Annotated in this window: 55 protein-coding genes, 5 tRNA genes and 4 pseudogenes (2 of these 64 cut by a window edge); 39 read left to right on the plus strand and 25 right to left on the minus strand. The window is 47.4% G+C overall.

What is annotated here, in order from left to right; translation table 11 throughout:
* The 3 genes in view from H6X83_RS05185 to H6X83_RS05195 are tightly spaced (at most 15 nt apart) and all read left to right on the plus strand, a layout consistent with a single transcriptional unit that may run on beyond the window.
* A protein-coding gene (locus H6X83_RS05185; protein ID WP_212508084.1) for an N-acetylmuramoyl-L-alanine amidase family protein crosses the window boundary here: on the plus strand, positions 1-250 show its 3' portion. The gene continues 599 nt to the left of window position 1, outside the view; the window shows 250 of its 849 coding nt (coding positions 600-849); its start codon lies off the left edge, out of view; it ends in the stop codon at positions 248-250.
* A gap of 4 nt (positions 251-254) precedes the next feature.
* Positions 255-578, plus strand: coding sequence for a hypothetical protein (locus H6X83_RS05190; protein WP_212508085.1), 324 nt, complete (start codon positions 255-257; stop codon positions 576-578).
* Between the two features lie 15 nt (positions 579-593).
* Positions 594-851: a phage holin gene (locus tag H6X83_RS05195; RefSeq protein WP_212508086.1), complete on the plus strand. Its 258-nt coding sequence runs from the start codon at positions 594-596 to the stop codon at positions 849-851.
* Between the two features lie 145 nt (positions 852-996).
* Here the strand turns inward: H6X83_RS05195 and H6X83_RS05200 are convergent, their stop codons facing one another.
* The 5 genes and pseudogenes from H6X83_RS05200 to H6X83_RS05220 form a co-directional block, all read right to left on the minus strand.
* The gene (locus H6X83_RS05200; RefSeq protein WP_212508087.1) at positions 997-1,317 is read right to left on the minus strand and encodes a hypothetical protein; all 321 of its coding nucleotides are present in this window, start codon (positions 1,315-1,317) and stop codon (positions 997-999) included.
* Positions 1,318-1,390: 73 nt separating this feature from the next.
* Positions 1,391-1,843, minus strand: a complete 453-nt coding sequence (locus tag H6X83_RS05205) for a helix-turn-helix domain-containing protein (RefSeq protein WP_212507867.1) — start codon at positions 1,841-1,843, stop codon at positions 1,391-1,393.
* A 1-nt stretch (position 1,844) separates the two neighbouring features.
* On the minus strand, positions 1,845-2,384 hold the full coding sequence (locus H6X83_RS14775) for a helix-turn-helix domain-containing protein (RefSeq protein WP_212508088.1): 540 nt from the start codon (positions 2,382-2,384) through the stop codon (positions 1,845-1,847).
* Between the two features lie 655 nt (positions 2,385-3,039).
* Entirely contained in the window at positions 3,040-3,261 is a 222-nt protein-coding gene (locus H6X83_RS05215) for a phage holin (RefSeq protein ID WP_212508089.1), read from the minus strand.
* Between the two features lie 33 nt (positions 3,262-3,294).
* A pseudogene (locus tag H6X83_RS05220) lies at positions 3,295-3,612 on the minus strand (cation-transporting P-type ATPase); the annotation flags it as partial.
* 293 nt (positions 3,613-3,905) lie between these two features.
* Here H6X83_RS05220 and H6X83_RS05225 point away from each other — a divergent pair.
* The 8 genes and pseudogenes from H6X83_RS05225 to H6X83_RS05260 form a co-directional block, all read left to right on the plus strand.
* A pseudogene (locus H6X83_RS05225) lies at positions 3,906-4,313 on the plus strand (cupin domain-containing protein); the annotation flags it as partial.
* A gap of 227 nt (positions 4,314-4,540) precedes the next feature.
* Positions 4,541-4,885, plus strand: a complete 345-nt coding sequence (locus H6X83_RS05230; protein ID WP_212508092.1) for an ArsR/SmtB family transcription factor — start codon at positions 4,541-4,543, stop codon at positions 4,883-4,885.
* Positions 4,886-5,156: 271 nt separating this feature from the next.
* Positions 5,157-5,534: an arsenite efflux transporter metallochaperone ArsD gene (gene arsD / locus H6X83_RS05235; RefSeq protein ID WP_212508093.1), complete on the plus strand. Its 378-nt coding sequence runs from the start codon at positions 5,157-5,159 to the stop codon at positions 5,532-5,534.
* Between the two features lie 22 nt (positions 5,535-5,556).
* Complete coding sequence (arsA, locus tag H6X83_RS05240; RefSeq protein WP_212508494.1) at positions 5,557-7,302, plus strand: arsenical pump-driving ATPase; 1,746 nt, start codon at positions 5,557-5,559, stop codon at positions 7,300-7,302.
* Between the two features lie 21 nt (positions 7,303-7,323).
* Complete coding sequence (gene arsB / locus H6X83_RS05245; RefSeq protein ID WP_212508094.1) at positions 7,324-8,409, plus strand: ACR3 family arsenite efflux transporter; 1,086 nt, start codon at positions 7,324-7,326, stop codon at positions 8,407-8,409.
* Between the two features lie 106 nt (positions 8,410-8,515).
* Positions 8,516-8,656, plus strand: a pseudogene (locus H6X83_RS14855) (transposase); the annotation flags it as partial.
* A gap of 509 nt (positions 8,657-9,165) precedes the next feature.
* Positions 9,166-9,771: an HD domain-containing protein gene (locus H6X83_RS05255; protein ID WP_212508096.1), complete on the plus strand. Its 606-nt coding sequence runs from the start codon at positions 9,166-9,168 to the stop codon at positions 9,769-9,771.
* Between the two features lie 56 nt (positions 9,772-9,827).
* Positions 9,828-10,079 carry a CpXC domain-containing protein gene (locus H6X83_RS05260; protein WP_212508097.1) on the plus strand — a complete coding sequence of 84 codons (252 nt, stop codon included), beginning with the start codon at positions 9,828-9,830 and terminating at the stop codon, positions 10,077-10,079.
* Here the strand turns inward: H6X83_RS05260 and H6X83_RS05265 are convergent.
* Complete coding sequence (locus H6X83_RS05265) at positions 10,076-11,131, minus strand: LacI family DNA-binding transcriptional regulator (RefSeq protein ID WP_212508098.1); 1,056 nt, start codon at positions 11,129-11,131, stop codon at positions 10,076-10,078. The genes H6X83_RS05260 and H6X83_RS05265 overlap by 4 nt on opposite strands.
* A 256-nt stretch (positions 11,132-11,387) precedes the next feature.
* On the opposite strand from H6X83_RS05265, the gene H6X83_RS05270 reads away from it, so the two are divergent.
* The 6 genes from H6X83_RS05270 (at position 11,388) to alr (ending at position 20,256) form a co-directional block, all read left to right on the plus strand.
* Positions 11,388-12,110, plus strand: coding sequence for a hypothetical protein (locus H6X83_RS05270; RefSeq protein ID WP_212508099.1), 723 nt, complete (start codon positions 11,388-11,390; stop codon positions 12,108-12,110).
* A gap of 83 nt (positions 12,111-12,193) precedes the next feature.
* Positions 12,194-12,568, plus strand: coding sequence for a metal-dependent transcriptional regulator (locus tag H6X83_RS05275; RefSeq protein WP_212508100.1), 375 nt, complete (start codon positions 12,194-12,196; stop codon positions 12,566-12,568).
* Positions 12,569-12,767: 199 nt separating this feature from the next.
* Positions 12,768-14,255, plus strand: a complete 1,488-nt coding sequence (locus H6X83_RS05280; RefSeq protein WP_212508101.1) for a radical SAM/SPASM domain-containing protein — start codon at positions 12,768-12,770, stop codon at positions 14,253-14,255.
* A 212-nt stretch (positions 14,256-14,467) separates the two neighbouring features.
* Positions 14,468-14,830 (plus strand): fluoride efflux transporter CrcB, encoded by a 363-nt coding sequence (gene crcB, locus H6X83_RS05285; protein ID WP_212508102.1) that lies wholly within the window; start codon positions 14,468-14,470, stop codon positions 14,828-14,830.
* A 484-nt stretch (positions 14,831-15,314) separates the two neighbouring features.
* Complete coding sequence (locus H6X83_RS05290; protein WP_212508103.1) at positions 15,315-19,073, plus strand: phosphoribosylformylglycinamidine synthase; 3,759 nt, start codon at positions 15,315-15,317, stop codon at positions 19,071-19,073.
* Positions 19,066-20,256 (plus strand): alanine racemase, encoded by a 1,191-nt coding sequence (gene alr, locus H6X83_RS05295; RefSeq protein ID WP_212508104.1) that lies wholly within the window; start codon positions 19,066-19,068, stop codon positions 20,254-20,256. Before H6X83_RS05290 ends, alr begins: the two co-directional genes overlap by 8 nt.
* A 467-nt stretch (positions 20,257-20,723) precedes the next feature.
* Here the strand turns inward: alr and H6X83_RS05300 are convergent, their stop codons facing one another.
* From H6X83_RS05300 to uxaC, 6 genes are all read right to left on the minus strand, one after another.
* A complete protein-coding gene (locus tag H6X83_RS05300; RefSeq protein WP_212508105.1) occupies positions 20,724-21,986 on the minus strand; it encodes a sn-glycerol-1-phosphate dehydrogenase in 1,263 nt (420 codons plus the stop codon).
* Positions 21,987-22,135: 149 nt separating this feature from the next.
* A complete protein-coding gene (locus H6X83_RS05305; protein ID WP_212508106.1) occupies positions 22,136-22,483 on the minus strand; it encodes an Hpt domain-containing protein in 348 nt (115 codons plus the stop codon).
* 20 nt (positions 22,484-22,503) lie between these two features.
* A complete protein-coding gene (locus H6X83_RS05310) occupies positions 22,504-24,612 on the minus strand; it encodes a two-component system response regulator (protein ID WP_212508107.1) in 2,109 nt (702 codons plus the stop codon).
* A gap of 651 nt (positions 24,613-25,263) precedes the next feature.
* On the minus strand, positions 25,264-26,913 hold the full coding sequence (locus H6X83_RS05315) for a putative bifunctional diguanylate cyclase/phosphodiesterase (RefSeq protein ID WP_212508108.1): 1,650 nt from the start codon (positions 26,911-26,913) through the stop codon (positions 25,264-25,266).
* A gap of 208 nt (positions 26,914-27,121) precedes the next feature.
* On the minus strand, positions 27,122-28,090 hold the full coding sequence (locus tag H6X83_RS05320; RefSeq protein WP_212508109.1) for a bifunctional 4-hydroxy-2-oxoglutarate aldolase/2-dehydro-3-deoxy-phosphogluconate aldolase: 969 nt from the start codon (positions 28,088-28,090) through the stop codon (positions 27,122-27,124).
* Between the two features lie 15 nt (positions 28,091-28,105).
* A complete protein-coding gene (uxaC, locus tag H6X83_RS05325) occupies positions 28,106-29,506 on the minus strand; it encodes a glucuronate isomerase (RefSeq protein WP_212508110.1) in 1,401 nt (466 codons plus the stop codon).
* A 181-nt stretch (positions 29,507-29,687) separates the two neighbouring features.
* On the opposite strand from uxaC, the gene H6X83_RS05330 reads away from it, so the two are divergent.
* Positions 29,688-30,563 (plus strand): AraC family transcriptional regulator, encoded by an 876-nt coding sequence (locus H6X83_RS05330; RefSeq protein ID WP_212508111.1) that lies wholly within the window; start codon positions 29,688-29,690, stop codon positions 30,561-30,563.
* Between the two features lies 1 nt (position 30,564).
* On the plus strand, positions 30,565-31,299 hold the full coding sequence (locus tag H6X83_RS05335) for an alpha/beta hydrolase (RefSeq protein ID WP_212508112.1): 735 nt from the start codon (positions 30,565-30,567) through the stop codon (positions 31,297-31,299).
* A gap of 76 nt (positions 31,300-31,375) precedes the next feature.
* On the opposite strand, the gene H6X83_RS05340 is transcribed toward H6X83_RS05335, so the two are convergent.
* Positions 31,376-31,546, minus strand: a complete 171-nt coding sequence (locus H6X83_RS05340; protein WP_212508113.1) for a YjfB family protein — start codon at positions 31,544-31,546, stop codon at positions 31,376-31,378.
* A gap of 314 nt (positions 31,547-31,860) precedes the next feature.
* Between H6X83_RS05340 and H6X83_RS05345 the strand changes: the two are divergent.
* Together H6X83_RS05345 and H6X83_RS05350 are read left to right on the plus strand one after the other, a co-directional pair.
* Positions 31,861-32,262: pseudogene (locus H6X83_RS05345) on the plus strand (cupin domain-containing protein); the annotation flags it as partial.
* A 549-nt stretch (positions 32,263-32,811) separates the two neighbouring features.
* Entirely contained in the window at positions 32,812-34,428 is a 1,617-nt protein-coding gene (locus H6X83_RS05350; protein WP_212508115.1) for a hypothetical protein, read from the plus strand.
* An 83-nt stretch (positions 34,429-34,511) separates the two neighbouring features.
* Here the strand turns inward: H6X83_RS05350 and H6X83_RS05355 are convergent.
* Positions 34,512-34,601: transfer RNA gene (locus H6X83_RS05355), tRNA-Ser, on the minus strand.
* 43 nt (positions 34,602-34,644) lie between these two features.
* Positions 34,645-34,733: transfer RNA gene (locus H6X83_RS05360), tRNA-Ser, on the minus strand.
* Positions 34,734-35,027: 294 nt separating this feature from the next.
* Here H6X83_RS05360 and pta point away from each other — a divergent pair.
* A complete protein-coding gene (gene pta, locus H6X83_RS05365) occupies positions 35,028-36,002 on the plus strand; it encodes a phosphate acetyltransferase (RefSeq protein ID WP_212508116.1) in 975 nt (324 codons plus the stop codon).
* Between the two features lie 212 nt (positions 36,003-36,214).
* Positions 36,215-37,327: a GGDEF domain-containing protein gene (locus H6X83_RS05370; RefSeq protein WP_212508117.1), complete on the plus strand. Its 1,113-nt coding sequence runs from the start codon at positions 36,215-36,217 to the stop codon at positions 37,325-37,327.
* Between the two features lie 91 nt (positions 37,328-37,418).
* Here the strand turns inward: H6X83_RS05370 and H6X83_RS05375 are convergent, their stop codons facing one another.
* The 9 genes from H6X83_RS05375 to H6X83_RS05415 all read right to left on the minus strand — a co-directional run bounded on the left by H6X83_RS05375 (position 37,419) and on the right by H6X83_RS05415 (position 43,397).
* On the minus strand, positions 37,419-37,853 hold the full coding sequence (locus tag H6X83_RS05375) for a GNAT family N-acetyltransferase (RefSeq protein WP_212508118.1): 435 nt from the start codon (positions 37,851-37,853) through the stop codon (positions 37,419-37,421).
* A gap of 12 nt (positions 37,854-37,865) precedes the next feature.
* On the minus strand, positions 37,866-38,456 hold the full coding sequence (locus H6X83_RS05380) for an HD domain-containing protein (RefSeq protein WP_212508119.1): 591 nt from the start codon (positions 38,454-38,456) through the stop codon (positions 37,866-37,868).
* A gap of 20 nt (positions 38,457-38,476) precedes the next feature.
* The gene (locus H6X83_RS05385) at positions 38,477-39,367 is read right to left on the minus strand and encodes a CFI-box-CTERM domain-containing protein (protein ID WP_212508120.1); all 891 of its coding nucleotides are present in this window, start codon (positions 39,365-39,367) and stop codon (positions 38,477-38,479) included.
* Positions 39,368-39,454: 87 nt separating this feature from the next.
* Positions 39,455-40,798: an MATE family efflux transporter gene (locus H6X83_RS05390; protein WP_212508121.1), complete on the minus strand. Its 1,344-nt coding sequence runs from the start codon at positions 40,796-40,798 to the stop codon at positions 39,455-39,457.
* 193 nt (positions 40,799-40,991) lie between these two features.
* Positions 40,992-42,011, minus strand: a complete 1,020-nt coding sequence (locus tag H6X83_RS05395; protein ID WP_212508122.1) for a LacI family DNA-binding transcriptional regulator — start codon at positions 42,009-42,011, stop codon at positions 40,992-40,994.
* A gap of 204 nt (positions 42,012-42,215) precedes the next feature.
* On the minus strand, positions 42,216-43,010 hold the full coding sequence (locus H6X83_RS05400; protein WP_212508123.1) for a NifB/NifX family molybdenum-iron cluster-binding protein: 795 nt from the start codon (positions 43,008-43,010) through the stop codon (positions 42,216-42,218).
* Positions 43,011-43,162: 152 nt separating this feature from the next.
* Positions 43,163-43,238 (minus strand) — tRNA-Thr (locus H6X83_RS05405).
* A gap of 3 nt (positions 43,239-43,241) precedes the next feature.
* Positions 43,242-43,318: transfer RNA gene (locus tag H6X83_RS05410), tRNA-Asp, on the minus strand.
* 3 nt (positions 43,319-43,321) lie between these two features.
* Positions 43,322-43,397: transfer RNA gene (locus tag H6X83_RS05415), tRNA-Trp, on the minus strand.
* 222 nt (positions 43,398-43,619) lie between these two features.
* On the opposite strand from H6X83_RS05415, the gene rpsU reads away from it, so the two are divergent.
* The 13 genes from rpsU (at position 43,620) to H6X83_RS05480 (ending at position 53,148) form a co-directional block, all read left to right on the plus strand.
* Positions 43,620-43,796 carry a 30S ribosomal protein S21 gene (gene rpsU, locus H6X83_RS05420; RefSeq protein ID WP_212508124.1) on the plus strand — a complete coding sequence of 59 codons (177 nt, stop codon included), beginning with the start codon at positions 43,620-43,622 and terminating at the stop codon, positions 43,794-43,796.
* An 82-nt stretch (positions 43,797-43,878) separates the two neighbouring features.
* A complete protein-coding gene (locus H6X83_RS05425) occupies positions 43,879-44,394 on the plus strand; it encodes a YqeG family HAD IIIA-type phosphatase (protein ID WP_212508125.1) in 516 nt (171 codons plus the stop codon).
* A 6-nt stretch (positions 44,395-44,400) separates the two neighbouring features.
* Entirely contained in the window at positions 44,401-44,841 is a 441-nt protein-coding gene (gene aroQ, locus H6X83_RS05430) for a type II 3-dehydroquinate dehydratase (RefSeq protein ID WP_212508126.1), read from the plus strand.
* A gap of 97 nt (positions 44,842-44,938) precedes the next feature.
* Complete coding sequence (gene efp, locus H6X83_RS05435) at positions 44,939-45,496, plus strand: elongation factor P (RefSeq protein ID WP_212508127.1); 558 nt, start codon at positions 44,939-44,941, stop codon at positions 45,494-45,496.
* 89 nt (positions 45,497-45,585) lie between these two features.
* On the plus strand, positions 45,586-46,050 hold the full coding sequence (locus H6X83_RS05440) for a CD1247 N-terminal domain-containing protein (RefSeq protein WP_212508128.1): 465 nt from the start codon (positions 45,586-45,588) through the stop codon (positions 46,048-46,050).
* Between the two features lie 235 nt (positions 46,051-46,285).
* Positions 46,286-46,978 (plus strand): Crp/Fnr family transcriptional regulator, encoded by a 693-nt coding sequence (locus H6X83_RS05445; RefSeq protein WP_212508129.1) that lies wholly within the window; start codon positions 46,286-46,288, stop codon positions 46,976-46,978.
* 61 nt (positions 46,979-47,039) lie between these two features.
* A complete protein-coding gene (locus H6X83_RS05450; protein ID WP_212508130.1) occupies positions 47,040-48,095 on the plus strand; it encodes an ABC transporter substrate-binding protein in 1,056 nt (351 codons plus the stop codon).
* Positions 48,070-48,873: an ABC transporter permease gene (locus H6X83_RS05455; protein ID WP_212508131.1), complete on the plus strand. Its 804-nt coding sequence runs from the start codon at positions 48,070-48,072 to the stop codon at positions 48,871-48,873. The genes H6X83_RS05450 and H6X83_RS05455 overlap by 26 nt, the downstream gene beginning before the upstream one ends.
* Entirely contained in the window at positions 48,870-49,484 is a 615-nt protein-coding gene (locus H6X83_RS05460; RefSeq protein ID WP_212508132.1) for an ABC transporter ATP-binding protein, read from the plus strand. The genes H6X83_RS05455 and H6X83_RS05460 overlap by 4 nt, the downstream gene beginning before the upstream one ends.
* 340 nt (positions 49,485-49,824) lie before the next feature.
* Entirely contained in the window at positions 49,825-51,756 is a 1,932-nt protein-coding gene (locus H6X83_RS05465) for a nucleoside-diphosphate sugar epimerase/dehydratase (RefSeq protein WP_212508133.1), read from the plus strand.
* Positions 51,757-51,853: 97 nt separating this feature from the next.
* A complete protein-coding gene (locus tag H6X83_RS05470) occupies positions 51,854-52,561 on the plus strand; it encodes a polysaccharide deacetylase family protein (protein WP_212508134.1) in 708 nt (235 codons plus the stop codon).
* A gap of 13 nt (positions 52,562-52,574) precedes the next feature.
* Entirely contained in the window at positions 52,575-52,811 is a 237-nt protein-coding gene (locus H6X83_RS05475; protein ID WP_212508135.1) for a hypothetical protein, read from the plus strand.
* Between the two features lie 127 nt (positions 52,812-52,938).
* On the plus strand, positions 52,939-53,148 hold the full coding sequence (locus H6X83_RS05480) for an alpha/beta-type small acid-soluble spore protein (RefSeq protein ID WP_212508495.1): 210 nt from the start codon (positions 52,939-52,941) through the stop codon (positions 53,146-53,148).
* 85 nt (positions 53,149-53,233) lie between these two features.
* On the opposite strand, the gene H6X83_RS05485 is transcribed toward H6X83_RS05480, so the two are convergent.
* Positions 53,234-53,626 (minus strand): hypothetical protein, encoded by a 393-nt coding sequence (locus tag H6X83_RS05485; RefSeq protein WP_212508136.1) that lies wholly within the window; start codon positions 53,624-53,626, stop codon positions 53,234-53,236.
* Between the two features lie 137 nt (positions 53,627-53,763).
* Between H6X83_RS05485 and H6X83_RS05490 the strand changes: the two genes are divergently transcribed.
* The 3 genes from H6X83_RS05490 to thrB form a co-directional block, all read left to right on the plus strand.
* Positions 53,764-56,121, plus strand: coding sequence for a transglycosylase domain-containing protein (locus tag H6X83_RS05490; RefSeq protein ID WP_212508137.1), 2,358 nt, complete (start codon positions 53,764-53,766; stop codon positions 56,119-56,121).
* 235 nt (positions 56,122-56,356) lie between these two features.
* Positions 56,357-57,601 (plus strand): homoserine dehydrogenase, encoded by a 1,245-nt coding sequence (locus H6X83_RS05495; RefSeq protein WP_212508138.1) that lies wholly within the window; start codon positions 56,357-56,359, stop codon positions 57,599-57,601.
* A gap of 41 nt (positions 57,602-57,642) precedes the next feature.
* Positions 57,643-57,671, plus strand: partial view of a homoserine kinase gene (thrB, locus tag H6X83_RS05500; RefSeq protein WP_212508139.1) — the start only. 868 nt of this gene lie beyond the right edge of the window; 29 of the gene's 897 nt are visible here — the first part of the coding sequence; its start codon is at positions 57,643-57,645; its stop codon lies beyond the right edge, outside the window.

The following is a 57,671-nucleotide window of genomic DNA, read 5'->3' on the forward strand; positions in this document are numbered from 1 at the left end:
TCCTTCATCCGCTGCTGTACGCTCTGACACAACAATGGACGTTACAAAACCTGCTGGACAGTCTTACACCGTCAAACTGACTTGTGCCGCTGGATGCCCTTCTGTAACCGCTGGCAACGGTGCGGTTGTGGATATTACCCGGACAGGTGTTTCCGGCAACGCATACTTTTTCAAGCTGACAGGGAAGCGTCGCGGTGCGGCAGGTATCTTTGTCGGCGGCAAAAAGATTTTTGTGTTTAAGGTGGTGTGACGGAGTGGACGTACTTAATACGCTAGTCAGCATCCTTGCAGGAGCGGCTACAACCGGACTTGTGACGCTCTGCACTCACTTATACCACAGCAAGCAAAGTGCCGACACAGAGGACGACACGATTAAAGACGGCATGATGGCGCTCTTGCATGACCGTATCTATCAGGCTGGACATTACTACTGCAACGTACAGGGATGGTGCAGCTTGCAGGACAAGCATAACATCGATTATATGTATAAGCCGTATCATGCGCTTGGTGGAAACGGCACTGGCACGGCGGCATACAAAGCAATTCTTGCGCTCCCAACGGAGCCGCCAACAAAATAATGGAGGTAATACATAATGAAAATTAATTGGACTGTACGAATCAAAAACAAGGCTTTTTGGGTAACTGCTATCCCCGCACTGTTGCTGCTGGTTGCACAGGTGTTACAGCTATTCGGTGTTACCGTTGACTTTGCGGGGCTGAGCAATCAGCTATTGGCGATTGTAGGCACTGTATTTGGTCTGCTGACACTGCTTGGTGTAGTCAATGACCCGACCACCCCCGGCGTGTCGGACAGCAAACAGGCACTGACCTACGACGGCCAGGCAAAGTAAATTGAGATAACAAAATCCCCCGGAATCCAATTAAGGAAACCGGGGGATTTTTTGTTATAGCGTACCAGAAAGGTTGCACTATATGACAAAGTTTCAATCCACAGCTGTTTGTGCGGCTGACAACATAAATATAGTACCATAACCATTAAGTATTGTCAAGCGCGTAATCAAGATAATCTTCAAGATTTTCATTATCGATTATTCCCCAGATATCCTCTTCTTGCTCCTCTGGCGTTTCATTCGCGGACACACTGTACTTCTCTGCTTCAAACCTTGCAATCTGGACATCTTTGCCTTTATACACGCTTTCTGGGCAGTCGAGTGGACAAACGCAATTCCATTCATAAGCTTCGCCCGTTTCCCCGTCGATAGCAACTGAAAAAGTTAATGTGTCTTCGCACTCGATTGCATCGCGCAAAGCTTTTTCTAGCGTTTCAAGTACTTGCGTACGATTAATTTCTTTCATTTTTTTGTTCCCTCCGTTTATTTATCTTATGTATATATTATAACCTTTTGGCTATAAAGAGTCAAGTACTTTTTTAATTTTTTTTAACAAATCTTACCCCAAAATTTTTATCCCACTCAATCATGCGGCTAATTGAGTTAATATACACACAATTACTGTCAACCATTTCCGCGCCCGCATCGGCCTTGCCTCTGTGATAAGCTGCATTAACACAATTTGCGACCTCTGTCAGCTGGTCTGATGTTAAGGAACTAGCGAGGGTATCTGGTATTTGTGCAAATACAGCATTGTTTGTATTGCCAAACTGCGCTGTGTCGCTCTGCTGTCGCGCTATTTCAAGCGTAAAATAATTGTCAGGCAAGCCGTAAGCGGCGGCTATTTTTGACAGAGTTGAAGGCTTTGGAATACGCCCGCCGTTTTCTAGACGGGAGTATGTGGACTGTGCCATGCCTGCCTTTTGGGCGATTTCCGTTGTAGTCAAGCCATGAGCTGTTCTCATATCGCGGAGCAAATCCTTAATTTCCATGTTATTTCCTTTCTAGGCTCTCAACCTGAAAAAAATTGCAGATTTTTTCATAGTTTTTTTCGTCTGGCCTGCGGGTTCCTAGTTCCCACTGTGACACGTGAGATTGTGAGGAACCTATTGCTTCACCTAATTCCCTCTGCGTTATTTTAGCGGATGTGCGCAACTGTTTAATACGATTCTGCCAAAGCACTTTTCGCATGCGGCCATCATTACGCTGTAAGAATTCGACGTTTGCTTTTTTAATTTTTTCGGGGTTCTTCTTTTTGTATTCAAGGCTGGCGGCGTTGTCAACCTCTTTCAGATGTTTTGCAGCGCAGGAAGCGCAGTATCGCTGTAATCCTCCTTCCACAATATACTCTTTCCCGCAAATTTGACAGTGGTCTATGCTGCCAAGTTTCCGTACCGCACCATTGCGCTTACATCGGTTAGTCTGCTCACGTTTGCGCTCTGCGCGACACTCCGGGCAATACCAGGCGTGTGGACCTCCTAAAAATTCTCTGCCGCATTGGCGACAAATTCTTATTCTGATTACGCTGTTCATAATTTTCACCCGCCCGTATAGCCTGTTAGCACAGCGTGTTCTGAGTTTGTGATTATTCTGCTGTCCAGTCCATCCGTGGGCTTCCGTTACTTAGGTTGATATACATTAATGCACCTCCTTGAATTTGCGCGCCAAGCGGCACTTGTATGAGTGCTCTTGTTCTTTCTTTATCTTATGCATATATTATAGCCTTTTGGATATATAGAGTCAATACTTTTTCAAACTAATTTTAAAAAAAATTGGTAATGTGTTGATTGCTTGGCTTAACAGGACCATAATAGAAAAACAGATAGGTGAGTCAGCCGGTGCGTCAAAATACAATATTTCCGCATAGGTAAGCCATTCTTGCACAGCTTCCCAAGCTGGTCATGCGGGTTCGATTCCCGTCTTCTGCTCCAAAGAAAAAATCCTCGGAAGCCCAGTAAACATGCGGCTTCCGAGGATTTTGCTATATAAAAATATTTTTAAGTTTTACGTTCAAAAATGTTCAAAAAGGCTCAAAAATTTCAAACGTACAAGTCAGGGACAAGTCAAAATTGGTTCTGCACTGACACCTGCCGGGGAGGTCAGTGCGAAATTTTTTTGAAAATAGGCACAAAAAATCCCCCGGTTTCCTTAATTGGATTCCGGGAGATTTTTTTATGCTTATATTAAATTACTGCTTCGGCTGCTCATATCCCAGCGCCTTATCGCTGTCCGATACGCCCGCAGTGGTCGGGTCATTAACCACGCCGAGTAACGTTAACAGCCCGAATACAGTGCCTACAATCGCCAGCAGCTGGTTAAGGTTATATACCGGCTCTTTCCCAAGGATTACTGCAGATATATTGAGGTGTTCGGTGGCGGCGGCGCTGGGTATTGTTCGGCAAAAAGCCAAATCAAAACGCGACGGAGGTTTACAACGACTTTAGGCACCCATGGAGAGAAAGACCATAAGGATAACGGGAAATTCTTCCGGAATCATCGCCATCGCCAGCGTTACTCCGGACAGAATGCTTTCGGTGATCCGTGCAGTGAAGGTATGGTCGGACAAGTCAAAATACGTAAAAACGCAGATCAGAACAAAAAGCATGATGGCACCGTCGCGCGGTTCACCCAGGAAAAAATAAATCGTTGCGGCAATCAGCAGAAGCAGAAACATGGGTTCACAGATCGTATGAAGTGCTTTGAGGATGAAACTTTGTTTCTTCTGAGGCGTCAGTTGGTTCTTGCCATACTTTTCCTGCAATTTCTGGCCAGCCCCACAAACCTGATTGGCTCATCGCCTGCGCAGTTTGTACTGTGGATTTATATGCAGTGCAAAGAAATTCTCCAATAATAGTATATGGAGAATGTTTTGTCACAGTACTATTTCAGAGTAAGCGAAAATTTCAAAGAGACGAATAAAATTAACTTAAACTAATCGTGTAGTTGTAAATAAAGGGAAAGAAAATCGCTTTTTATGCGGCATTTTGTTCGATGTGAATTCATATAATAGAATAAAATCAATGGAGGAAGGGGCAGAAAAGCTTGCCTAATGAAGAATTAAAGGATTATGTCCCCATACCTATTGTTGTAAATATCGAAGAAGCGACCAAACAAAATGAAACATTTCGCACCGCCTTATGGACAGGAAATCACCTGCAGCTTACATTGATGAGTATAAATGTCGGGGAAGATATTGGCCTTGAAGTCCACCCATCAGTTGATCAGTTTATCCGCATCGAACAGGGGAGAGGGCTTGTAAGAATTGGAAACCCAAAAGACAACCTGGGTTTTCAAAAGAGGGCTGGATCAAGCGATGCCATCATTATCCCGTCAGGGACATGGTACAACGTTATCAATGTGGGGAATGTACCGTTAAAAGTATCTTCGATTTATGCACCGACTCAGCATCCTCGAGGGGCAGTTCATAAAACGAGAGCCGATGTAGTGAAGACAAAAACATAATCAGCAATTCATTATCATTGAAGCATATTGATAAATCCAAGAAACATTAGCGCGGATACAGTATTCAGGGATGTCAACTATCATCATTTCATGGATAAATATGAGCAGCTTCCAAGGATCAGGCATTTGCATTTATGAAACAAGGGTTGACAAACAGTGTTAATGTGGGTATCATATAGGCAACACTAAATATGATTCATGATTGTCTATGCATTAGGAGGGCCAAAATGGAAAATAAGTATGCGGATTTCGCCCTGCTTTTCAAAGCCCTTTCGGATGAAACGCGGCTGAAAATCATTGATATGCTCTCTTGCGGGGAGCTCTGTGCCTGCGATATTTTGAAATACTTCAACATTACGCAGCCAACGCTTTCCTATCATATGAAAATTCTTACGCAATGCGGAATCGTAAATGCCAACCGGCAGGGTGCCTGGATGTACTACACGCTCAATGAAAAGACGGTAAAAGAGATTTCCGAATACTGGAGCAAAAGCACCAGCAATAAGGAAAACTGCATCTGCCATGAATGTGAAAACAGAACGTGCTCGGCGGGTAACTGTAAAGAATCATGATGAAGCGCTAATCCACGGCAAAATGCGGCGTTTTCTTAAAAGCTCAGATTGTCTGTATCCTGTATGGAAATCCATCCCGGAACAATGGGCAGGCTATCTTCATAACTTGAATATAGAATACTATCAATCATATAGACATATAGAACTTATTGAATGCAATGCTGGCCCAGCCTAATGTACCGGTTAAAGCAAGTCAAGGTAGGTATCCCTGCCTTTGATATAGATATCTGTCTATCACCTTCATCAATCTAATTTTAAGGAGTTGTTTAGCATGAGCAAAATGGAAATTTATGATCCTGCCATGTGTTGTTCAACAGGGGTATGCGGCCCTTCCGTAAACCCTGAACTGATCCGGGTTGCTTCCGTGATTGAAAACCTGAAAAAGAATGGCATTGAGGTAAAACGGTATAACCTTTCTTCCAATCCGCAGGCTTTTTTGAACAATGCTGCAATCAACAGAGAACTGAATACAAAAGGCGCAAAAATTCTGCCAATCACGATTGTCGACGGAAAAATCGTAAAGGAAGCCGTTTATCCAACAAACGAAGAATTTACCGTTTATCTTGGGGTGAGCCTTGACAAGATTCAATCTGTTCCGGTTAAGGTGAAAATTCATAAATGTAACTGTGGCCCCAAAGGCTGCTGCTGAAGGGATTATCTGAATGATGAATATGGAATTATACGATCCGCTTAAAACAGCAAAGACAAAATACCTGTTCTTCACCGGAAAAGGCGGCGTAGGGAAAACCTCAATTGCCTGTGCCACAGCCGTCGCACTTGCAGATTCCGGTCAAAAAGTTCTTCTTGTCAGTACTGATCCGGCTTCCAATCTTCAGGATGTTTTTGGTTTGGAGTTAAGCGATAAGGGAACTGAGATCAAAGAGGCTCCGGGGCTTGTCGTCGCAAATCTGGACCCTTTGGCGGCTGCTGCCGAATACCGTGAATCGGTGATCGGTCCTTACCGCGGCAAATTGCCTGAGTCTGCCATCCAAAACATGGAAGAGCAGCTTTCCGGTTCCTGTACGGTAGAAATCGCGGCGTTCAACGAATTTTCCGGTTTCCTGACGGATGACAAGAAAGCCGAAGATTTCGACTGCATCCTCTTCGACACGGCTCCAACCGGCCATACGCTTCGGATGCTTCAGCTTCCATCCGCATGGAGCGGGTTTATCAGCGAAAGTAAGCATGGTGCTTCCTGCCTTGGGCAGTTATCAGGCTTAGAGAGCAAAAAGGCAGTGTATAAAAAAGCCGCCGAAACTCTCGCGGATGGCAGCCTTACGACACTCATCCTTGTCACCAGACCGGAAAAAGCCCCCATTCTGGAAGCAAAACGGGCTTCCGATGAGCTTGGTGCATTGGGAATTCGCAAGCAACTGCTTGTAATGAATGGGGTTCTGCAAAGCCATGATTCGATGGATAAAATTGAAGCTGCTTTGTTTGAAAAACAGCAGACCGCCATCAAAAGTATTCCTGAAAGCCTTTTGCGGTATCCTATTACAGCAATGCCGCTTCGTGCCTACAATATAACCGGCATTGACAATGTGAGGCGCATGCTGTCTGATGCAGGCGCTACCTCCGAAAAATCCGTGGAAGGCCTTCCGCATTTTTACAAACTGGATGATATCGTTGATGAGATTCATCAATCCGGCAAAAAGATCATTTTTACAATGGGAAAAGGCGGCGTAGGTAAGACGACAATCGCCGCAGCCGTTGCTCTCGGTTTGAGCCGGAAAGGCCAGAAGGTCCGGCTTGCGACGACAGATCCGGCCGACAATCTGAGCCTTGTTGTCGGGCAGGAAAAAGAGATTGCCGTCAGCCACATCAATGAAAAAGGCGAGCTGAAAAAATACCAGGAAGAAGTGCTTGCGAAGGCGCGGCAGACAATGTCCGAGAATGATCTGGAATATGTTAAGGAAGACCTTCGTTCTCCCTGCACTCAGGAGATTGCCATATTTCGGGCATTCGCCGATATTGTTGCGAAAAGTAAGGATGAAACGGTGATACTGGACACCGCTCCCACCGGACATACGATTCTTTTACTGGAATCCACGCAAAGTTATAATCAGCAGATTGAGAATTCCGGCGGCGATGTTTCAGACGCGGAACGAGAACTGCTTCCACGACTGAAAAATCCAAAGGATACGGAAGTTATCATTGTGACGCTCGCGGAGACCACCCCATTCTATGAAGCGCAGCGCCTTTCAGATGACTTGAAGCGTGCCGGGCTTACGGTCAGATGGTGGGTTGTCAACGCAAGTTATTCTCTGACAGAGACGGCAAGCGGATTTCTAAGAACAAAAGCGAAGGAAGAAGTACACTGGATTCAAAAGGTTAATGAAATATCAGACGGAAATTATGCGGTAATTCCCTGGAAGCCCTTTGAGGTAAAAGGAAAAAATCTTTTTGAACTGCTGTAAAATTATTTAGGAGGAACAGGCATGGAAAAAGCCGGAGGCAGACTTTCGTTATTAGACCGTTTTTTAACACTGTGGATCTTTATTGCCATGGCGCTTGGTATTCTTCTTGGAAACGTATTCCCTTCCGCAGCAAATGCGATCAGTAACCTGAGCACAGGTACAATCTCATGGCCAATTGCGATCGGTTTAATTTTAATGATGTACCCGCCGTTGGTCAAAGTGAAATTTGAGGAAATTGGCAAAGTCGCAGGCAACAAGAAAGTGTTTGGGTTTTCTCTATGGCAAAACTGGGTCATAGGCCCCTTCCTGATGTTCCTTCTGGCAGCAGTCTTTTTGCCGGATAAGCCGGAATATGCCATTGGAATCATCGTCATTGGTCTTGCGCGCTGCATTGCAATGGTTATCATCTGGAATACTCTGGCGAAGGGAGACAATGAATATTGTGCGGCTCTTGTGGCAATGAACGCGATTTTTCAAATCCTCCTTTATTCCGTGTATATCTGGTTCTTTGCCACGATCTTACCGCAGGCGCTGCACCTTTCCTGGGGTGGGAAAGCAATCCATATATCGATGCTGGACATCGCGCGCAGCGTATTGTTTTACCTTGGAATTCCTTTTGCGGCAGGGATTATTACCCGCTTTGCTGTAATCCATTTCAAGGGGAAAGAGTGGCTGAACAAGACTTTTATACCGAAGATTTCCCCGCTTGCCCTCATTTTTCTGCTCTACACTATTGTGATTATGTTTATGCTGAAAGGTAAATATATCGTAGAACTGCCGCTGGATGTGGTGCGTATTGCGATTCCGCTGCTTCTTTACTTTGTGCTGATGTTTTTGATCAGTTTCTTCATTTCCTATAAGGGCGGATTCCAGTATGACCAGACGGCTACTCTTTCGCTCACTGCAGCAAGCAATAATTTTGAACTTGCCATTGCGGTTTCCGTTGCGGTATTCGGTATTGGCTCCGGTCAGGCGTTTGCCGCCGTCATTGGGCCGCTGATTGAAGTGCCGGTCATGCTCCTTCTTGTGCGGCTGGCGCTTTATTGGAAGAGCAAATATTTTGATGCGGACGGTATGCCCATAAAAAAAGCGGGGACACCCAAATGAGCGGCAAACCGAAAGTAGCATTTATCTGTACCTGGATAGGCTACAATAAACTAGACAGATTTTTTAAGGACATGTAAAATAAAAGCAAATGAAAAGAGGATAAATCATGACCAATGAAAATCGAGCCAAGGCACGACGGACATTCACGCCGGAATTAAAGCAACAAATTGTACAGCTCTACCATAGTGGAAAACGGAAATGCGATATTTTACGCGAATATGATATCGCATCTTCGCTGCTTGATCGGTGCTGTCTTTACTACTCTTCGTTTAAGTACCATTTTACTTGCTGCGCCTCTTGTATAGATTTCTCTCATCAAAAGGTCCGGCGTTATATTTGCATTGAATCTGGGTTTTCCTTTATATTGCTGCGATGTTTTATGCAATTCGGGTTGAAAAACAGAAAAAGAGGTTCGATATCCAGACTTACAAAGAAATTCTTGCCTTTAATAGCAATGAAGATTTAAACTAAATTGAGAAGAACTGTGAGTACGGGAAACGGCCCTACCAGAAGTTCCTGCTGATATCAGGTACAGGTTTATTAACGATTGTAGTTGCAATAATTATGTTCTGTATATTTTTATAGTCAGATTATGAGCATAATTAGAACTCGTATCTACATTGAGCAAATGACACAAATAGAATCCTCTGAAAGCTGCTGCTTTTAAAATTTTCAGGGGATTTTGCTATTTGCTGTTATCAGAAAAGCTGTATTTATTATCAATATAAAAATATACGAGTCAAGAGGAAAATAGAAATGAAGATTCCATCACAAGCGGAAGCGGAAAAAATGTTGGAGAATGCGGAGAAAAGGAATCCCGGCCCATGGGTAAAGCACAGCAGACTTACGGCAGAGTGTGCACAGAAAATTGCGGAAAACTGCATAGATATGGACGCCCATGCTGCATATGTGCTGGGACTGCTGCATGACATTGGCAGACGCTTTGGTATTACTGGCATCCGCCATGTGTATGATGGCTGGCAGTATCTAAATAAGTTGGGCTTTGTGGATGCAGCACGCATTTGTTTAACACATTCCTTCCCTTATCAGAATATAGATTCCTTTCTTGGAGCAATCGACGTTTTGCCGGAACAGTTGGCAGAGTTGAAAGCTGCACTGGATACGGTTGTGTATGATGACTACGACAAATTAATTCAGCTTTGTGACGCTTTTGCTTTTCCTGATGGAGTTACGTTGTTGGAAACACGGCTTGTAGATGTTGTACTGCGCCGCGGTGCAAATTCGTGTTTACAGCAAAAATGGAAAGCAACCTATGACTTGAAAGCTTATTTTGAGGAAAAGACACATCAAAACCTGTATGTTCTGCTCAATGCACATATTGGTGCTGAGTATGCACTATAAAAAAGCAGCTTCCCTTGCAGGAAGCCGCCTGTAAAAATTGTTTGGAGTTGAAATTTGTGAAACCGTCAATGATTATTTTGCTGATTATAATCGTTTTGCTGTTTACGCTTGCAGCAGAACTGATTCGCTATGTAATTTACCGAAAAAGCATGCATTTTACCTGCCCGAAATGCAAAACTGCTTTTAAACCAACTTTAAAAAACTTTCTGCTTTCGGGTACATCCAATTCTGCGTCTGCCGGAAAAATGCTGACTTGCCCTAAATGCGGCAAACGCGAATTTATGGAACCGGAAAAGGACCGCCTTTAAGTTTTGTTTCGCTGTGTGCTGCCGCGCACGGTCAGGTGCGGGTAAATTTCGGTAACTGGTGCGCACGGTTCGCGGTGAATGCGCTTCATCAGCAGGTCAAACACACGCTGTGCAAAGTCCGGATAGTCAAACTCTGCAGTGGTAATGCCGGGATACACAATATCACTTAAAAATTCACCGTCAAAGCCAGTCAGCAAAATGTCCTCCGGCACCCTTTTGCCGCAGCAGCGAAGCTGCTGAAGTGCACCTACGGCAATGGTGTCATTCATACAGCAGGCAGCATCGGGCAGACTTGCAGTTTCACACAGCTGGGCTGCGGCCTGCTTGCCGCCTTCAATGGAGAATGAGGTATTGGTGATCATCCACTCAGGCCGGGTTTCCATACCGAACTGATGCCCATATTCCAGCATCAAAGCACGGCGGTGGTGCAGCACACGGACTTCCTCTGTGCCGCCAAGTACTGCAAAGGTTTTGCAGCCCTGCTCGCTCAGGTGGCGCATTAGTGCACTGATAGCGCCGTCTTCATTGGAGCACAGCTGTGGAATTGAGGTGCTTTCCACCCGGGAGGTGAGCAGCAGCGGAACCAGCTGATTTGCTTTTTCCAGTTCCTGCACGCCTTCTTCACTGCATTGATAAGCGTCTGTACGGCCGCCCATGAAGACAATGGCATCCGCACGCCGGCCGGTCAGTGCACCTAAAAGTTTGCTTTCGTTTGCAAAATCCCCGCGGGAATTTGCCAGCAGAACGGAGTAGCCATTCTGCGAAGCGAGAATTTCAACGTGGTAATAAATGCTGGAGAAATAGGGGTTTTTGATATCCGGTACAATAAAGCCGATGGTATGGGTCTGGCTGCTTGCAAGGCTTTGCGCCAGTGCGTTGGGCGTGAAACCGGAGTTTTTCACTGCCTGTAGAACAGCTTTGCGTTTCGCTTCAGAAACGCGCGCACTGCCGCTTAAAACACGCGAAACAGTTGCCGGAGAAACGCCCGACAATCTGGAAATATCATAAATTGTAACTGCTTTGTGGGATGGTCCAACTGCGTCGTTGTGCACAGGATGACTTCCTTTCTTTAAGCTGAATCTTTCATAGAATCATAATTCCCCAACTTTTCATTATAATAATATCCTGAAAAATGTCAAATTTTTGTGCAATTTAAGTGCACGCGGGCGAACGTAAATTATTTACTTTTTTAAGAACCTGTGTCGCATTTTTACAGAATTCTCTGTTCTGAAAAGGAACGATATGCTATAATAATACAGATTGTCGCTTTGCAGGAAAGATATCTGTTTGGGTAATGAGGAGAGAACAGTGAAAAAAGTGAAGAAATTTATAACACACAATCTGCTGGTGTTTGTGTTGTGCGGTGCGGTGCTGATTGTTTTTAATTTGATCCTCTTTGCATTGTGGGGCGCGGGAATTTCCAAAGACAACAGTGTGCAGAACACACCGTGGATGCTGGCGGATGCAACTTCGGCGGCCCTGCAAAAGCAGAGCGGAAGGTTTGTGCTGAATACTTCGCAGGAAACGGACCTGCGAAAAAAGCATGTTTGGGCTATGCTGATTGACAATACCGGCAAGGTGGTTTGGAGTACAAATCTGCCGGGGGAGATTCCCAAGAACTATACAATTTCGGATATTGCGGAACTGTCACGCACGTACTTAAATGGGTACCCTACTTTTACCAGTCCGCACAAAGAGGGTTTGGTTGTGCTTGGCTACCAGAAAAACAGCTACCTAAAAGTGCCGCGCAATAATTTGAACAACACCTTTTTGGCCAATATGCCGGCGTTTCTGCTGATTATCTTCTTGTGTGACGCGTTTTTGTTTTTCCTTATCTATATAGTTGTAAAAAAGCGGCTGCTGTTTACTACTGAACCGCTGATTAAGGGACTGGAAGCTGTGCAGCGCGGAGAGCCGGTGCATTTGGAGGAAAAAGGTCCGCTTTCACAGGTGGCGGCTTCCATTAACCAGATTGCAAAAGCAGCACAGGAACAGCCGAAAAAACATACACAGCAAAAAGGCAAACCCTGAGCAGCTTGCATTCTGTTCCATACTTTGCTACAATAAATTTATTTATTCCATCGGCGCGTAAGAGCAGAAAGGGGACGATGCATTTGAAAGTACAGGAATCAAGGGAAAACTATCTGGAGACTATCCTTATTCTGCAGAACCGAAACGGCTATGTGCGTTCCGTGGATATTGCCAGAGAGATGGGTTTCAGCAAGCCCAGCATCAGCCGGGCAATGTCTGTACTGCGCAAAGCCGACAGCATCATTATGGAGGACAGCGGACTGATTACACTGACTGATTCCGGGCGAAAAATCGCTGAAAACATTTATGCACGTCACCAGCTGCTCACCTCCTTTTTTATCGGGCTGGGGGTCAATGCACAGACTGCGGCGGAGGATGCCTGCCGGGTGGAGCATGACATCAGCGAGGAAACGTTTGAGCGCTTAAAAGTATATATGGAACAATCCGGCAAAAGCTAAGATGCAGCAGGAATGATTTATGACAATTTCTTTTTTTTGTCATACTTTAAGACTTTATTTTCAGGTTGTCTAAGGACAAATGGGGGTTTCATTCTTATAATGGAATTCATGACGGAGTGAAATAGCATTTGCTGCACTAAATTTAGAAATGCTTTGTGCTTTTCATGTTTATTTATCTATCTTTAGGAGGAAGTAAGTAATGGCAGACTACGGACTTAAAGAACAGCTCGAAAAATTTGGTATTAAGAAAGCCCTTGGCTACCTGGGTAAGGACCCTGAGAAAAATATCCCCAAACTGCTCAACATGATTGACAAATTCGATAAGGATGATATGTACAAGGGCCAGCGCGCCATGTTCCACCGCGTTATCGATAACCCGGACAACAACTGGTTTAAACTTATCAAAAAGCTGTACACCAACATTGACCTGCACGTGCTGCAGACCATCTTCTCCAACTTCATTGTCAACGCTACTTTGGTTGGCGGTAAGCGTCAGGATGTTGTCCGTAAAGAGCACGGCTGCAACGTGCCGTGGACAATTTTGCTGGATCCGACCAGCGCCTGCAACCTGCACTGCACTGGCTGCTGGGCTGCTGAGTACGGCAACAAGCTGAACCTGTCTTTTGACGAGATTGATGACATCATCAATCAGGGCGTTGCCATGGGTACCTATATGTACATCTACACCGGCGGTGAACCGCTGGTTCGTAAAGATGACATCATTAAACTGTGCGAGAAGCACAACGACTGTGTGTTCCTCTGCTTCACAAACTCTACTCTGATTGACGACAAGTTTGCAGAAGATATGCTGCGCGTCGGCAACTTCGTTCCGGCTATCAGCGTTGAGGGCACAGAGGCTTCTACGGATGCCCGCCGCGGCGAAGGCACCTTCCAGAAGGTTGCTAAGGCTATGGAAATCCTGCGCAACCATAAGCTGCCGTTCGGTGTTTCCTGCTGCTATACAAGCCAGAACGTTGACGCTGTAAGCAACGAGAAATTCTTTGACTGGATGATTGACCAGGGTGCACTGTTCAGCTGGTTCTTCACCTATATGCCGGTTGGCGTGGACGCGCCGACAGACCTGATGGTTCCTGCTGACAAGCGCGAACTCATGTATCATCAGGTACGCAAGTTCCGTGAAACCAAGGAGCTGTTCACACTGGACTTCTTCCTGGACGGCGAATATGTGTATGGATGTATTGCAGGCGGCCGTTATTACCTGCATATCAACGCAAACGGCGATATCGACCCCTGCGTGTTCATTCATTACTCTGATTCCAATATCCGTGAAAAGACTTTGCTGGAAGCTTATACTTCTCCACTCTTTATGGAATACCACAAGAATCAGCCGTTTAACGAGAACATGCTGCGTCCCTGCCCGCTGCTGGATAACCCCTATAAGCTGGAGAAGGTTGTTAAGGCAACCAACGCACACTCTACTGACCTTGTTAAACCGGAAGACGTTCATGATTTGTGTGCAAAGTGCGAAGTACGCGCAAACGAATGGGCACCGGTTGCAGAACGTCTGTGGGTTAATAGCGAAGGCAACAAGCATGGCCTCGGCTGCGAAAACACTATTTTGCCTGAGAACCGCATTGACCACTCCAAGGTGCGCCTGATGCGTGACGTGATTCAGGAAGATATTGAAGAAGACAATGCAAAGCGCGCTGCTAAGAACCAGAAATAAATTTAAAACTTTATCGGTAAGCTGTTTATGGCTGGCCACAGTGAAGGAACCTCTCTGCGAGGTTCCTTTTTTGTATGTGCACAATTTTTCGCAAAAAAGGTGTGAAAATTTCGGTACCTGCTCAAGTGTGCTTGCTATTTCTTTTAAGAAATATTTGTGCTAAACTGATAACAAATAGTGTGAAAACGTTTGAGAGCGAGGGAGAAACAATTATGCAGGCTTGTTTGCTTGTGGCTGCGGGCGGCGCAGTTGGCGCCGTTGCCCGGTACTTACTGGGGCTGATTCCAATTTCAATGGATTTTCCGATTATGACGATGCTAATTAATTTTTTCGGTTCAGTTTTAATTGGATTTGTGGCATCTTCACCGAATTTTTCTAAAGAAGCAATTCTCTTTTTGAAAACTGGTGTCTGCGGCGGCTTTACCACGTTTTCAACTTTTTCGCTGGATACGGTACATCTGCTGCAGGGAGAAAAGGCAATGTTGGGTGTTGCAAACGCGGCTGTCAGTGTTGGAGTTTGTTTGATTGGTGTGATGATTGGCGAGTACCTTGGACGAATGCTGCGGACAGCTTAATTGATTTACTTTCAGAAGTTAAGTAAAATGATTCAAGTGTTTGTCATTATAACGACTTAAATTTATAAATTAGCTTTTGAAACCAATAATATGTTAAAAATATCAAAATAATATAATGACTTGTTTAGGTAAATGGGGTATAATTTTAATTAATGTTTGACTTTGCCTGCAAGTCCTGTTTGAATACAGATTTTAATAATTACAGCACTACTCTCCAATGAGATCGGCACATTTCCGGCAGTGGAAGTGTGCCGATTTTCTATAGCCGGCTGTATCGCTGCGGAGTGGACGGATTTTTTTATTTGGAAACACTTGGTTTTGTGTCTTTCTGCTCTTTTATTGGATGAATATTTATGATAAAATAAAAAAATACGGCATAGAGTTCGAAGTAATCACATTTTCTGCTGCCGCCTGCGGGCAGCGGCACGAAAACCGTGAGCTTCAGCACACAAAAAGCCGGGAAACCGGCGGAACGGGGGAAACGATGTCTAACGTTAGCAGAGTTTTTGTGGAAAAGAAGCCCGGCTTCGACGTAGAAGCGCAGCATATTCGGGAGGATTTGGTCAACAATCTGGGCCTTACGGCAATCACTGCCCTGCGGCTCATCAACCGCTACGATGTGTCTGGCCTTTCGGCAGAGGAATTTGCCACGGCCCGCGACACCATTCTTTCAGAACCCAATCAGGATGCGGTGTATGATGAAGTATGCCCACTGGATGGTTGGCAGGTTTTTGCAATGGAGTATCTGCCCGGTCAGTACGACCAGCGCGCGGACAGCGCCGCACAGTGCGTGCAGCTGCTGACGCAGGGCGAACGCCCGCAGGTTGTCACCGCAAAGGTGGTTGCTGTGCAGGGAAATCTCACTGCGGCAGAGATGGAACGCATGGAAAACTACCTGATTAACCCGGTGGAAAGCCGCCTTGCTTCTATGGACAAGCCCCAGACACTGGAAATGCGCGTTCAGCGTCCGGCGGATGTTGCCCGTGTGCAGGGCTTTACTGCGTGGGATGAAGCGCAGATGAAAGAATATTACGCCAAAATGGGTTTTGCCATGACGCTGGAAGACCTGCTGTTTGTGCGTGATTACTTTAAGACAGAAGAACACCGCGACCCGTCCGTTACCGAACTGCGTGTAATTGATACCTACTGGAGCGACCACTGCCGCCACACAACGTTCAGCACAAAGCTTTTAAACATTGCAGTTGCCAAAAGCGCTGTCAGCGGCACGATTGAACAGGCGCTGCAGGCTTACTATGATGTGCGTGACGAAGTGTACGGCAAGAATACAAAGCGTCCGGTTTCGCTGATGGATATGGCAGTAATCGGCATGAAAGTGCTGAAAAAGCGCGGCCTGATTCCCGACCTTGACCAGAGCGAGGAAATCAATGCCTGCTCCATTGAAGTACCGGTGACCATTGACGGCAAAACCGAGCAGTGGCTGGTACAGTTTAAAAATGAAACACACAACCATCCGACGGAAATCGAGCCGTTCGGCGGCGCGGCAACCTGCCTCGGCGGCGCAATCCGCGACCCGCTTTCCGGGCGTGCTTATGTGTATCAGGCCATGCGTGTAACCGGCAGCGGTGACCCGCGCGTATCTGTTGAGGATACGCTGCACGGCAAACTGCCCAGCCGGAAAATCACCACTGGCGCGGCACATGGCTACTCTTCCTACGGCAACCAGGTTGGTCTGGCGACCGGCCAGGTGCAGGAACTCTATGACCCCGGTTACGTTGCGAAGCGCATGGAAATCGGCGCTGTTGTCGGCGCTTCCCCCAAAGCAAACGTTGTGCGTGAAGAACCCGCTCCCGGCGACAGCATTGTTCTGCTCGGCGGCGCGACCGGCCGCGACGGCATTGGCGGCGCAACCGGCTCCAGCAAGGCACACACCGAGGAAAGCGTAGAGGACTGCGGCGCTGAAGTGCAGAAAGGCAATCCGCCCACAGAACGTAAAATTCAGCGGATGTTCCGCAAGCCGGAAGTTGCACACATGATTAAGCGTTGCAATGACTTCGGCGCGGGCGGCGTCAGCGTTGCCATCGGCGAACTGGCACCCGGCCTGAAAATAGATTTAGACAAGGTTCCGAAAAAATATGAGGGTCTTGACGGCACCGAACTTTCTATTTCTGAAAGTCAGGAACGCATGGCAGTTGTGCTGGACCCGAAAGATACAGCAAAATTCATTGCGGAAGCGGAAAAAGAAAACCTGGCGGCTACTGAGGTTGCAGTAGTTACCGAAGAACCGCGCCTGCGGATGTTCTGGCGCGGGGATGAAATTGTGAGCATTACGCGCGCATTTTTGGACACAAACGGCGTTACACAGGAAACAAATGTGGAAATTGCGCCGGTTGATCCGCAGCAGAACTACCGTGAACAGGTGCCGGCGTGCCTTACCGGCAAACCGCTGGCAGAAGCGTTCCGCGAAAACCTGACCCGCTTGGAAGTCTGCGGGCAAAAGGGACTTTCTGAGCGCTTTGATGCTTCCATCGGTGCGGCTACGGTACTGATGCCGTTTGCGGGCAAGTATCAGCTGACACCGGAGGAGGGTATGGCCGCGAAGATTCCGACCGCCGGTGAAACAGATGATGCCACAGCAATGGCGTACGGCTTTATTCCGGGCATTTCCAAGTGGAGTCCGTTCCACGGCGCGGCATGGGCGGTTACTGAAAGCCTTTCCAAGCTCTGCGCACTGGGTGCTGACCCGCTGAAAGCACGATTGACTTTCCAGGAGTACTTTGAGCGCATGACAGAAGACCCGAAGCGCTGGGGAAAGCCGACTGCCGCACTGCTGGGCGCACTTTCCGCACAACTGGGCATGGGTCTGCCCGCAATCGGCGGCAAGGACAGCATGAGTGGCACCTTTGAAAAGCTGGATGTACCGCCCACACTGGTCAGCTTTGCCATTTCCATGACCAAGGCGAGCAAGACACTTTCCGCGGCACTGCAGGGTGCAGGCCACGCAATCGTGCTGTTCCCGCTGCCGGTGGATGCGGAGACCCTGCTGCCGGACTGGGAAGCCCTGAAAAACTACTATACCGAAATTGAAAAGCTGACTGCTTCCGGCGCGGTGCTTGCTGCTGCGGTCGTCAAAGAAGGCGGCACAGCGGCTGCTGTGGCAAAGATGGCCTTCGGCAACAAAGTCGGTGTTTCCTTTGACCGCAATATGGAGGACGCACAGGCGCTCTTTGCACCGCGCTGCGGCGCACTGGTGCTGGAACTGAAAGAGGGCACCGCGTTCCCGAAGAACGCAGTAAAAGTGGGCGATACCATTCCGGACAAAGAATTTGTTCTGGGCGGTGCCCATATGATGCTGGATGACCTGATTGCTGCGTGGAGCGGAACGCTGGAAGCAGTTTTCCCGAGCAAGGCAAAGGAAGTTCCCGTTTCGCGCGACATTCCGCTTTATAAGGAGTATTCTGCAAAGGCGCTTGCCATAAAAGCAGCAAAACCGCGTGTGTTCATTCCGGTTTTCCCGGGCACCAACTGCGAATACGACAGCGCAAAAGCGTTTGAGCGCGCGGGTGCTGAAGCGAATGTGCTGGTTGTGAAGAACCTGACACCGGCCGGCATTGAGGAAACTATTGATGCCATGGCCAAGGCCATTGCACAGAGCCAAATGATTATGCTGCCCGGCGGTTTCTCCGGCGGCGATGAGCCGGACGGTTCCGGCAAGTTTATTGCCACCACTTTCCGCAATCCGAAGATTGCAGAAGAAGTGACCCGCCTGCTGGAGCAGCGCGACGGCCTGATGCTGGGTATCTGCAACGGATTCCAGGCACTGATTAAGCTGGGACTGGTGCCGTACGGTAAAATTATGGAGCCGAGTGCCGCGGCACCGACCCTGACCTTTAACACACTGGGCCGCCACGTTTCCCGCATGGTGTATACGCGTGTGACCAGTGTGAAATCCCCGTGGTTTGCCGCGGTCAAGCCGGGCGATGTTTTTGCGGTGCCGGTTTCTCATGGTGAGGGACGTTTTGTGGCAAGTGACGAAGTTCTGGATACGCTGATTCAGAACGGACAGGTTGCCACACAGTACACAGCCCCCTGCGGCTGCCCAAGCGGAAAAATTGAGTGGAATCCCAATGGCTCAGTCTGCGCGATTGAGGGTATTACCAGCCCGGACGGACGCGTTCTGGGCAAGATGGGCCACAGCGAGCGGCGCGGTACGGATCTGTACAAAAACGTACCCGGCGAAAAGGATCAAAAACTGTTTGAATCGGGTGTAAAATACTTTGAATAATTCACTGAAACGTACCTGGGCGGAAATCGACTTGGATGCCGCTGCTCACAATTATAAAGCAATTCGGGAGGCTATGCGCCCCGGTGCAAAAATGTGCTGTGTGGTCAAGGCGGATGCCTACGGCCACGGCGCAGAGCAGCTGGCACATCTGTATGAACGCCTGGGTGCGCAGTGGCTGGCTGTTTCCAATCTGGAGGAAGCCATACAAATTCGGGCCTGCGGAGTTGGCCTGCCGATTTTGATTCTTGGCTATACGCCGCCGACAGAAGCCAAAAAGCTTGCTGATTTGAACATTGCGCAGGCGGTGCTTTCTGAAAAATATGCGCAGGAACTGGATGCGGAAGCGGCCAAAGCAAAGGTGAAGGTTCGCACACACATCAAGGTGGACACCGGCATGAGCCGGATTGGCTTTGTGTATCAGGAACCGCAGCGGGACGGTGAGTCATTGCTGGAGATTCAGCGTGTTTGTACGCTGCAAAACCTGTTGCCGGAGGGTATTTTTACTCACTTCGCGGTTGCGGATGAGGGTGCAGGCGGAGAAGAATTTACCCGCCAGCAATACAAATGCTTTACCAGTGCGATTGAAAAGCTGGAGTCAGTTGGTGTTCGTTTTCGCATTCGTCATTGCGACAATTCCGCCGGACTGATGGATTATCCGGAGTTTCAGCTGGATATGTGCCGCCCCGGTGTCATTCTGTACGGCATGATGCCTTCCAGCAAGGTGCAGAAGCAGCTTGACCTGCAGCGCGTTATGCGCCTGAAAAGTGTTGTTTCTCTGATTAAGGTCATTCCGGCGGGAACACCGGTCAGCTATGGTTGCACTTATCGCACGGAACGCGAAACCAAAGTAGCAACGGTGCCGATTGGCTATGCGGATGGCTACCCGCGTATGCTTTCCGGCAAGGTGGACGTGCTGATTCGCGGCAAACGCGCGCATAGCATTGGCCGCATCTGCATGGACCAGATGATGGTGGATGTAACCGATATACCGGATGTGCAGGAAGAGGATATTGTAACGCTGATTGGTGCAGACGGCGACGAAACCGTTACAGCGGATGAAATGGCGGAGTTGATTGGTACCATCAATTATGAAATTACCTGTGATATCAGTAAGCGCGTACCACGGATTTACTACAAAAAGGGCCGCGCAGTTGCGGAAATGAATCTGATTTGCGGCAACTGACCTTAAAATCATAAAATGAAATCCGGCACACAGAGTGAAATCTGTGTGCCGGATTTTTATGTTTTTGCCCGTACATGAGAAGTTCCGCCCACCCTTTCAAGGGCGGTAGGTGCGGCGAAGCCCACGGTCTTGATCTTTGACCGTAAAGTCATTGTATTGGGAAAAGGGAATACAGCAGTGTTTCCTTGCGGCGGGCGGAGCCACGCAACAAGTGCCAGACCTTGGATGACTCCGGTATTGACGGCTGTGGGAGGAAAAGGGTCAGCAAAGTCTTGCCCCTTGCAGAACACTTTGTCAGTCACCACAGACATTTTACCAAGGCAACTCTTTGCGGCGCCGCTTCGCCGCCGCAGGGGAACGTTACTGCTATCCTTTTTTACACGAAGGGGGCTTTACGGTTAAGAGCCGAGGTCGCGGGGCTCGGCCCCACACCCCGCAGCCTTGTGAACAAGGCTGGCGAAAACTTCTTAGCTGATAACTTCTTCGTAAAAATCAAACCTCTTTAAAATACGCATAACAGTCAGACGGTTGCGAACATACGGTGAAAGCCGCAGAGAATCGGTGCGCAGGGAAGCGTCAAGCCCAATATCTGCCATCGTGCGGACACCGCCGACCTGTTCCAGAATTGCGGAAAGTTCTGCGGTAGTGGGTACAGCATCCAGAATGTCAGCCAGTTCCGTTTCCTTTGCGAGCAGTGTTTCATCTGTCAAGTTTGCCATGGGGTCAGGATCGTTTTCTTTCAAAATGCTGTGCAGCAGATGTTCGGGGAACTTTTCTTTCAGCAACGCTGTTTCAATACTGTGGTAAGGAACTGTACCGGCACCTGCACGCAGCTTTTTGGCGGCGCGATGGTAAACATCTGCGGCAAGCAAAAGGCCAACACCCACTTTTTGACCGTGATAGGCATCCACGTAAGAATTGATGGCTTCCATTTCCCACAAATGCGAAAGGTGATGTTCCGCGCCGGAAGCCGGACGGCTGTTTCCGGCCATCTGCATGGCAAGGCCGGAAAGCAGCAGGCCGTACATCAGCGTTTCATAGGCTTCTTTACTGCCTTTTGCAAGTTCCGGCAGGCATCCGCGCAGTGTTTGAAGCGCCTTGTCCTCTAACTCACAAATGTGCGGGCAGATGTATTCTCCGGTCAGCAGATGAGAAGCTTTCCAGTCGGCAAGTGCGGTGTACTTGCCGAGTAGGTCTGCAACGCCGGAAGCAGTCAGGCACTGCGGTGCCTTTGAAAAAATATCGGTGTCCGCAAGTACATAGAGTGGTGAAACCGCAGAAAATGTCTTTTTAAAGCCTTCCCATGTCATGGCTGCAACCGTGGAAACAAAGCCGTCTACGCTGGCAGCGGTAGGTACAGAAATAAAAGGAATCCCTTTTTCGTGCGCGATAAATCTTGTAATGTCATGAACTGTACCGGAGCCGGCAGCGACCAGAATGTCAGGAGCGTTTTTCAGCTGTTCTTTGGCGAGTGCAACACCACGTTCATTAGCGTGCAGATTCCGTGCAGGAAGTTTTATGCAGACGCAGTTTGGCAGCATGGCACAGGCAGTTTTGCCGGCTGCGGCGTAGGTGTTTTCATCGCAAATTACAGCGGGGCTGTGGTATGCATGCAACAGCTCCGGCAGGCGACGTAGTGCGCCCGACTCAATCCACAGGTCATTCACAAACAAGGGATGTGTTTTTCCGCAGATGCATGGTGCTTTCAAGGATTCTATTGAAATTTCCATGGGATCAACCTCCGATATCTTATTTATCATGCATTTGTAATTGTATCGCATTGCTTTACGGAAGACAAGCTGGTTTTGGTAAAAGTCAAGACAACGCAAAAAAATCCCCGTATGCTGCTTATCAGCGGCCGGGGGATTTGCAAATTCGATTATTGCAGAATGATTTTTTCCATTCTGACTTTTTCAATTTTTATGTCGTGAAGCTGTTGGTCACAATTTGCATAATCGTGCGTACGTAGTGCTTCCACAAGAACACAGATCGTTTTGTAAAGCGGAGTGAGTCCCAAATTTGCAGCGACACCTTTTAACATATGGGCATCGTCAAATGCCGCAGAAAAGTTTTTTTCCTGCAGGGCGGCCTCAAGTTTTTGGAAACCTTCATCCTTAGAGAAGGAAAGTAAGCAGTCCAAGTACATTTCTTCATCTTGAAGAAAACGTTCCATGGTAGGGATTGTATCAGCACCATAAACATTCAATAAATCCGTTAGTTTACTCATGAAAATTCTCCTCTGAACCGTTAGGCGGTTGTACTGTTTAACTCAGATACATTCGAAACAAAATCTGCGGAAGCCATTACAAGCGTTTTGTGTGTGCTTTGGCAAATGAGCTGCATCCGCATTCGAACCGTATATTCTTTATTTGGAATGCTGTAGAATACTTGCGAAAACGGTTCTCCATTTTGCATTCCATCCTGCAGAATTTTCTGAAATTTTTCTGCGTCTGAAACACAAAAAATAGTAGTAAGGCTTGCACCAACATAGCCGTTTATAAAACTGCACTTCTGCATGAAGGCGTCGTTCGGTCGAATTAACAGCAGCTTTCCATTTTGATATTCAAACAACGCGAGTGCACCGATAAAACCATTAAATACGCGGTTAAACGTAGAGTCCATTTTCCAGATTTCTTCCTGCGGAATCAGATTCGCTTTTTCACAGGAGAGTATGGACACAGCAAGCTTGTTTTTGTTTGCTGTTTGTATCGAAAGCAGGTGCTGATAATCGTCGGACGGCATGGGTTTTGCGAAGTAATATCCCTGTCCATAATTGCAGCCTAGACCGCGCAGGTATAGCATCTGTTCACGTGTTTCAATACCCTCTGCAACGACGGTGACTTCCAGCCATTTGGCGAGGTTCATGATAAAAAATAAAATATTGCCGCCGCGGCTGGTTGTCTGTGCACCTCGCAGAAAGCGCATGTCCAGCTTTAGTGTATCAACCGGCACTTCGTTCAGCATGTTCAGGGAAGAATAGCCGGAACCAAAGTCATCCATGTCAATTTGGAAGCCGTATTGTTTCAGGCGGTCAACCGTTGCAATCAACTGTTTCGGATTGTCCATATAAGCAGTTTCTGTAATTTCCAACTGTATGTATTCTGGCTTTAGCTGCTGCTGATTTAAAATATCAATGATAATTTCCGGCAGCTGCGGATTATAAATATCTACACGTGAAAGATTGATGGAAACCGGTACACAGGGCAGGCCGCTGTCTAACCATTCACGCATTTGTCCGCACACAGTTTTCCAAACAAAGATGTCCAGCTGTGTAATGAAACCATTTTGCTCAAATAAGGGTACAAAAGTGTCGGGCGGCAGGAACCCCCTTTTCGGGTGTTTCCAACGTACCAACGATTCAGCACCAATCAATTTTTCTGTTTCCAAGTCATATTTTGGCTGATAATAGACAACAAATTCACCGTTAAGCAGAGCCTGATTCATTTCCGCAGTAATCTGCTGTTCTTCACTCAGGCGGTCGCCAATGGCTTTGCTGTAGAATGCCAGGTTTGTACCGTACATTTGGGTAATGGATTTGCATGCAATCTTTGCTCGGTCACACATGGCGCGAACCGTAATACTGCGGTCATCAACTGGGTAAATTCCGAATTTCAGCTGCAGATTCATGTGAATCGGCTGCTCTTTCAGAACTGCTTTCATTTTAGAGATAATTGGTGAATAGGTAGCCTGCCTTGGCAGAATTGCGGCAAAAATATCACCGCCGTGGCGGCAGACACAGCCGTTTGGAATACAGTCCTTCAGCAATTTTGCAAGGAAGCAGAGCAGCCAGTCGCCTTTGCTTTCTCCAAACACATCGTTTACTAATTTAAAGTTTTTAATATCCATGCAAAGAATATCGTATTCGTTGTCTGGATTCTGACTAAGCATTTCCTTGGCACGCATGTAGAAAGCTTCTTTGGTATACAGATGTGTTAAGGCATCGCGTTCCACCATATTGACAAATGCAGAGGTTTCGTGCAATTTAATAATATTTGCAAGGCGCTGACGAACCAGTGCTGGATTATAAGGCTTTGTAAGAAAATCGGATGCACCGCGCGCCAGTGCGTCAATTTCAGAATCTGTGCCCTCACGCTGTGTTTCCACGATAACCGGAACGGCTGCCAGTTCTTTGTCAGTCTGTTGGATATCTAAAAATTCATATCCGTTCATTACGGGCATAATTAAATCCAGCAGCACAGCGGAAATAGCTTCCGGCTGCTGGCGCAAAATTTGCAGTGCTTCTTTGCCATTAGCAGCCTGCAGGGTATCGTAAGTGTCGGAGAGAATTTTGCAGAGAATCTGGCGGTTAATCTGGCTGTCATCCACAATTAGGACGAGCCGTTTGTCTGAGACCATCCAACAACTTCTCCTTTCTGCTTTGAGCAGCAAAATCTGCTCAATGTATATTTCCACAGAGTAGCTAGGGGAAAAACTTTCTGTGGATAAAAGCAGGTGCAGGTCCGGTTAATAGATTCATTGATTAGACGAAATCCAGTTAGCTTAAAAACTAAGTAAAAAGACAAATTGCATTTTAAGCGGGAAATCAAATGACGATGTAAATAAAATAAAGAATCAATATACAGAAAATTATATACTTTTATGAGTATCATTTCAATATCATGGAACACATAAAATTCAGATAAATTTTATAAACCTACATAAAGTAACTGTAAAATGCATTTAAATTAGGATTATTTAGAAAATATAAGTAAATCATGTTTACATAAAATTGTAGCATGAATAAAAATCTGCACATTTTATATTTGTATTTTATCAACTATTGAATGCAGTTTTTTGCATGTGGGTTGAAAATTGAAAATGTGCTGTTTGTGTTTCTTTCACGGAGATGATCGGAAGAACAATGAAAGCAGCGACGCTTTTTTGAGGCAGGAAAGAAACAATAGAATTACTTAATCTAATGAATCTATCTGTAAAATAAAACAAATTCGGAAAATTTCCATAAGAGAAGGCTGCTGCATTAAAAATTGCAGCAGCCTTTGTAAAAATTTATGATGCAGAGTATGAACACAGGTATTGTTTTGCAAATTGTTCGGCGGGGATTGGCCGACTAAAATAAAATCCCTGAATAATGTCACAGCCGTAATCCATCAGCAGCTGAGCCTGCTCAGGTGTTTCTACGCCCTCCATAACAATCTGCATGCCCAGCTCCCGCGCCATGACAATCATGTGCCGCAGAATGGTGCGGCTGCGGGGAGAAATATTGTGCCCTTTTAAAAAGCCGCAGTCCAGTTTCAGTACGTCTACTTCCAAACCGTCCAGAAAATTCAGGGAGGAGTAGCCATTTCCAAAGTCGTCCATATTTATGGAGAAACCATCACTGCGCAGTGACTGAAGAACCTGCGCAAGTTCATCGGCATCCTGTATGAACAGGCTTTCGGTCAGTTCAAGTTCCAGCATTTTAGGCGACAGGCGGTAGTGGTTGGTTAGACTGACAACAGTTGAACGAAATTCCGAGTTGCACAGGTGCAGCCGTGAAACATTCACAGAGATTGGTACAGTTGAAAGTCCCTGGTCAATCCAGCTGCGCTGCAGACGGCAGGTTTCCCGCCAGATGTAGGAATCCAGCTGCAGAATAAAGCCGTTGCGCTCAAACAGCGGAATGAACTGGTCAGGCGGAATAATACCCAGTGTAGGATGGTTCCAGCGAACCAGCGCCTCAGCACCAACCACATGGTGTGTATGCAGGTCATATTTCGGCTGCAGATACACCAAAAATTGACCGGATTTCAAAGCATCTTCCATTTGAAATTCAATCATTTTTTCGCGGCGCTGCTGCTCGCGGATACTGTCATTGTAAAACTTGCAGTGCGGCAAAGGGGCAGTCTTTGCAAACTTGTGTGCAAAGCCGGCTTTTTCCAGACAGGCAATGGAGAGCTCACAGTTGTCTGCGGGGCGGTAAATGCCTGCAGCCGGCAGCAGCGGCGTGCTTTTTAAGGATGTGCCGACATTAGGCAGACAAAAGGAACCGCCAATACTGCTCATGAATTTTTCTGCAGCGTCGTTGGTTGGCTGGTCTGTCATTACGCAGAAAACATCTGCAAACATATGCCCACAGCAGTCATGAGGTCCAATGTGCTGCCGCAGCGTTTGCGCGATGAACGAAAGCAGGCGGTTACCTTCCTGCATACCGAATGCGTCATTAAAAATCCTGAATTTATCCACATCCATCCGGATGAAAACATAATGTGACTGCGGGAATTCATGGCGTAGCCGATCAGCCTGCCTACAAAATTCTGCCTGTGAAAAAAGACCGGTGATTGGGTCACGCTCTGCAAAACTGCTGATATTTTTATTCGCGGCAGAGAGAGACAGACATGAAATGTCCGTACCGGTTACTAAAATAGAACTGCGCCCGTTTAATTCTGTAATCGATCTTCGCATAAGGTAGCTGCGTCCGGTTCGCGCGTCAGCATATTGTTTTTGGCAGCCGTTTTCAGATAATAGACTGTGCTGACAGTTGAGGCATGGCTCTGTTTGCCCGAATAGTGCCTGATAGCATTTGCAGCCGCTGCCGGGTACAGCATTTCTATTGTATGCAAAATTTTGAGCAGATTGATTCCAGTAAAGCAGTTCATAGGTCTGCGCGTCACTGATATATGTCAGGATGTCTAATACATCCAAGAGGTTTTGTTCCATTACATGTTCCTCGCTGCAGCAGATAGTATTCATAAATTGCTTAAAATTTCTAACCAGAACCATTCTACTACATCAATGTGAGAAAGAAAAGTGATTGATTTGAATATTTTTAACTTTTCTGAAAGTTTGTGCAAAAAGACCACAGTGATAAGAGGATCCACTGTGGTCAATAAATCAATATGCAATCTTTTGAAAGCAACGATTGTTTTTACGCCGGTTCGTTTTCCAGAAGATGTATTGCAAAGCCGCCGAATTCCCCTTTCAGGTAGATTAGCCGCAGTTCGCCGTTTTCCTTATACTGGCAGCTTTCTTCATCAAAGCAGACTCCGCGCAGCTTCAGGTACTCAACTGCACGCTGCAGATGGTTGACACCCAGTGCAATGTGACCATGCGTGCCGCGTCCCGGCTGTTTCATCAGTTCAAAAAGACTGCCGCTGAAATAGGAAAGTGGCTGTTCTTCTTTTGGCAGGGAAAGCATGCTGAGAGTGTCACCAAGTGCGGAGGCTTCGTCGTTACTGGTGCAGTTGATGCCGACATGCTGAACGCGCAGTCCCAGTATCGTTTGTACAGCCTGCCGGGTCAGGCGCTCAATTTCGTCAAACTGATGGTTTACAATCAGGTTTTCCTTTACCATCCACGTGCCGCCGCAGGCAAGAATCTTATTGAAAGAGAGGTAACTGTCCAGATTTTCCGGCTTTATGCCGCCGGTCGGCATGAAGTGCAGATTAGAATAAGGGGCGCACATTGCCTTAATCATGCTGATGCCGCCGGCCGGTTCTGCCGGGAAAAACTTAACGGCATCAAGACCAAGTTCCATAGCACCTTCACACTCGGCAGGTGTTGCGCAGCCCGGCAGCATGGCAACGCCGCGCTCTAAAACGTGTTTGGTGACTTTGGGGTTAAACCCCGGGCTGACAATAAACTGTGCACCGGCCTCAATGGCTTTGTCCGCTTGTTCGGTTGTCAGTACGGTGCCGGCACCGACAAGCATTTCCGGTACAGCGGCGCGGATGCGGCGAATCGCTTCATCTGCTCCGGCGGCGCGGAATGTCACTTCCGCAGCTGGCAGACCGCCGCGACAGAGTGCCTGTGCCAGTGGAACAGCATTTTCGATATCATTGATTTTGATGACCGGCACAACGGTGACTGCACTAATTCGTTTTAAAATGTCATTCATGTTGAGAACTCCTTTTCACTTTGTCAAATAAGCCGCAATATTATTGTAACAAATATCTTCCACCATGCCGCCCAAAAGGTCATAGTCCATCGGCAGTTCGCCACGCTCCGTCCACTCGCCGAGCAGGTTGCACAGGATACGGCGGAAATACTCGTGCCGTGTGTAGGAAAGGAAACTGCGGGAATCGGTCAGCATACCGACAAAGCCGGAGAGCAGGCCGGTGTTGGCAAGTGCTTTCATCTGTGCTTCCATGCCGTCGCGGTGGTCGTTGAACCACCATGCTGCACCCAGCTGCATTTTTTGCGGAAAAACATTTTCCTGGAAGCAGCCGAGTACGCTGGCAAGTTTGTCGTTGTCATTTGCGTTGAGTGAATAGACAATCGTTTTCGGCAGTTCACCGGTTTTGTCAAGTGAATCCAGAAGTGCAGCAAGGGAAGCGGCAGAAATGCCGTCGCCGACCGCGTCGAAGCCGGTGTCAGCACCGCACTCTGCAAACATGCGGGTGCTGCAGCTGCGAATCACGCCGAAGTGCAGCTGCATGACAAAACCGATTTTGTGGTAAATGCGTCCCAATGAAATCATCAGTTGATTTTGGTAGGCATTGCTTTCTTCATTGGTCAGTTTATTGCCGGACATGCGCTTTGTAAATGCGGCTTCCGCTTCTGCGCGCGTACCGCAGCAAAAATCTGGAGAAGCAAGGCTCTGGTCTGCCACTAAGCATCCTGCAGCCTTGAAATATTCCGCGCGTTTTTCCAGCGCGGTTTCCAGTTCCGCAAATGTTGTAACGGGTGTACCGACTGCTGCAGACAGCTTCTGCATCCAGCTGACAAAATTTTGATCTTCCGGATGCAGTGCTGTTTCGGGGCGGAAAGACGGCAGAACCTTTGTCGCAAAGCTTGTATCCGCGGCGAGTGCCTTGTGGCAGTGCAGATCATTAACAGGATCGTCCGTTGTGCACAGCGCTGCAACATTGCTGCGGCGAATCAGGGAGCGTACAGAAAATTCCGGCTTCTGCAGCTGTTCATTGCAGGTCTTCCAAATGCGCGGCGCACTTTCTGGTGTCAGCAGGTCATCTACATGAAAGTAACGTTTCAGTTCCAGATGTGTCCAGTGATACATCGGATTGCCCGCACAGCGGGGAATCGTTTCCGCAAATTTCAGAAATTTTTCGTAAGGATCGGCATTACCGGTGATGTATTTCTCCGGGACACCGGCGGCACGCATCAGGCGCCATTTGTAATGGTCTCCGGAAAGCCAGATTTCCGTCATATTGCTGTAGGTTTTGTCCTGCAGGATTTCTTCCGGATTCAGGTGGCAGTGGTAGTCAAATATCGGTGCTTTCTCCGCAAAGCGGTGGTACAGCAGGGAAGCTGTGCCGTTGTGCAGCATAAAATCATCATGAATCAGAGGTTTCAATAGAATATTCACTCCTTTGCAGCGATAAGCTGCATTTATCTGCTTTTCAGTATACTCTGTTTTTTGCATAATACTTTGCGAAAATTGCGGAACTGGTATGCAAAAATTGCGCAGTTATACCTTGCTTTTTTGGAAAGCATGCGGTACTATAAATAGAAATCAACATTGCGGAGATAGAACAGTGAAGCAGCTATTTGGCGAATTTACCGACCGGCAGGAAATGATACGGCCGGACTTTGAATATTTTCATTCTGTAAACCGCGAGCCGGTACAGGTGCCGTACCACAGCCATGATTTTTATGAAGTCCTGCTTTTCTTTTCCGGCAATGTGGACTATGTAGTCGAGGGGCGGGTATATCATCCGCAGCAGGGGGACGTGCTGCTGACCAATAACCGGGAACTGCACCGTCCGCAGGTGCGGGAGGGGCAGACCTATGAACGCATTGTGCTGTGGCTGCAGCCTGGCTACGTACGTTCGTTGGGCGGCAGCGAAAACTTGGCACTGTGTTTTGAAGCGTCTTCGCGGCAGCATTCCAACCTGCTTCGTCCGCAGGAGGAGATACGCCGAAAACTTCAAAACCTCTGCGGTGAGTTGGAGCAGGTCTATATTAGCGATGCTTACGGCAGTGCTGCGCTGCGGCGTGCGTACTGTATGCAGCTTTTGGTTTGGCTGAACCGTGCTTATTTTTCAGCATCGCCGGAGGAACAGAGTGTTGACTGTGACAGCAAGGTGGATGAAATTGTACGGTATATCAATGAACATTTAAAAGAGGAATTATCCCTCGATGTGCTTTCCGCACGTTTTTATTTGAGCAAGTATCATTTAACGCGGCAGTTTAAAAAATATATGGGCTTTTCCGTGCATCAGTATGTTGTGCGAAAGCGGCTGATTGCAGCGCGGCTGGCTTTGCAGTCCGGCAGTACGCCCGGCGAAGCCTTTGCACAGAGCGGTTTTGCGGATTATACAAATTTTTCCCGTGCGTTCCGCGCGCAGTACGGCATTTCACCGCGTTCCGTACAGGAGGAAAAATTAACAAAAGGAAGGAAGAATAGTTGAAATGAGTCGGAAAGGAACACTGACAGAACTGCCGTGTGGTAAGCGCTCAGTGTTGGTTTACTGTCCTTCTGCGGAATTTTGTAAAGCGCAGCTGCCGATTGCGTGGATCTGCGCTGGTGACGAGGTACGAACCACATTGGAACAGATACTTTTACAGTTGGAACCGCAGTTTGGCAGAACGTGTGCACCCTTCTGTATCTGCAGTGTTGTGCCGGCGGAGTGGGGGCGGGATTACACACCGTGGCCGGTACCCTCTCTGTGGAAAAGCGGCGAGCCTTTTACCGGCGGCGCAAAAGATTTTTTTGAGCTGCTTACCTGTCAGGCAATGCCGTTAGTACAAAAACGGCTTCCGGTCAGTGAGCAGGCGGAGCAGACTGCATTGCTCGGTTATTCACTGGGAGGACTTGCTGCTCTCTGGCAAACTGCTCAGGATTGGCATTTCGGCATGTGCGGCAGCATATCGGGTTCTCTTTGGTATGATAATTTTCCAGCGTGGTTTGCCGAACGTATTGACGGCTTTCGTGAAAAAAAAGTTTATCTTTCTCTGGGACGCAGTGAGGAAAAGACACGTGATCCACGCATGCAGCAAGTTGGGGACTGTACGCGGCGTGCCGCAGAGTTGCTGCACTCATGTACAAAGCAATCTGTGCTGGAGTGGAACAGCGGCGGGCATTTTACGGGAATCCCGCAGCGTATTGCAAAGGCTTTGCTCTGGCTTTTTCGGTCGCCACAGTAAAAAGGATTTATAAAAATAAAAAAACACACCTTGAATCAGCTCTAAAAGCCGAATTAAGGCGTGTTTTTGTGTTTGGTCAGGCTAAAACGTCCAACTGATGGTTGGAGGCCTGCATGGTCTGAATCAGAGCGGCGCTCTGCGTTTCCTGTGCAGACATTGCTTTTTTCAGTACAGAAACGCTGGCTTCCTGCTGCGCCTGTGCCATGTGAAGACTTGTGCTTGTAGCAGCGATAGTGGAAACATCCATCCTATCATCTCCAATCTGTTTAACCGCATTATAGCATACTTATCAAAGAAAAGAAAGGAAATTATAAGATTCATTTTGAGAAAAAATGTGACATTCATTTGGAACAAATGCAGGCAGCGTGTCAACCTGTTTCTATAAGGAAAGCAAAATAATTGCGTAAAAGAGAATCAAAAGCGGCGGGAAGTTCTCTTTTGAAGTACTGCGCATAAAATGAACTGTAATAAATTCATTTTGCGAAGGGGAAGAAAATAATGATGACAAACCGGCAGTGTCCGTATGGCTGCGGCCAGCAGAACGGCGGAAGCATTGTACATCTGACAGACCATGGACCTGAGCCCTATGTAGTGAATATCGCCAAAGCTGCGCGTGAAAATCGAACTTACCGCACAGCTTTGTGGACTGGCAAGCATTTGCAGCTTACGGTAATGAGTATCAATCCTGGGGAAGATATTGGGCTGGAGATGCATCCGGATGTGGACCAGTTTATTTGTATTGAAGACGGTCACGGCGTTGTAAAAATGGGCAGCGAAAAAGAAAACTTGGATTTCAGGGAAAATGTTTTTGTAGATGATGCTTTTTTCATTCCGGCGGGCAAGTGGCACAATTTGATCAATACGGGCAGGCGTCCGCTGAAGCTGTTTTCCATCTATGCACCGGTGCAGCATCCGCGCGGAACCGTGCATGCTACCCGTGAGGATGCGCAGGAAGAACACTGATGTTTTCAGTATAAGAAATGTCAGATAAGCGGTGCTCCTTACTTTTCATTGGGATACATGGAAAGTAAGGAGCACTTTTTTTATAGTTGCAGATATATTGACAAAATGATACAATATCAATAATTGGTTAAAAATATTTGAAATATATTAATTTATTTAATATGTAAATTATTACAAAAATCACGAATGAGTAAATGAATATTCATTTGTTAGATGTATGGGGGATAAATGTTGCAAAGGATGAACGGAAAAACTGCGGAAAATACGAATTCTTTTACGGATGCTTCAACAAAAAGGCTGCACTGGTGGAAACGATTTATTCGGAAAGAGTATATGCCTTTTCTAGTACATATTGTTTTTGCATGTGCAGGGATGCTGCTGACATTTTTACTGTGCCGAATGGGACATCAAAGGGCGGGCGGTGTTTTACTTGGCCTGACGGTTTTAGGAATACTGTATGGGTTCTGTCTGCTTGTGCTGTACCTAACCGGATGTTTGCAGTTACTCAAAAAGCAAAGAAGTAGTGTAATTTTATTTTGCTGCTTGATCGTGATAGGAATCAATGCATTTTTTGCCGTGGAAATGCTGAATCAGCACACGGTCTATTATTGGGATCAGGCAGATTATTGGCGAAAAACCATTGAAGCATCTCAGATGCTTACAACCAGACCGAGAATGCTTTTGAACAATGTCTATGCATCGGTAAATACTGTAGATTACAATCTGGTTATACCGCTGGTGCTTTCCCTGCCGACAAAGATTTTCGGAACAAGTCATGTCGTACATATTTTGTTGATTCTGAATTTCTTTCTGCTGCCTGGGGCTTTTGTTATTAGTTTAGCTGCCAAAAACAGCGGTGGAGCTCAAAAGGTTCCGCTGCCGCTGCTCTTTGGGTTGACCGTACTGACACCGGCACTGCTGTATCCGGTACTTGCGGGGTATTTGGACGCATTTTCTCTTTTAGTACTTTCGCTGGCGTTCAGCATGGTTATGGGAAAAGAAATTTTTACGTTTAAGCCTGGGCGCTGCTTTTGTCTTGCAGTGTCATTGATTCTTGTTATGCTGGGCAGAAGATATTTTTGTTATTCGGTTGTTGGTTTGGTGGTCGCGGTTGTTTGCTATATGGTGCTGTGCACAGCATCTAAGCAGATCAGTCAAAAAGAAGCACACTGCTTTGGTGCCAATGTTTGGACTACAGCAGGGATTGCTGCCGCAGTACTACTCCTTTTTTTCCGTGACTTCATTGTCAAAGCCATGACCAATTCTTATGCCGAACAATACAAAGGCTACCAGACTGGCGATACCCTGCATAATTTTAAGCTGTTTGTGCTGTACTTTGGCATTTTGTTTTTTGTCATATGTTCGGCGGATATTGTAGTGGCTATAATGCGAAAAGATGCGGCCTATTCAGTTTCACTGCTTGTTGCGGCATTTCTTCCGACAGTTCTTTTGTTTCGCGTGCAGAGCATGGGGCCGCATCATTATTACATATCCGTACTGCCGCTGCTGTTGCTGCAGATGCATCTGCTTGGCTGCGTGCAGGACTGGCACCGAGCTTGGAAAAACACAGCCGTTGCGGCAATTTCGGCTGTCACCGCACTGAATTTTATTTTTGCTTATGTGCCTGCACTGCATGTCGTTCGGGTAAATAATCTGCTTGGCAGTCAGCGTTTTCTACCGCTGCAGCGTGATGATATGGCACAGCTGCACGCACTTTGCAGCAAAGTGAATCAGGTTTCAAAAGCGTCCGGAAATGGAAAAGTGTACATGCTGTCAGCATCGTTTCGGCTCAATTACTCGCTGCTGCAAAATGTGAATGCACCGGCAACGTTTCAAGCTGTGCCAAATTTGTATGCTTCCAATGAAGTTGACCTGCGCGATGGATTTCCGAAACAATTTTTAAAAGCGGATGTTGTAGTTGTCTGTGACCCAATTCAATATGCGACTACGCCGGAAACAGGGCGGGTCATTGGGTTGCTTGCCAAAGATATTTTGCACGAGAGCAAAATATCTAAAAATTATTATCAGGAAGCTGCATTTTTACTTACCGGCAACACAAAAGCCTGCATTTACCGCAGGGTGAAGACATTTGGCAGCGATGAACTTTCGTTTTTGGAAAGTCAATTCAATCAAATATATCCGCAGTGGCATCTTAAACTGACGTAAAACGACTCGGCAATTTTTAATTTTTATACAGCAAAAAGCCGCACGGCAAGCAAAAACAGCTTAACCGTGCGGCTTTTTCTTTGTGGCGGAGAAAGTGGGATTTGAACCCACGCGCCAGTTTCCCGACCTACTCCCTTAGCAGGGGAGCCCCTTCACCACTTGGGTATTTCTCCATAGGTGAATTATCTAAAAATATAAACTTATATGTGTAATCTGTGGCGGAGAGGAAGAGATTCGAACTCTTGGTCCCTTGCGGGATCACTGGTTTTCAAGACCAGCTCCATAAACCACTCGGACACCTCTCCATATCATTAACAAGTGCGTAAATAATATTAGCACAAACCAACCCAACATGTCAACACTTTTTTGCGATTTTTATTTTTTCTTGTAGAAAAGGTGCTTTTCCATGAAGCAGTATGATACATTTTTAACAGCATTTTTTGCTTATCCATAGAAAATCATGCCGATTATTCACAAAGTTTGGCGCTTTTCAATTTGTATTCTTTGAAATCAGGTGTATAATGAAAGAGTAAAGTGCTCCCACACGGCCTGCGCGGTGCGGGTCGGGAGTAATCACATACGGAAGGACGTAAGTATCCATGCTTGAAAAAATGATTGAAATCCTGAAAAAAGAGCCCCGGAAAATTGTATTTCCAGAGGGCACTGATCCCCGCATCCTGCAGGCCGCAAGCCGCCTGAAAAAAGAGGGCTTTCTGACACCGGTGCTGGTTGGTGCGCAGGACGCTGTAAAGGCTGCCGCCGCTAAGGCTGGCCAGGACATCAGCGGAATTGAAATTGTCGATATTGCAACTTTCCCGGACTTTGAAAAAATGGTTGCAAAAATGGTGGAACTCCGCCACGGCAAAATGGATGAGGAAACTTGCCGAGCAAGCCTGAAAAAATCCAATTACTTTGGTACCATGTATGTAAAGATGGGTTATGCAGATGCACTGCTCGGCGGCGCAACTTATTCCACAGCGGATACTGTACGCCCGGCACTGCAGCTTGTAAAATGCAAGCCCGGCCACAAAATCGTTACCAGCTGCTTCCTGCTGCATCGTCCGGACGGTAAGGGCGGTACTGAAATGTACGCAATGGGCGACTGTGCCATTAATATTGACCCGAATGAAGATGAACTGGTCGAAGTTGCACAGGGTACTGCTGAAACAGCCCGTATTTTTGGCATGGACCCGAAGGTTGCTTTCCTTTCCTACAGCACGAAGGGTTCCGGCAAGGGCGACAGCGTTGACAAAATGCACAATGCAACAGAAAAGCTGCAGGTTTTGAAGCCGGACTTTGATGTAGATGGTGAGCTGCAGTTTGACTCCGCTGTTTCTCCGGAAGTTGCTTCGTTGAAAGCACCGGGTTCTAAGGTTGCAGGCAAAGCGAATGTATTTATCTTCCCTGACATCAATGCCGGCAATATTGGCTACAAGATTGCACAGCGTTTAGGCGGTTTTGAGGCTGTAGGCCCAATTATGGCAGGCTTGAATGCACCAATTAATGACCTGTCCCGTGGGTGCAATGCAGAAGAAGTTTACAAAATGGCAGTCATTACAGCTGCTTTAAAGTAAGATTTACCTTTTTAGCAAATTCAAAAGCAGGCAGTATATTGACTGCCTGCTTTTTTGCATATTATTTTCGTGACAAATTCTCTAGATTGTGGTAATATCTATATATTACGGTATCGTATATACAATTAATTTAGAAAATAATTATAAAAAATACAAATTATTCTAAAATGCAGATGAGATTAGTAACAGATTTTCTGGAAGTGATAAATTTAATGCAAACAGACTATTCTGAAAACAGCCTGCAGCCGATTAACGAAAAATGGCGTAAATTTCAGTTAAAATCCATGTTTTGCTACACACTTTTAATACTTATCTGTGAATTTATCGGCTATTTTGTAATTAGTGGACTTAGTATGCTTGAGTGCAGTACATCAAAGTATTTTTTGAAATATCTTCTGTTCCCATCCGGCTGTAATATGCTGCTTACCATTTTTGCATGGCTGCTGTCTGAAAAAACTAAGGTCGCTGAAACTGCAAAAAACTACATCACCTGCCTGTCAATGGTGGGCATTGCTTTTGTAGTGTCCGTTGTGCATTGTGCTTTTGCGGGAGTTTATTCAGTGTTTTTGATCCCTGTAATTATGACAATGATTTACGGGGATTTTCGGCTTATCAGCGTTACATCATTGTGCAGCGTTGTACTAAACTGGGTCAGCGCGATGTACATACGGTGGGATGCTTCTAAAAAACAAACTGCGGATTTAGCTGCCGATTTTATGTTGTCGCTGTTTCTGCTGGGCGGAGTTTTTGTTGCCTGCGTGGTGATTATTCGTTTTGAAAAAGAGAAGCAGCAAACAATTGCACACAGTGAGCAGGAACGCAGCCGATTGCAGCAGGAACTGCTGCGCGACCACCTGACGGGGGTGTACAATCGGCTTGCCTTGACTAATGCACTGGAAAATCTCTGTGCGCCGGAAACAGGCAGTTTCTTCATTGCAATGATGGATATTGATGATTTTAAGTCAATTAATGATACAGAGGGACATTTAGAGGGGGATGCAGTACTGCGGCACTTGGGTGAGGTCCTGACTAAGGACTGCCCGGACGCGATGCCGGTACGTTTTGGCGGCGATGAATTTAGTGTATTGTTTCACGAAAGGAAAAGGGAAGAAGTGCTTTCCGAGCTGAAAAAAGTGCAGAAAGATTTTGCACAGTATGGGGGATTGTGTCAAGGAACGCTGCGTCCAACTCTCAGTATTGGTTTGGCAGAGTGGCAGCAGAATATGCTGCCGGAAGAATTGATGCGCTGTGCAGATGAAGCACTCTATGAATCAAAAATGGGCAAGAAAAACCGGCTGACCGTTTATTCTTCGGAAAAGAAGTAATGTGTTAAGTCCTTTTTACAGATACCTTTTGCAAATAAATAGTCGTCCATGTCACACTGACTCGTGACATGGACGACTATTTGCTATATTATTATAAAAACTTGCGGAAGTTAAACTGTGCTTTTTGCTTTGCATAACCGCATTGTTGGTAAAAAGCGTGCGCGCCAATGCGTGTTTCACCGGAAACTAAGCGAACACCGGCGGCACTGCTTTCTTGTGCCCAATGTTCTACCGCGGAGAGGAGCATACGGCCAATGCCGTGCTTCTGCCATTCGGCAGCAACTGCAATGCCCATGATATTTTTCATATGCGGTGCATATAACACGTCATAATTGCATGCATGAACATAGCCGACAACGTGCTGTCCTTGTACAGCAACGAAAATCTTATCTGAAGAACGGTTCAAAAGTGCGGCTAATTTTGTGCGTGTTTCATCAGGCGGAAAGTCATATCCAAGCTGTTCGCGGCTGAGTTTACAGATGCTTGTATAGCCCTCAGTGCGGGCTTCACGAATCTGTAGGTTCATAGCAGTTCCCTTTTATTCCGTAAGCCAACCGCTGCTGACAGCGGTGTCCAGCATGTCAGTGCAGACAGGCCAAAGTTCCGGCATATTTTCCTGAATCAAATGCAGACGTGCCTCCACCTGCCCGCGGTGAACGTGGTTCAGTTTCCAAGTGTGCCCGTCAGTTGCCATATTGTTGAGTACCGGCTGAAAACGGTCACAACAGTTTGCAAAAACAGCATCCGGTGTTTTGCAGGTTTCAAATTCATCCCAGAGTGCGCGGTAGCTTTTGCACTGATCCTGCGGAAGAATGGCAAACAGTTTGTCAGCGGCAGCCGCTTCTCTCACTGTTTTGCTTTTGTAGCCCTCGGTATCGTAAGCAAAGGTATCTCCGGCATAAATTTCTACCAGGTCATGTGCCAGACAAAGCTGCACGGTGTGGTCGCAGGAAATTCCCTGTGGTGCATATTCCTGCAGCAGGGTTGCCATCAACGCAATGTGCCAGCTGTGCTCCGCGTCGGTTTCTCTGCGGCTGCCGTCTGCAAGAAGTGTGTTTCGGTAGATGGTTTTCATTTTGTCGCATTCCATAGAAAAGGCGATTTGTTTTTGAAAGCGTTCGCTGTCCATAAGCTTGCCCCCTGTTGAAATTATGATAAATATTGCTGTTCCAAAGAAAGCATCATTTCTGTGTAGCGCTGCAGACAGCTTTGGTTCTGCCCGGCTGCTGCCTCCTGCATGCACGGCGAAATACAGTTCTGCCACAAAGAGCGGTAAATCTGCTCAGGATTCGGGGCAATGTTGATTGCAACTACAATTGAGGGCGCAAATGTGTAATATTCCTGAATCAGCAATGGTCCTTCTGACTGCCGGAGCATCCAGCTGTCGCGGAAGCGGCGAAGCGTCTGCAGTTCCGTACAGTCGTCAGGTTTATGTAGACTGTGGCAGACAGCAGTTGTAATGTAACAGCCCTTCCTGCGCCAGCCACCGTTGATTTTTTCAAAGCTGACGGGGTTCAGCGCTTCTTTGGGATATTTACTGTTCCAAAGCTGTAAAAAAGCACGCAGTACAATGGCCGCTTCCGGAACCGTGCTGTCGTGCAAAGCAGGAATCAGATAAACGGCGACCATCATGCGGTAACGAAAGAACGCTGCACTCTTACTGCTGTGAACCTTGCGGTAATGCAGGTCATCTGTCATGCGGGAAAGCAGTGCTTGGGCAAATGCTTGGCAGTCTTCATCCTGCACACCCTGAAGTGCTTCCAGAGCAGTGTTTAGGCGACCGTTGTAGGAAGCGAAACAATCCGGGTAGTTTTTTTGTGTAAAGGCAGGTTCTTCTGCCTCAAAGCGAAAGAGGGCAGGGTCCAGCAGGGAAAGAGCCTGCTGCAAACGTTTTCCACCATCTGGTTCTGCGGCAGTAGGGGCAAACAGAGCGGTTATATCAATGGGCTTTGCGCAGTACATACACACAACCTGCTCAATACCGACTGGCACCTGCAGTTCCAGCCCACAGTAGGGGCAGCGAATCGGCTTATATTCCATGCGGTGCCTCCTTTTCAGGTAACAAAGATTATGTAACCTTTTAAGTATAGCAGACCCAATGTTTAAAAACAACCCTGCTAATTATACTTAGGAATGCAGGCTTTGCATCCATTTCTTTTTCCGAAATATGATCAGAGAAATTGTTAGCCGGACGCATTCTTCCAGAGAAAGAATGAAATAGACCCATGGAATCGGCAGATTCCAGACAAAGGCTGAAAGCAGCCCCAGCGGTACGCCGAAAGCCCACGTTCCGACGATGTCAATCCACATTACATATTTCGTTTTGCCGCCGCTGCGGAGTATACCGCCGCCTAAAACCATGTTCTGCACTTTAACAGGGGAGATAACCGCGTACGCAGTCAGAATTTGAACGGCTGTTGCTTTTACTGCATCTTCCACCTGATAAATTTGAACATACAGTCCGCTTAACAGCAGCAGTAGGACAGAGAGCCCAACCGAACAATACAGACCGTATCGCATCAGTTTTTTGGATTCGTGATATGCCTGTTCATATCCATTACTGCCAAGCGTTTTCCCGATTATAATTCCGGCAGCTTGTGCCAAACCGGTTAAAGCACCTATCATCAGTCCCTGAATTGGGTTCGTCAGTGTCATGGCCGCACAGCTTTGGGTGCCCATATGACCGTAGATGACAGCGTAGACATTTTCTCCAAGGCTCCACAAAAATTCAGTAATTAAAATTGGTATGAGAATCACAAGATACTGTTTCCTGCCAAGATTCCCAAGCTGAATTGTAAAGGGAATTTTTTTGTTTTGCTTTTTGTTGTATTTCAGCAGGAATATGAGGACAAATAGGAAGTTTGCGAGTTGTGCAATCACAGTCGCAAGTGCAGCACCGTTTACTCCCATGGGAGCAAAACCAAATTTGCCGAAAATAAAGACATAGTTCAGCCCGGTGTTGATGACAGCGGCCAATATACTGGCATACAGCGGCAAACTGGCTTTTCCTCTGCAGCGAAGCAGCGTGGACAAAATTGTGGCGCCGGCAATCGGCAGATTTGTAAATGCCATGATCTGCAGGTAACCGGCCGCGGTTTGATTGGTTAATGGGTCAGAAGTGTACATCTGCATGATTTGGCTGGAAAAAAAGACACACAGTACAGTAAATATAGCTGCAAGGCCCAGCGCAGCCAGCAGATTGATGTAAAAACTGCAGCGAATATTTTTTTCATCCTTTTTTCCTATGTATTGTGAAATCATAATACCGGCAACAGCAGCGATGGCTGAAACCAGAACCGAAAAAATGGATGAAAACTTGCTGGCAAGCCCGATTCCCGCAATGCTGGCGCTGCCAAGCTGTCCAATCATAATTTGGTCAATCATGCTGAAAGAGGACTGCAGCATGGACTGCAGAGTTACCGGGACGGCAATGCTGCAGACGGTTTTCAAAAATTGATTTTCTTTGTTCATATAAATTCCTTTCACCGACATAATGCTTTTGCTCGTGCGTGCACACATCGGGCAAAGAATTCAGTTCATGTTTTATGTCTGGAAAGCGCTTTCTGTAACATCTCCCTTTATTTTAAAGGGGGGAGGCAGAACATACAATAGGTTAAACGCGTAACCCACAACAAATATGCGGTGCGGAATTTATGCAAGCTGCTTATTCTATAGTTTTAACGCTCTTTCGCTTTACAAGAGTAACGGGAAGCGTTATGGTGGTTCCTTCTGCTTCGCCGGATTTTAGTTGTGCTAAGGTTTTCAGTGCCAGCCTGGCTCTTTGTGCTCCGTCCTGCTTTATTGAAGTTAATGCGGGCACTACCTGCTGGCAAATTGGAGTATCGTCAAAGCCGATGATTGAAATATCCTCCGGAATACGGATCTCCTGTTCCTGCAGAAACTGCATCAGGTCTACTGCGTAATAGTCCGAAACTGCAAAAACGGCGGTATATTTTTTTAATGTTTCAAGATGTGTGCCGTAAAAAATCCGGCGCTCCGTTTTTGCCATTGGAATCTGCATAAAGTCAGTATTTGCAGCTCCGAAGCCTTTTTGAAAGCCTTGGTATCGGCTCAAATCCATGCAGATTCCATTATCGGAAATGCAAAGTGCTTTTTTGTGGCCAAGCTGTTTTAAATAAGTTCCCGCCTGAAAACCGCCGTCAAAATTATCGACGATTAAATTGCAGATTCGTCCCGGTGTTTTAAAATAGCCATCGTACACAACAAAAGGAACGTGCATAGCTTCCCGCAGTTTATTGAAATCCTGTTCGCAAAAACCAATCAGGACCATGCCTTCAAGGTTCCACATGGAAGCAAACCGCACGATATCGGTTATGGCGGTCGTTGTCTTTACCATCATGAAGTACCCTGCTGCTTCAATTTCCGCGGATAGAAAATTGAGCGATGATGCGATGAAAACATCTTCAAGAACATGTCCTTCGTATTTTTCATGGTTATTGATGACGACACCGATAATCCTGGAGTCGTTTTGTGCCAAAAGAATACCTGCCATGCTGGGAATGTACTGCCGCTTTTCTAAAAGCTCCTGCACGCGGCCAACGGTTTCGTCAGATATTTTTTTTGTTTTTCCATGTATGACATTGGAGACCGTGGCAGTGCTTACTCCAAGCTCGTCCGCAATGTCGCAAATACGAACGCGCTGTGTTTGATTGGGCTGTTCCAATGTGTATCCTCCTTTTTAAAAATCATTTGCTCCAGCAGAATTTCATTATACATGAGTGCAGAACGTTGTGTAAGGTGATTTAGCAAATTGTGCAGATAAAAAAGAATGGGGCAGAAGCTTGTTTAAAATATAAAAGCCGGTCAGAAACATTTTGCGTTTCCGACCGGCTGGTTTGCGTTGCTGTATAAAAGATGTGTTGTGCTTTTAGGATTCGGAACAGTGATGTTCGCCGCAGCCATGCTCCCCGCAGGAGCCTTCCGTGTGATGCTCTCCATGGTGATTGCACTGCACATTGGGGTTAAACTGAAGGCTGCCCGTTAGCAGATTTTCCACTGCTGCGTCAGCTTCACCGGAAACACCGCCATAAAGCTGAATCCCAGCTTCGGAAAGTGCCTGCTGAGCGCCGCCGCCGATACCGCCGCAGATCAGGACGGTTACACCGGCAGATTTCAAAAAGCCTGCCAGTGCACCGTGACCGCTGCCGTTGGTGTTTACCAGTGTGGATGCGGTGACTTTACCGTTTTCCACGTCGTAGAGTTTAAACTGTTCTGTGTGACCAAAGTGCTGAAAAATTTGTTCGTTTTCGTAAGTGACTGCAATTTTCATTGGAAATCCTCCTGTATGGGTTTGTGCGTGCTTGTTTTCAGTGTTTTTGGTTGTGCAGCTATGGTGCCTGCAGCGGCCGCAGCCGCAGCCCTGTGCACTGCCGTCACAAAGTACATAGTCACCGCCTTGAATGAATAGTTCCTGCTGATTGACAAGACACTGTGCAAGTTTCACGCGTGCGCGGTTGTAAATAGCCTGCACCGTTGTGCGGGCAACATCCATTTGTGCTGCGCACTGTTCCTGTGTTAAATTTTCCAGATCAATCAGCCGAATCGTCTCAAATTCATCCAGTGTCATGGTAATACTCGGTTGTGCAGCGGAAGTTTCCTTAGGACCAAAGCGACCGCAGCCGGGCAGTGCGCAGATGCGGCGGCGTTTGCAGGGCCTTGGCATACTGCATCAGCTCCTTTTATTGACATATGTCATTTATGATGCAGCCAGTATAACACGAATAATGACATATGTCAATAATAAATAATTCGGAATTTACGATTACGGATAAAACAAAAAAGCTAGGAAATCCGCAGATTTCCTAGCTTTTTTGATGGAGCTGCTAATGCGATTCGAACGCATGACCTCATCCTTACCAAGGATGTGCTCTGCCAACTGAGCCATAGCAGCAAATGGCGACTCGGAACGGGATCGAACCGTCGACCTCTAGCGTGACAGGCTAGCGTTCTAACCAGCTGAACTACCGAGCCACATGGCAGGGGCAGAAGGACTTGAACCCTCGGCACGTGGTTTTGGAGACCACTGCTCTACCAACTGAGCTATACCCCTATGTTGTGTATGCGTTGTGGTCATCCCCAAGCGCGAGATTAATATTACCACGCGGGCGGACAAATGTCAACACTTTTTTGCGCTTTTTTGCAATATTTCGAAAAAAACGCTTTTCTGGAAACAGGGCTTGACAGAACTTTTTTGAATCTGTATAATATTTGTTGTGTAACAGATATCGATTACAGATAACCCCTGCCTTTTGGCGGATGGGAGGGAAAATACATGGCTGAGGTCCGAGTAAAAGACAATGAGTCTCTGGACAGTGCTCTGCGCCGCTTCAAGAAGCAGTGTGCACGTTCCGGGGTCATTGCTGAGGTCCGCAAAAGAGAGGCTTACGAAAAGCCTTCTGTTCGGCGGAAGAAAAAATCCGAAGCAGCCCGTAAGCGTAAGTTTAAGTAATTAAACTTTCACTTCGGTTTCTTAGGTACATGGAAAGCGGGCTTTGGGCCCGCTTTTTTATCGTAAAGAGAGGAGATTGTACTTGACGCTGAAAATGCCCCTTTATTCAGTTGACAGGGTTACGCAAATTACACCGAAACTGCTGCACAGCATCGGCGCAAAGGCAGTCCTGCTGGATGTGGACAACACACTTTCTCCGCCGGAAAGTCAAGTCCCTTTTCCGGGTACCATACAGTGGGTGCAGCGGATGCGCAGCGAGGGCTTTCAGCTGATTATTCTCTCTAACAATTTCCGCCGCCGTGTGGCTCCCTTTGCAGCGCAGTATGGCCTGCCGTATGTCAGCTTTGCCTTAAAACCGCTGCCGGGCGGGTATTTGCGCGCACTGCGCAGGCTGCACGTTTGCCGGCAACAGGCTGTGGTGATTGGGGATCAGGTTTATACCGATATACTGGGTGCAAATTTGGTTGGGCTAAAGTCCATTTTGATTACACCATGCGTGCAGGAGGACTCTGTGTCTTTCCTTAGAAGAAGGCATGGGGAAGAAGCCATTCGCCGTGAATTAAAAGAAACCGGACGTCATATCGTGCCAAAGGAGTGACTGACATTGGCAAAGAAAAAAATTCTGCTGCTGCTGGGGCCGAATCTGGACATGGTCGGCGTGCGTGAGCAGGGCGTTTATGGAACAGAAACAACGGAAAGTATCAATCAGGAAATCCGGGCACTTGCCGAAAAGCTGAATTTTGAGTTGGATATCTATCAATCCAACCATGAGGGTGACCTGATTGACAAAATTCACGCGGCGCGCGGTGTTTATGACGGCTGCATTTTAAATGCCGGGGCACTTACACATTACAGTTACGCGCTGCGGGATGCAATTACCTGCGTGCACGGTGTTCCCTTTATTGAAACGCATATGAGCAACATTCATGCGCGTGAAGAATTCCGCCACACCAGCGTAATTGCTCCTGTTTGTGCCGGACAGATTTCCGGATTTGGGAAAACAAGCTATTTTCTGGCACTTTATGCTCTACAGGGGTTGCTTTAATCCCGTTTTTTTTGAAACGGCTTGAAATTCTGCCGAAAATAAGATACACTATTCCTAAGTATGATTTTGTTATTTATTTGAATTGGAGGATACACGAATGATCTCTGCAGGTGATTTCAGAAACGGCGTGACCTTTGACATGGATGGTCAGGTTGTTTCCATTATCGAATTCCAGCATGTAAAGCCGGGCAAGGGTGCCGCTTTTGTGCGCACAAAAATCCGCAACGTAATTACCGGTGCTGTAACGGAGCGTACTTTTAACCCGAATGATAAATATCCGGTCGCTTATATTGAGCGCAAGGACATGCAGTACCTTTATAATGACGGCGACCTTTACTACTTTATGGATTCCGAAACTTTCGAGCAGATTCCGATTAACAAGAGCGTGCTCGGCGACAGCTTCAAGTTTGTAAAAGAAAATATGGACTGCAAGGTCCTGTCCTACAAGGGCAATGTTTTCGGCATTGAGCCGCCGAACTTTGTTGAACTGCAGATCACCAAGACCGACCCCGGCTTTAAGGGCGACACTGCTACAAACGCAACCAAGCCTGCTACACTGGAAACCGGCGCTGAAATTAAGGTTCCGCTGTTCATCAATGAGGGAGAAGTTATCCGCATTGATACACGCACAGGTGAATATATGGAGCGTGCCTGAGTCATACTTGCTTTGAACAATTCCGGGTGCAAAAACCCGGAATTGTTTATTGTATAAAAATTAACATGGTCAGAAAAAGGAGGTTTATCATGACAGTCACCGAAAAAGTTTCTTACATCCGCGGTTTGGCCGAAGGGTTGGAGCTGGACGAGAACAAAAAAGAAGTGAAAGTCATCAATGCCATTATTGACCTGCTCGAGGACCTTTCTCAGTCTGTAACAGACGTTGAGGATGTTGTTTCCGACGTAGAGGGTCAGTTGGACGAGGTGGATGAGGACCTGGGTTCTCTGGAACGCTTTGTTTATGACATCGATGATGAAGATGAGGACGACGACGGCTGCGGCTGTGGCTGCGAAGACGACGATGAGGACGAGTACTACGAAGTGACCTGCCCGAACTGTCACGAAACCATTTGCCTTTCTCAGGACATTGTGGAAGATGGCCAGATGGAGTGCCCGAACTGCGGCGAAGTGCTTGAATTTGACTTGGTCGATGAAGATGAAGACGACGATGCATGCAGCTGCGGCTGTACACACGACGACGAAAAGGAATAAAATAACTTTTCTTTACGGAAAAATGCTTGCAGGGCTTGCGCAGCCTGCGGGCATTTTTTGTTTTTTATTGAAAACAAAAAACTGTTGACTGCGCTGTCAACAGTTTTGCAGGAATAGAATTTAGAATTTTGTGTAAAACAAACGGGAAAGTTGGTTTTGCTTGACAGTATGTCAATCCAGTTGTATAATTTTTAACAGATATATTGTCTTAAATAATACAGTTTAGGGGTAGAAAATGCGTGAACTGAAAAAAGAAGAGTCCTTTTTCAGAATGATGCAGGAGCTTCCGCTTTTTGCGGGTATTTCCCGGCAAACAGCAGAGTTTGCTTTTCATGATGAATCGTGTCACTGCAGCGCATTTTTGGCTGGTGAAGCACTTCCACCGGGACGGCGGGTCGGTTTGGTTTGCGCCGGTGAAGTTCGGGCTTTTAAGCGCACCGCAGGCGGGGGAGAAGTGCTGCTGAACACATTTCGGCAAGGCGGTGTGTTTGGCCTTGCCGGTGCGTTTCTGATGGACAGTGTGCCGCTTTCCCTACTGCGTGCAAAACGTGCCTCGGTCGTTCTGTTTTTGGAGTTGCCGCTCCTGCGCAGACTTTTTGCGGCAGATGCACAGACGGCGGAAAATTACATTGCTTATCTTTCCGGCCGGGTGGAGTTTCTGACGCAGCGCATCAGTGTTTCTTCCGGCGGCACAGCAGAACAGCGGCTGGCATCGTGGCTGCTCTCGCAGCCGGATGACAACGGAAGTGTATGCCTGCCGTGCAGTGTGGCAAACCTTTCCGGCTTGCTGGGCATCAGCCGTGCTTCCTTGTACCGTGTGCTGGAAAATCTGCAGCAGGCGGATATCATTGCACAGCACGGGCGAACAGTTTTGCTGAAAAACCGTGGCAAACTTTCTGATTTCGCAGGGCATTCAGATGAAATATAAGCCGCTTTCCAATCGGAATCGGTTTTATATATGATTTTATTGAGAGAAGGATTATACAACTATGCAGTTAAAAAAACGTGTTTCAGCTTTAGCCCTTGCTGTGGTTTTGGCGTTGTCCGCAACAGCCTGCTCCGGCACCGGCTCTTCTTCTACAGGCTCTTCGGCAGCGGAAAGCGCTTCCTCCGCGGCTTCTTCTGCTGCTTCCTCTGCGGCAACAACAGAAAAGACAACGATCAAAGTGGGTACGCTGAAAGGGCCAACCGGACTTGGCATGCTCAAAATGATGCAGGACGCAGACGCAAAAACAACAACCAATGACTATAAATTTGCCTTGGATACAGCACCAACGGCGGCAGTTGCAAAGCTGACTTCCGGCGAAGTGGACATGGCTGGTCTGCCTACAAATCTAGCGGCTTCCCTTTACAAAAAAACCAACGGCAAAATGCAGCTGCTGGAGATTAATACACTCGGCGTTCTGTCCATTGTAACCAACGGCGAAACAATCACTTCTATTAAGGACTTGAAGGGTAAAAAAATTGTTTCTTCCGGCAAAGGTTCTGTGCCGGAGTATGCATTCAATTACATTCTGAAGCAGAACGGACTGAACCCAGAAAAAGATGTTCAGGTAGAATATGCTTCCGAGCATGCCGCAGCGATGACAAAGCTGGTTTCTGGTCAGGTGAAGATTGCCGTTCTGCCGGAGCCGTTTGTAACGCAGACACTTGCAAAGTGCAAAACCGCGAAAATTGCGCTGAACATGACGGATGAATGGAGCAAGGTTGTCAAGGACGGCAGCGTTTTGACAATGGGCTGCATGGTTGTGCGCAAAGATTTTGCGGAAAAGCACAAGGATGCAGTGAATCAGTTCCTTGCGGACTATAAGGCAAGCTCCGAGTACGCAAATCAAAACGCAGAAGCAACCGGCAAACTGGCTGAAAAGTACCTTGGCATGCCTGCGGCCGTTGCAGCAAAGGCTATCCCGAATTGCAGCCTTACGTTTATGGATGGCGATGAGATGAAAGCAAAAGTGCAGCCGTTCTTTAAAATTATGTATCAGGAAAACCCGCAATCTATAGGAGGAAAGCTGCCGGATGACGGTATTTACTATCAGAAGTAAAAAACAGAAACCGGTAAAATATTTCGGCAGAATTTCGCGGTGGGTGTTTTCTGCGGCGGTATGGCTGATTTTATGGCAGATTGCCGCTGCTGCAGTGCAGGAGGAGATACTCTTAGTGTCTCCTTTTTCTGTTCTGTGCAGACTGGGGGAACTTGCCCGCACAGAGGAATTCTGGTTGACGATTACAGGCAGTATGCTGCGGATTCTGCTTGGTTTTGTGATTGCCCTGATTACGGGAACACTGCTTGCTGTGGCAACCAGCCGCAGCAAGCTTTGCTACACACTGTTTTATCCGATTGTCAGCATTATTAAGGCAACGCCGGTTGCTTCCTTTATTATTTTGGCAATGGTTTGGCTGACTTCTGCGAAAATCCCCGTTTTTACGGCATCCTTAATTGTTCTGCCGCTTTTTTGGCAGAATGTTTCCAACGGAATTGCAGAGACGGACAAAAACTTATTGGAAATGGCACAGGTTTATCATTTCGGCAAGCTGCGTACACTGGTCAAAATTTATGTGCCGTCCGTTTTGCCGTACTTTTCCGCCGCTTGTGATATCGGCATTGGTATGGCGTGGAAAGCCGGTGTGGCGGCGGAAGTTTTGGCGAACACCTCTCTTTCCATTGGCGGGAATCTCTACAATGCAAAAATTTACTTGGAAACGCCGGATTTGTTTGCATGGACGGCAGCAATTATTGTACTCAGCATTGCACTTGAAAAGGGACTGGGCCGCCTGATGCGCTGGGCAATCCGCAGGCTGAGCGCGGGAGGATGTCAATGAAAGTGGAATTACAGAATGTCTGCTTTGCTTATGCCGAAAACAGACGGATTTTGGAACATTTCAGTCTTTCCTTCCCGGAAAGGGGAACAGTCTGCCTGCTGGGACGTTCCGGCTGTGGCAAAACAACACTGCTGCGTTTGCTTGCCGGTCTGGAAGTGCCGCAGTCCGGTTGTGTGCTGCGTCCTGCCAAAACGGCTGTTGTATTTCAGGAGGATCGCCTGCTGCCGTGGGCAACTGCACGCAGCAATGTTGCAGCTGTGCTGCCAGCAGAAAAGAAAGAAGCGCTGCGGCAGGCTGGGGAATGGCTGCAAAAGCTCGGCTTGGCAGGCAGCGAAGACGTATTGCCGGGGAAATTATCAGGCGGCATGCGTCAGCGGGTCGCTTTGGCGCGGGCGCTGGCTTTCAAACCGGAACTGCTGCTGCTGGATGAGCCATTCCACGCACTGGATGCAGAAACGCGTGCAGCTTGCACACAAGTGTTAAAAGAAGAAGGCACACAAAAACTGACCATACTGGTCACACACAATCTGGAAGAAGCCAAAATACTTTCCGACTGTACTTACTGTCTGCAAGGGTCACCGCTGCAGGTTTTGCCGCAGTTGGAAGTGTAAGTCTTTTTGTTTAGAAACTTCGTAAATGCAATACAATTAGGTTCCGCCCAAATGGCCTTCTGCCTATGGGCGGAATTTTTATGTTTGCTTTGATAAGCAAATGTGCTATAATACATTGGTTAGAGCAATGTTCATAGTTACTGATGCAAGGTCAGGACCCTGAGTTTGCAGCCCACCTTTTCCAGAGGCAGGCACCTTTTTATCCCCTTTCCTATGCTGCTAAGTTTAAAACCGTAGGGCTGCGGTTGTTTTCTATGAAAACGACGAAAAGCAGTTTTCTAACAATTTTGTGGGGATTGCTTTAAATTGCGAAGATACCGCATACATGGGAGATTTGAAAATGAAGAAAACAAACCGGATTTTCCGAAATATATCGCTGAAAAGCCTGGTTCCGCAGCTTGTTGTGGACTGCCTGAGTGTTTTTTTAGGTTATTGGCTTGCGTTTGTACTGCGCTTTGACACTTTTAATTTCGATTATTACCAGCGGGAAACGTTCAATTTTTGGATTCCGTGGCTGATCCTTATCCATCTTGTCTGTTTCTTTGTGGCACGTTTTTACAATACCCGATGGGAATACTGCAGTATCGATGAAATATTCCAAATCTTTTTGGGCTCTACCGTTGCAGCAGCTATCTGCTTTTTGCTGGTGCACTATGGCAGTGCATTTTTCTACGTCAGCAAGTTTTGGCGCGGTGTTTATGTGATTGCGTACGTGCTGATTTTCGGCTTTGTGTGCATTACGCGCATCAGCGTACGTTTTGCTTATCGCCTGCGGCGTTCTCACCTCGCTGGGCGGATGTCTGACGAATTCAAGCGTGTAATGATTGTCGGTGCGGGCGAAATGGGCTCCATGCTGATTAAGGACATGAAAAATGCGCCGGAAAGCAAGGGCGTACCGGTTGTTGCAATCGACGATGACCCCAAAAAACGCGGCACCCGCATTAATGGTGTGAAAATTATTGGCGGCAGAAATCAGATTCCCCGCATTGCGGCGCGCTATAATATTGACGAAATCCTACTGGCTATGTCGGCGGTTTCCATGCCGGACAAGCAGGATATCATGCATATCTGCGCTTCCACAGGCTGTGAATTAAAAACAATTCCTGCTTTGTATGAAATTGTTGAGGGCAGTCCCGCGAGCATGCAGGTGCATGACGTGGACATTACCGACCTGCTCGGACGTGACGAAATCCGTCTGAACACAGAGGAAATCAGCGGCTATCTGCAGGGCAAAACCATTATGGTAACGGGCGGCGGCGGTTCTATCGGCAGTGAACTGTGTCGGCAGATTGCGCATTTCAAACCGAAAAAGATTGTTGTATTCGATATTTATGAAAACAACGCTTATGATCTGCAGAACGAAATGAAAATTCGCTATGGCGGTGATTTGGACCTCGAGGTCATTATCGGCTCTGTGCGTGACCGCGCACGTGTGGAGCACGTTATGCGTGTATACAAGCCGGATGTTCTGTTCCACGCTGCAGCACATAAGCATGTTCCGCTGATGGAGCTGAGCCCGGGCGAAGCAGTCAAGAATAATGTGTTTGGTACATGGAATGTTGCGCAGGCGTGCGATAAGTACGGTGTAAAGCGCATGGTACTGATTTCTACGGATAAAGCAGTCAATCCGACAAATATTATGGGTGCAACAAAACGTATCTGCGAGTTGGTTATTCAGTACATGAGCCGCCACAGCAGCCACACGGAGTATGTTGCCGTGCGTTTTGGCAATGTGCTGGGCAGCAGCGGCAGCGTAATTCCGCTATTTAAGCGGCAGATCGCTGCAGGCGGCCCGGTAACTGTTACCCATCCGGATATCATTCGCTACTTCATGACGATTCCGGAAGCGGCGCGTCTGGTCATTCAGGCCGGCGGTATGGCACACGGCGGCGAGATTTTCGTACTGGACATGGGACAGCCGGTTAAGATTGTTGACTTGGCACGCAACCTGATTCGTCTTTCCGGTTATGAGCCGGATGTAGATATCAAGATTGAGTTTACTGGCCTGCGTCCGGGTGAAAAGCTGTATGAAGAGCTGCTTCTGGATGCAGAGGGCAAATGCGAAAAAACAGACCACGATTTGATTTACATCGGTTCTCCGATTCAGTTTAATGAAGCAAGTTTCTTGACGGATTTAGAAGAACTGCGCGGCGTTGCCGGTGTGGATAACACCGCAATGGTTGCGATTGTACATCGTTTGGTGCCAACTTACTCCGGCCATGCAGACAAAACGGATTTGCTGGCGGCGGAAGCTGACAAAGAAGGCGTCTAAAAACGAAAGGACTTTCGGAAAGCTGTAGGCTTTTCGAAGGTCCTTTTCTCATAGTCAAACGCGGTTCTGCATACACTTGGGTAGGAGGGATGCGCCTGTGCGGTTCCTGATTGTTTTGCGAAAACGTGCTGCCTTGATTGGAATACTTGTCTTGTGCATTGGCTTCTGCTGTGCAGCTCGTGCTTTGGCCTGTTTACAGGCCATGCCGGAGGAACCGCTGTGTTCGGTAAAGACCGTGCAGAATGCCGCAGCTGTTACCTTTGATGCAGACACCGATGCTGAGCAGATTCCAGCAATACTTAGGGCACTGCGCAGTAAAAATGTAAAAGCAACTTTTTTTGTTACCGGTGTTTGGACAGAAAAATATCCCCGTACACTGCGGCAGATTGCGCAGGAAGGACACGAAATCGGCTGCCACGGCGACCTGCACAGGGATTTGACTGCCATGACAGAAGAACAGCAGCGACAGGATCTTGTTGCGTGCTGCAAAAAAATCAAAGCAGCCTGTGGCGTGGAACCGAAGTGGCTGCGCCCACCGTATCGTCGGTGGAATGATGCTTTACTGCGGCAGGCGCATGAACTGGGCCTGCACTTGGCGGACTGTTCCGCAATGACAGATGACTGGAGAAATGTCGCGCCGGCAGTAATCAGTGAACAGGCAATTAACCGCCTGCAGCCCGGTGGAATATTGCTGCTGAACTGCAGCGGACTCAATACGGCAACTGCGCTGCCGCATATTCTGCAGGCACTGCAGAGCAGAGGGACTTCACTTTGCACCGTTTCACAGCTGGCAGCGCTTGCGTAAAGGAGATATGAAAATGGCTCGTATTACAGAAATTCGAAGCACTTCCCGCCCGATTCGGGTGAAGAACAGAACAGCGCTTGAATATTCTCAAAATGAAAAGTATTTTTCAATTTGGGTGCAGTCTGCCGGTCAGGAAGGAGAAAGCAGCCTGCATCCGCTGGACATTCAGCTTGACCGGGAAATGGCAGCTCAGCTCTGCAGCCGTCTGCACAGCTTTCTTTCAGATACAAAAGATGAAGCTTTTTATTAAAAAAAACGGATATATTTGCTTGCATTACTCCTTAAATTTACAGTAATAAAAACCTTGTGTAGGCGCAAACTATGAAAGCAAACGCAAGATATAACATTTTTCAATAGGAAAAAGGAGTGTATTGATGATGGCAAGCAATTCTTCTACTAGCAGCAACAAATTGGTCGTTCCGGAGGCTCGTGCGGCACTGGACAAGTTCAAGATGGAAGCAGCTTCTGAAGTGGGTGTCAATCTGAAAGAAGGCTACAACGGTGACCTTACAAGCCGCGAAGCCGGCAGCGTTGGCGGCCAGATGGTTAAAAAAATGATTCAGTCCTACGAAGAGGGCATGAAGTAAGTTCGGCTTCTCTTCAGGGCGCCATGCCGGGCGGCATGGCGCCCTTTTACATAGTATTTACGCTTGTGGCTGAAAAATGATTTTTTCAGCTGATATAATCTTCTACGATACGCTGAAGTTCCTCTGAAGTCTGTACAGAAATTCCGCTGTGCAAAAGCCGCTGATCCGCCGCGGGCAGCGACTCTGTTTTAACGTGCAGAATGCGGAACGGCACGGTTTCTCCTACACGGAAAATGCCGATTTCTCCATTGTAGGTTTTTACCAGATAAACAGCCATCCTGCCGCCGGATGAAACAGCGGAGGAAGTTGGCGGGGCGGTACTTTCTTGACTTGAAGGCGCATTTGCGCTAGAATAAACGAATGTGCTGGATGGTGTTTTTTTGGTTTCAAGCACATCGTTTGATACGGAAAGGGATACAACCAGCAGCGCTGCAATGACAACAGCGCACACCAGCATTACGATATTCAGCTTTTTCACAAGGCATCACCTCGGAAGCAGTATGCGCATTTTCTGGAAAAATATACATTTTTTCTTGAAATTGCAGCGGACGGGGTAAACTGCTTTCAGCGGGATTGATTGCGTTGGCGGCAGACCACAATCGTGGAGGAAACAGAATGAAGAAAACGGACAGAGATACCAACTATATAAACGGACAGATGCGTGACCACACGGCGTCTGCGACCGGTGCTTCAGTTTTCCGTGTAATTGGGAAGGTCCTGCTTACGGCTGCTGTTATCCTGTTGATAACAATGATTATTGTCGGCATATCTCTGCTTTCTTTTGTATTCAGCATGAAAGATGAATCAGTGAAGATTGATTTAGCGGAGTACAAGCAGACTTATACCAGCTACCTGTATGTCAACGGTTCAGGCGACAACAGAAATCAGCCGGTGCAGAAGCTTTCGCTGCACAGCGGTGAACAGCGTGTTTGGGTGGACTACGCAAAAATTCCTAAGGCAATGAAGGATGCAATGGTTGCTATTGAGGACAAACGCTTTTGGGACCACAGCGGTGTTGACTGGAAGCGTACTGCCGGCGCTATGCTGAATCTTGTTGGCGGTTCAAACAGCTACGGCGGTTCCACCATCACGCAGCAGCTCATTAAAAACCTGACGCAGGAAGATGAAGTCAGCCTGACCAGAAAGGTCAAGGAGATTTTCCGTGCTGTCAACCTGGAAAAGAAGTACAGCAAAGAGCAAATTTTGGAGGCATACCTGAACTGTGTACCGTATGGCTCCGGTACACAGGGTGTGCAGGCTGCAGCCAATCTTTACTTTGGCAAAAATATTCAGGACTGCGATATAGCCCAGTGCGCGGCTATTGCCGGTATTACGCAGAACCCTGCCAAGTACACCCCATTGGTGCACAAGGATAACAACCGTATCCGTCAGCAGACCGTTCTTACTGCCATGCATGACCAGAAATTGATCACAGATGCTGAGTACACTCAGGCTATGAAGGAAAGCGAAAACATGACCTTTGTGGGCAAAAAAGGCTCCGACACCAGCAATCAGGTTTGGGACTGGTACACAGAAGCGGTTATTCGCGATGTGCAGACTGCGCTGATGAATAAATACAGTTGCTCCAGCAGTGCTGCAAGCAATATGATTTATAGCTCCGGCCTGAAAATTTATTCAGCGGAAGATCAGGATTTGCAAAAAACTGCACAGGATTACATTTTGCACAGCGGTATTTTGGATGATGACAAAGACGTACAGACGGGCTTTTGTGCGGTTGGCTATGATGGGCGTGTGCTTGCCACTGTCGGCAGCAGAAACCAAAAGACCGCCAATTTGGTCAATTCCTATGCCACAATGCTGAAGTTTCAGTCCGGTTCTTCTGTAAAGCCGATTTCAACTTATGCGCCGGCACTAGACAAAGGACAGATTACTTATTCCTCGCTGGTCAAAGATGAAAAAGTTGAAAATTATTTTCCGGACGGCAGCGCAGGCCCAAACAACTGGAGTTCTGACACCCAGTCAGCCGTGTGCCACGGTGAGGTGACCGTGCAGGAAGCGCTGGCACATTCCTACAACTGTGCGGCGGCACAGGTCTGTAAGGCTTTTGGCATTACAAACAGCTACAACTTTATGGTACAGAAGCTGGGCTTCTCCAACTGCCTGACAAAAGAGGACAGCCAACTGCTGGGCAATATGTCACTGGGCGGCCAGACACAGGGTGTTACGGTACTGAACATGGCTGCTGCCTATGAGATTTTTGGCAACGGCGGCAAATATTATCAGCCCTATACTTTCTATAAAGTGCTTGACCACAGCGGAAACGTGATTATTGACAATACAACCAAAGCACCGGTACAGGCAATCAGCTCCGTGTCCGCATCCATTATGAACCGGCTGCTGCGCACAGTTGTAACCGACGGTACTGCAACCGCAGTCAATATTGACGGCTGGGATATTGTCGGCAAAACCGGTACAACGGATAATGATGTAAACAGCTGGTTTGTCGGCTGCAGCCCGTATGCGACAGGCGCGGTGTGGACAGGCTACGGCAAAAATAAAACGCTTTCCAGCACCACTTACTCTAAAGCTTTGTGGAAAGGTATCTTTGAAAAATACCTTGCAAACAAAACACAAAAAGATTTTACATTTGACGGAAGCATGGTGAAAAAGTCATATTGTGTGCGTACCGGACTGCTTGCCGGCAGCGGCTGCGCAGATACAAAAGACGGCTATTACGACAGCAACAACCTGCCAAAGGTGTGCGACGGCAATCACGGCTCTGGGGGAAGTGCAAGCGAACCGGATGAAAGCAGTACCGGAGGCGAAAGTCAGCAGGCCACCTCGCAGGCTGAAAGCAACGGCGGCGGTGAGGAACCGGCAAGCCAGACACCGCAGTCCAGTGAGCCGGCTGCTTCCAGCCAGCACGGCGAAGAATCGAAAGCGCCGGTGGAAAGCAAGCCTGCGGCATCGCAGAAACCAACTTCTGCTCCGTCAGAAGGAAACGCAGGATAACAAGGTAATCGTTCAGGGCTGCGGCAAGTGCATTTTGCATATTGCCGCAGCCCTGAATTCTTAAATTCCTGTCATATGCGGCTGAAATCGCCGTAAAAGAATGAAAAACGGTTGAAACTTGCAAAAAAACATGTTAAACTGATAAAGCGTCCATAGGAATCATGAGTTTGTTCATTTACCGGGCTTCTGCGCCCGGTTCTGTTCATAAAATGCGGTCATTAAGGGAGTGCTGAAGATGGTCGAAATCGCAGTCATGGGGTACGGCGTGGTTGGTACCGGCGTAATAGAGGTGCTCGCGAAGCATGCTGAGGGGCTGACGCTTCGCGCACATGAGGGGATACACGTGAAGTATGTCCTTGTGCGCAGGGATTTTCCAAATCCTCCAATGATGGGTACATTCACGAAGTCTTTCGACCAGATTCTGAATGACCCCGAAGTAAAAATCGTTGTGGAAGTCATGGGCGGGCTTGCCCCGGCGTATGATTATGTGCGCCGCTGCCTGTTGGCAGGCAAAAGCGTGGTTACTTCCAACAAAGAGCTGGTTGCTGCAAAGGGTGCCGACCTGCTGCAGATTGCCAAAGACAAAAATGTGAATTTTCTGTTTGAAGCGAGTGTTGGCGGCGGCATTCCGATTATCCGCCCAATGAGCCAGTGCCTTGCGGCAAATGACGTGGTTGGTGTGGCCGGCATTTTAAATGGCACAACGAACTATATCCTGACCAAAATGTTTCGCGACGGTGCGGACTTTAAAAATGCATTGGCAGAAGCACAGCGGCTGGGTTATGCGGAGCGTGACCCGTCCGCGGATGTAGAGGGCGCGGATGCCTGCCGCAAAATTTGCATTTTGGCATCCCTTGCTTATGGAAAGCATGTTTATCCGAAGCAGGTACACACCGAAGGCATCACGCAGATTGCTCTTGCTGATGTGGAATATGCGGAAAGTTGGGGCGGCGTTGTCAAGCTGATTGGCGAAGTAAAGCGTACGGCGAACAAAAAAATTTCCATTATTGTCTGCCCGATGTTTGTGGAGCGCGAAAGCCAGCTTGCAAATGTAGATGATGTATTTAACGGCATTATGGTGCGGGGCGATGTGACTGGCGATATTGTTTTTTACGGCAAAGGCGCGGGCAAGATGCCGACAGCCAGTGCGGTGGTTGCAGATGTGATTGACTGTGTCAAACATCTGAAGGCACGCAAGTACCTTTACTGGGCGGATGGCGAGCCGGACTATGTAGAGGATTACCGGAATGAGTCGCGTATGTTCTTTGTGCGTGCGCACGCAGCGGATGCCGATGATGCGTTTGACAAGGCGGCTGAATTGTTCAGCGGTGCAGTACGGCTGTTCCGCAAAAAGCCTGTGTCCGGCGAATTCGCGTTTGTTACGGAGCATCTGCCCGAAAAGGACTGTGACGAAAAGCTGCAGGCGCTGGAAGCGGCGGGCATTACTGTGGATAACCGCATTCGTATTGGTGAGATGTAAAGAAAATAAATAGAAGTCAGTTCGGTAGGGAGTAAGGAATTATGATACGCATACAAGTACCGGCAACCAG

This window comes from Caproicibacterium amylolyticum (assembly GCF_014467055.1).
In the GTDB taxonomy this organism is placed as follows: Bacteria; Bacillota; Clostridia; order Oscillospirales; family Acutalibacteraceae; genus Caproicibacterium; species Caproicibacterium amylolyticum.

Coding starts and splice junctions, on each gene's coding strand:
- H6X83_RS05195 (WP_212508086.1), top strand. CDS start 594: ATGAAAATTAATTGGACTGTACGAATCAAAAACAAGGCTTTTTGGGTA.
- H6X83_RS05200 (WP_212508087.1), bottom strand. CDS start 1,317: ATGAAAGAAATTAATCGTACGCAAGTACTTGAAACGCTAGAAAAAGCT.
- H6X83_RS05205 (WP_212507867.1), bottom strand. CDS start 1,843: ATGGAAATTAAGGATTTGCTCCGCGATATGAGAACAGCTCATGGCTTG.
- H6X83_RS14775 (WP_212508088.1), bottom strand. CDS start 2,384: ATGAACAGCGTAATCAGAATAAGAATTTGTCGCCAATGCGGCAGAGAA.
- H6X83_RS05230 (WP_212508092.1), top strand. CDS start 4,541: ATGGAAAATAAGTATGCGGATTTCGCCCTGCTTTTCAAAGCCCTTTCG.
- arsD (WP_212508093.1), top strand. CDS start 5,157: ATGAGCAAAATGGAAATTTATGATCCTGCCATGTGTTGTTCAACAGGG.
- arsA (WP_212508494.1), top strand. CDS start 5,557: ATGGAATTATACGATCCGCTTAAAACAGCAAAGACAAAATACCTGTTC.
- arsB (WP_212508094.1), top strand. CDS start 7,324: ATGGAAAAAGCCGGAGGCAGACTTTCGTTATTAGACCGTTTTTTAACA.
- H6X83_RS05255 (WP_212508096.1), top strand. CDS start 9,166: ATGAAGATTCCATCACAAGCGGAAGCGGAAAAAATGTTGGAGAATGCG.
- H6X83_RS05280 (WP_212508101.1), top strand. CDS start 12,768: ATGGCAGACTACGGACTTAAAGAACAGCTCGAAAAATTTGGTATTAAG.
- crcB (WP_212508102.1), top strand. CDS start 14,468: ATGCAGGCTTGTTTGCTTGTGGCTGCGGGCGGCGCAGTTGGCGCCGTT.
- H6X83_RS05290 (WP_212508103.1), top strand. CDS start 15,315: ATGTCTAACGTTAGCAGAGTTTTTGTGGAAAAGAAGCCCGGCTTCGAC.
- H6X83_RS05300 (WP_212508105.1), bottom strand. CDS start 21,986: ATGGAAATTTCAATAGAATCCTTGAAAGCACCATGCATCTGCGGAAAA.
- H6X83_RS05305 (WP_212508106.1), bottom strand. CDS start 22,483: ATGAGTAAACTAACGGATTTATTGAATGTTTATGGTGCTGATACAATC.
- H6X83_RS05310 (WP_212508107.1), bottom strand. CDS start 24,612: ATGGTCTCAGACAAACGGCTCGTCCTAATTGTGGATGACAGCCAGATT.
- H6X83_RS05315 (WP_212508108.1), bottom strand. CDS start 26,913: ATGGAACAAAACCTCTTGGATGTATTAGACATCCTGACATATATCAGT.
- H6X83_RS05320 (WP_212508109.1), bottom strand. CDS start 28,090: ATGAATGACATTTTAAAACGAATTAGTGCAGTCACCGTTGTGCCGGTC.
- H6X83_RS05335 (WP_212508112.1), top strand. CDS start 30,565: ATGAGTCGGAAAGGAACACTGACAGAACTGCCGTGTGGTAAGCGCTCA.
- H6X83_RS05340 (WP_212508113.1), bottom strand. CDS start 31,546: ATGGATGTTTCCACTATCGCTGCTACAAGCACAAGTCTTCACATGGCA.
- pta (WP_212508116.1), top strand. CDS start 35,028: ATGCTTGAAAAAATGATTGAAATCCTGAAAAAAGAGCCCCGGAAAATT.
- H6X83_RS05370 (WP_212508117.1), top strand. CDS start 36,215: ATGCAAACAGACTATTCTGAAAACAGCCTGCAGCCGATTAACGAAAAA.
- H6X83_RS05375 (WP_212508118.1), bottom strand. CDS start 37,853: ATGAACCTACAGATTCGTGAAGCCCGCACTGAGGGCTATACAAGCATC.
- H6X83_RS05380 (WP_212508119.1), bottom strand. CDS start 38,456: ATGGACAGCGAACGCTTTCAAAAACAAATCGCCTTTTCTATGGAATGC.
- H6X83_RS05385 (WP_212508120.1), bottom strand. CDS start 39,367: ATGGAATATAAGCCGATTCGCTGCCCCTACTGTGGGCTGGAACTGCAG.
- H6X83_RS05390 (WP_212508121.1), bottom strand. CDS start 40,798: ATGAACAAAGAAAATCAATTTTTGAAAACCGTCTGCAGCATTGCCGTC.
- H6X83_RS05400 (WP_212508123.1), bottom strand. CDS start 43,010: ATGCCAAGGCCCTGCAAACGCCGCCGCATCTGCGCACTGCCCGGCTGC.
- rpsU (WP_212508124.1), top strand. CDS start 43,620: ATGGCTGAGGTCCGAGTAAAAGACAATGAGTCTCTGGACAGTGCTCTG.
- efp (WP_212508127.1), top strand. CDS start 44,939: ATGATCTCTGCAGGTGATTTCAGAAACGGCGTGACCTTTGACATGGAT.
- H6X83_RS05440 (WP_212508128.1), top strand. CDS start 45,586: ATGACAGTCACCGAAAAAGTTTCTTACATCCGCGGTTTGGCCGAAGGG.
- H6X83_RS05445 (WP_212508129.1), top strand. CDS start 46,286: ATGCGTGAACTGAAAAAAGAAGAGTCCTTTTTCAGAATGATGCAGGAG.
- H6X83_RS05450 (WP_212508130.1), top strand. CDS start 47,040: ATGCAGTTAAAAAAACGTGTTTCAGCTTTAGCCCTTGCTGTGGTTTTG.
- H6X83_RS05455 (WP_212508131.1), top strand. CDS start 48,070: ATGACGGTATTTACTATCAGAAGTAAAAAACAGAAACCGGTAAAATAT.
- H6X83_RS05460 (WP_212508132.1), top strand. CDS start 48,870: ATGAAAGTGGAATTACAGAATGTCTGCTTTGCTTATGCCGAAAACAGA.
- H6X83_RS05465 (WP_212508133.1), top strand. CDS start 49,825: ATGAAGAAAACAAACCGGATTTTCCGAAATATATCGCTGAAAAGCCTG.
- H6X83_RS05475 (WP_212508135.1), top strand. CDS start 52,575: ATGGCTCGTATTACAGAAATTCGAAGCACTTCCCGCCCGATTCGGGTG.
- H6X83_RS05480 (WP_212508495.1), top strand. CDS start 52,939: ATGGCAAGCAATTCTTCTACTAGCAGCAACAAATTGGTCGTTCCGGAG.
- H6X83_RS05490 (WP_212508137.1), top strand. CDS start 53,764: ATGAAGAAAACGGACAGAGATACCAACTATATAAACGGACAGATGCGT.
- H6X83_RS05495 (WP_212508138.1), top strand. CDS start 56,357: ATGGTCGAAATCGCAGTCATGGGGTACGGCGTGGTTGGTACCGGCGTA.